This window comes from Parabacteroides sp. AT13 (genome assembly GCF_002272965.1).
Lineage (GTDB): Bacteria > Bacteroidota > Bacteroidia > Bacteroidales > Tannerellaceae > Parabacteroides > Parabacteroides distasonis.
The window spans coordinates 3210415-3268085 of record NZ_NQMH01000001.1; the positions used below are offsets into that span (position 1 = coordinate 3210415).

Genomic DNA, 57671 nt, shown 5'->3' on the forward strand with positions numbered 1-57671 from the left:
ACTTCATGACGGAGAATCTGGAAAATAAATTGACATTAAAGGAATTGGCCTCTCATTTCGGCTATTCGGAATCTTATATGTACAGGCTTTTCTTCAAGGAAACCGGCTATGCGCCGATGAATTATTTCTTACATATGAAAATAGACCGGGCTTGCCAGCTATTATTACATACAAATATGAAAATCAATCAGGTCGCCTTGAAACTGGGCTTTGACGATCCCTACTATTTCAGCCGTATCTTTAAGAAGATAGTAGGTACATCGCCCAAGGATTACCGGCACTCGTTGCCGAAGTGAGATATTTACGATGAACCTAAACGGGAATTTAGGGCTGCCCTAAACGAGGGCTTAGGGATACCCTAAACGGGAGCTTAGGGCTGGCGGTATTTATTCCGGTCGGCTTCCGTTATTTCCCGGATTACACGGCAGGGATTGCCGGCAGCTATGACATTGGCCGGAATATCTTTGGTTACGACGCTTCCTCCGGCGATTACCGTGTTATCGCCAATGGTCACCCCGGGAAGGATACAGGCTTGCGCCCCGATCCATACGTTATCGCCGATAGTCACGGGAAAAGCGTATTCCAGACCTTCATTACGTTGCTTTACGTCAAAAGGGTGGCCGGCGGTATAGATGCCTACGTTCGGGGCGATGAACGCGTTATTGCCGATACGAACTTTCGCTCCATCCAAGATAACGAGATTCACGTTGGCGAAGAAATTATCCCCAATCTCGATATTATAGCCATAATCGCATTGGAAAGGGGATAGGATAACGGTGTTCTTCCCTTTCTTGCCTAGAAAAGAGGTTAGGATCCGATCTTTTTCTTCCTCTTGGTCGGGGGGCAATTGGTTGTATTTGAAAAGGACGCATTTCGCTCTTTTCATCTCATCTTGAAGCTCACTATCATGATTCGCATTGTATAATAGACCTTCCGCCGCTTTCTCTTTTTCTGTTTTCATATGTCTCTTACTAAGATTTATAAAACGATGATTTGCGCGAAGATACTATTTTATTGGGAGGAGTTTATCCTCCGATTCGTATTTCCAAACCCATTTTTTCCCCCATCTCCTTAAAGGGGAACAGCTCTTCTTTGGCTAGCATTTGCTCGCAGGGATAAGGATAGGTGAGACCTAATTGCTCGTATTTATCTTTGCCCAATGTATGGTAGGGAAGCAGGTGTACGCATTTGATACGATTTTCTTTCGCCAGCATGAATATTTCCCGAAGCGTATTCTCATTGAAATTGAAACCGGGGATTACCGGTACACGGATCGTTACTTTATTAGCGCTCTTACTGGATATATACCGTAAATTCGTGAGGACCGTATCCAAGTTCGCTCCGGTTTCTTTCTGAAGTAAATCCTTGTCCGTATGTTTGATATCGAACAAGAACAAATCGATAAGCGGAAGCGCTTGCTTTATCTTATCAAGATTCACTTGCCCGCAAGTCTCTACGGAGGTATGCAGTTTCTCGTTCTTGCATTGGATCAGCAAATCCATCAATCCCTCGAATTGCGTGAAAGCTTCCCCTCCGGAAAACGTAACCCCTCCACCGGAATTCAGGTAATAATCCCGGTCACGTAAAAGGATTTCCATAACCTCGGATGAGGTAATTGATTCACCGACAAACTTAATAGCGTTCTGCGGGCATATACGCTCGCAAGCCTTGCACGCCACACAAGCCTGCCGATTAAATACCGGATAATGATCTTGGATAGAGATATTTCCCCGTGTACAAATCGCCTCGCAACGTCCGCATCCGATACATTTATTCTTGATATGGAGCAGATGCGGTTTCCTTTTCTGGGATTCCGGATTGGAGCACCATGGACAATGTAGGGGACAACCTTGAAGGAAAACGACGGTCCGGATGCCCGGGCCGTCGTGAACGGCGAACCGTTCGATCTCCATGATTGATAACCTATTTTCGCTAACCTTATATTTATTCATCATATAATACCCTGCTTAAAAGTTCCTGTTGAATATTGGGAGATAAATCGACGAATACCGCGGAGAACCCGCTTACCCGGACGATTAGGTCCGGGTAATTTTCCGGGTGCTCTACCGCGTCTTCTAAAACTCCCTTATCTACTACAGTCACCATCAAATGGCAACCCCCTTTCGCAAAATAAGTCTTGAACAGGCTCTTGATGACAGCCCTGTTCTCGTTGAACATGGAAGGAGAAAACTTAATGTTTTGTACCGAGCCTCCATGATACTTGGCGTCGAACTTCGCCAAGGAATTCAGCATGGCCGTGGGGCCGCTTTTATTCGCTCCCCCTTGCGGATTATTGGCAGGATTCATGTACATGCACGATAATCGCCCGTCGGGTGAGGCGGCGGTCCGGTTTCCCCATTCCGTGTTTAATTGATTATTGCTGATAACGATCAAGAAGTATTGCATACCGATGGCGATACCGCGATCGCGTACGCCTTTCGCTACGAACTCGTACAAATCGTTGGCCATCGTATCGGCAGTCTCAAGGTCGTTACCATATTTATCACAGTTTAGGCAATCTTTTCGTAAAGCCTCATAGCCGTTAAAATTAGCTAGCATGGCATCATTTAATTGCCGTAACGTGTATTTTTTTTGATTGAATACCAGATCCCGGATTACCCACAGGGAATCGGAAGTGTTGATATTGCCATACGTCTCGTTTGTCCCGCCTAGATAACGTACGCCTCCGTCCAAAAGCGCTTTTCCCCGTGCGATGCAATCATCGGTCAATAGGCTGGTAAACAAGAAACTTACGTGCTGGTTCATCACCTCATACGAATGGTATTGGGCTTTGACAGACAGATCCAGATAATAATCGAGTAAAGCCTTGTAACCGTCATAGAATTCCTCGAATGTCTGATACTCCTCTAATTTCTTTAGAGATACCGGCCCGGATTTACGTTTACCGTCAATGGGGTCGATACCATCATTCATATAAATCGTAAGTAGTTTTAGTAAATTGATGCAAATGTTGGGCGTACCCGTACTCTGTCCTTGTATCACGAACTCGGTACACCCGAAAGGCACGTATTGTTCCGCCGTTTTCTCATCTACACGCATTCCGTACATGACAGCCGGGACGTTTACATCATCATTGTAAAGGGTCGGGTAAGTAGCTCCCGCACCCAAAGCGTCCAACGCTTCGTCCCAGATTTCCTCGGAGGTATCTTTATCGAAACGCAAGGTGAATTGCGGCTCTACATACCTGCAATTTTTCGCTACTTTCATGGCGATATGCAGGAATACGTCGGCCTCTTTCGGATGTTTGCGTCCTTTACCGCCTACGATGATACGTCCGTTTACGGTGGTACGGCGATTCTCAATCATGGTCCAAAGCGAGTGGATATATCGGTATGCTTCTTCGTCGGTCAATCGCCCGGACTTGAGATCGGCTACTAAATAAGGGCCTAGATAATCATCCAAACGACCGTAGTTTATAACACCGGCCAACAAAGCGAATAACCAGAATAACTGCATTGCTTCATGGAACGTACCGGGTTTCTTCTCCTTGATGTTCTCTAGGGCTTGGCAGATATGCTCTAATTCTTTTTGCCTTTTCATGTTGGCTGAAGCCATTTGCTCTCTAGCGTCTTGCTGGAGATGAGAAGCACAATCTACAAAAATATCCAGACATTGGATGCCTGCTTTGTAAAAGTTATTATCGGGTTGCTCTTTGAGTTTCTCCTGTAAATCAGAGCGAAGGCCACCGATGCCCTTATCCAATAGTTTCGGGTAATCCAGCATTATTCCAGATAGACGTGCGGTAGCGATCATCGGGTACTCGCAGTCGATGAACATACCCAATGTATCCTCGGTGAGGACCTCCTTGTTGAATTGGGTCTTTAAATCGTGATCCAACCAATAATCATATAACGCATCCACCCGTTTTCGTTCAGTTTCATCCAGTTGTTGCTGGAAGGCACGGAGTTTCTTGAATACGCAATAATGCCCGACACCCCCTAAGGAAGTTACGCATCCGAACCCGATCGGTAGGAAATCCGTACGTCCGGCGATCAAGTCTTGATCCGTGATCTTGCGAAATAGCGTGGGGTATAAAACTTTCAGGCATTCCACTTCACGTATCTCTTTGGGTAGGGCGGCACAGGCTTTATGGACTGCCGTATACCGCTCCATGATCTCCAGTTGTACGATCAGAGGTTTCTCGCAAGGTATTTTCTTGCTGATCTCTACGTTTTGCGCCCCTTCTACATTGAAATTTGCCATATGACTATTAATGTTTGCTTCTTTCGGCTTCCCGCCAGTTATTTTGGTAACCGGTTAGTAAGTCCGTAAAACGTTTCGTGATCAAGTGCGGACGGGTGATCGCGCTACCTACTACTACGGAGTGAGCTCCGAGGAAGATACATTTCATGGCATCTTCCGGAGAGTAGATATGCCCCTCCATAATGACGTAGGCCTTGCCCTTGAAGTCACGGCACATACGGGCGAACTCCCGTAAATCCGGTTGCTCGATATGTTTGGTAGCTTCCGTATACCCATATAAGGTAGGGCCAACAATATCGGCTCCCATTTCTACGGCACGTACGGCTTCCTCATAATTGGATACGTCGGCGAAGATGATCGCTTCCGGAATTTCCTTTTTCAAGATCGGTAGCAGTTCGTATGCCGGGCGGCCTTCATGAGTGATTTGGCTCGTACAGTCCAAGGCGATAATCTCGGCTCCGGCTTCCCATACCGCTTTAGCGGCCTTTAGGGTAGGAGTGATAAATACGTCCGTATCATCGTGCCAGATTTTCCAAAGCCCGATTACCGGCAAATCCACCTCTTTTTTAATCGCCTTGATCTGCTCCGGGTCGTTGGCACGGATACCCACGGCTCCTCCCCATTGGGCGGCTTTTGCCATTTTTACGACAAAGTCTACTGAAAAAGTCGGATCATCGTGTTGTACTTGACAGGATACGATCAGTCCTCCCTTGAATGAGTCTAAAAGTTCTTTCTTATTTGTTTTCATATTTTTTTTCGTTACATCGTTTTCTCTAAAAGCGCGGCGCCGATTATTCCGGCGTCATTTCCTAATTCCGCACGGATAACTTGAGGGATACCTATTTCCTCGGCGGCGAAGGTACAAGTATGTAGTTTCTCGTTTAAAGGTTTCAACAGCAGGTCACCTGCATGTGCGATACCACCCCCTAAAATGATTACTTGCGGACGGAAGATGGTTATGAACGTGGAGATTCCGGCGGCCAGTCTACTGATATAGTCATCGACGATCTGTTTAGCGAGGGAATCCCCTTGTTTAGCGGCCTCGAAAAGAATCTCTCCATTGACTTTATTTTCGTCTTCGCCGCAAAGTTTCCATATCAAGGTGTCCTTATTCTTTTGTAAGGTCTCTTTCATGATACGGATTAATGCGGTGGATGAGCAATAAGCTTCCAAACAACCTTTTTGCCCGCATGTGCAGCGTTCGCCATTGTATACCAATTTGGTATGTCCAAGTTCGGCTCCCATATTATCGGATCCGGAATAAATCTTCTTACCCATGATAATTCCGCCTCCGACTCCCGTTCCCAGCGTTAACATGATAGCGTCGGTATATTGGCTGGCTGATCCCGCCAATACTTCGCCATAGGTAGCGCAATTCGCGTCGTTGGCTATATAAGTAGGCAAAGAGATATGCTTCTTTAAATAGTCGTAAATAGGAACATTTTTCCATCCGAAGCAATTGGCATGTACCAAAAGGTTCGTTTTGGGATTTACATAACTAGGCATGCCGATACCCCAGGAAGAGATGTCTTCTATTTGTAATCCAGCCTTTAGGACCGCTTTTTTACTGACCGCAGCCATGTCGGCGGTGATCTCATCGATCGTACGTCCGGCCTGTGTCGGTATACTTTCCTTTGCGATAATCTGGTGATTCTCATCTACTACGCCGGCTACCATATTGGTACCGCCAACGTCCAGACCGAGATAATACTTGGTGCTTTTCATCTTTGCTCTTTATTTTATGAGGTCAATAGAGTGAATTATTTGTTGGCAAAGATAGAGGAGTTACCCGCCCTAGACAATGTGAGGTTTAGCCTAAAATAATGGACTATTTTTGCATAAGTGCTCTTGTTGGTTAATGTGGCAATATAAAAAAAGGACCGGACGATGGGTATCGAACGGTCCTTTCTTTAATCTTTATGTCGTATGCTGTTATTCAGCTTCTTTTTCAGCAGCTTCCTTTTCTGCCGGAGCATCTTCCGGAGTGAAGTCAGTGATACCTGCGTTGATCAAGATGTTATACCAAGAGAGTAGTTTCTTGATGTCGCTTGGATAAACACGCTCACGATCATAGCTAGGCAATACCTCGGCAAAGTACGCACGCAATTGGTCTGTCGTGGCTTTGGAAGGTACCAAAGAGGCGGTTTTTCCCTCTTCCTTGTTCTTTACGCTAGTCAATACCTCATGTAAAGGCACTTCTGTTTCATCCGTATAGATTGCGATATCGCCTAATGAGATTACTTTATCTTTTGCGTATGCGGGTACTCTCTTGTTATCAGTCAGCGATTCAACGATCAACATGTTTTTTCCATGGGAAACCAGTTTATACAGACCGGGTTTTCCCGAAATAGACAAAATAGTCTTCAACATAATGTTTTTTATTTTCTATTAGTGTTAAACTTCGAAGTGACAAAGGTAATAAGAAAAAGTGGAATTCTTCCGTCATGAGGACAGTTAACTTTGTTGGAGAAGTATCTTAGGTTCGTTGACGAAGTATCTTAAGTTCATTGGATGATGAAGGTAAGATGCTGTAAAAGCCACTCGTCCCGCTATCGGTGATTATTGGGATTGAAGCCAACATAACAGTTTGCCTACTTGCGGTATAAGGGCCTGTCTATTGTCATTATAGATAACATAATCGGAGCGATCTTTCTTTTCCTCGTCCGATATTTGGCTGTTGATTCTGCGTTCGATTTCTTCTCTCGAGGCTGAGTCCCTTCCCAAGGCTCTTTCGATGCGGAGTTCTCTTGGGGCATAGACCATCAAGCTTATGTCTACCACTTTGTAGAAACCGGATTCGAATAATATGGCGGATTCGATGGCGCATAAAGGGGAAGTCTGTCTCTCTACCCAAGCCGAGAAATGACGGTTTACCTCAGGATGAATGATCTGGTTGACCTGTTGTAATTGTTCCGGATTATTAAAGATGTGGGAGGCTAGAAGTTTCTTGTTCAATCCCTCATTCGTATAAATCTCCGGACCGAAAAGGGCTGTTAATTTCTCACGGATAACCGGGGAGTTATTTGTCAGCCATTTACTTTCCTCGTCCGCTATGTATACGGGTACACCGGATAACGCTAATAAAGAGGCTACGACGGATTTGCCGCTCCCGATCCCTCCTGTAATACCTATTTTAATCATGCTTATTGTTGTGTTCCAAAATAAATTCTACCTTATCTGGCAATAAGGTTGCCGTATGTACCCAGTCTGGTTTCTTGGTGAGTTTGACGGGTAGGGTACCAGATACGTTTTGCTCCAGATCCTCAAAAGGTATATGAATCGAGAACATATCTTCCGAAAGTCCTTTGAATCGGGACAAGGGCACACTGCAAGTCACTTTTACGACCGCCGGAAACATACGTACCGTATAATGTGGTGGTATATGACTGCAAGAGACAGGTATTTCCAACGTCTTCTCCGTGTACTCCTCTATCGGAATCGTGATAGATACGTTTTCCGGATCGAAGTTAACACCGTCTACTTTGATTAGTTGTACGGTTCTCGTAATGTTTTTATTCGCTTTTTTAACTTCAGTGAAAGCCGTCTTGACCGAGGTCAACGTATCTAAGATCGCTGCGGTGGCATAAGCGTTGATCTTTTGGGGATTGATTTGGATATCCCCGGATAATTGAAAGCCGGCTTCCATATGAATATCACCATTAAAAACGACCTGTATTTCCTTATGGACCCGCTGACTGAAATCCATATCTATTTGTTGTGGATCAAAACTTTGTAATGCCGTAGTGGCTATCAATTGTTTTTGAATATCGTTCTCGATCTGCCTTTTACTTACTTGAACCGAACCGTTTTTCTTCTTCGTATTCTTCATGTTCACCTCGATCGGGGCAAACGATCTTCCAAAAGTATAGTTGAGTAAAACGCTACCCTTGTCTTTTACCTTTGCGGTAATCGTTTCCACCTCAGGGGCATTAAACGCTATATCGGCGGGTACGTTCTTATACTTAACCGGAAAAACAAGCTTTATCTCATATTCCTGCTGCAAGCTTTGGAGTAGCCAGAAACCGAAAGCCAGAAGGGCGAAAAAGAAAAAGACCAAGGCCTCTTTCCATTTGTCTCCGTGGAAAAAAGCCTTAGTCTTTGCTTGGATAGACTTGAAGGAATTTTGTATGTTCTCAAGTCGCGACATATTCTGTAGTTAGATTATTTCTGCTGCTGAGCGTCTTCCGCTGAAGCGAAAATAGAAGTTTTATCTACACGGATACGTACTCCATCCGCTACCTCGATTAGCATATAAGTATCACCGATCTCTTTGATCTTTCCATAGATACCTCCGGCGGTAATCACTTTATCGCCTGTTTTCAACGCCTCACGTGATTTCTGGATTTCTTTTTGTTTCTTTTGTTGCGGACGGATCATGAAGAAATAGAAGATAGCTACGATAACTACCATCATCAAAATACCGGACCACTGACTTCCTCCAGCTGGAGCTTGAAGTAAAATACTGAGTAAGTTCATACTATAATAATCGTTTTACAAGTTAATATCAATAATGATATGCACAAATGTAATGATAATAATTAATCTTTGAGCAATAACTTCTCTTTTTTTAATTCGTTGACTATTGAATCCAGAATTCCGTTAATGAATGTTCCGCTTTTAGGTGTACTATAATACTTTGCGGCATCGATATATTCATTTAAGGTAACGTTGATGGGAATGGTCGGGAACGATAAAATCTCGGCTAAGGCGACTTGCATGATGATCAAGTCCATATTGGCGATACGTTCGGTTTCCCAATTCTTCATATGTTTGTCGATGCGTTCACGATATTCCTTACCTTTCAACAAACTTTGACGGAATAACTTGATTGCGAAAGCCTTGTCTTCCAAATCCTTGAACATTGGCAATAAGGCTTGTTTACTACCTTTCTTCTCCTCGAATTTCTTGATAGTCTTCAAGGCGAAAGTCTCTACGATCTCAATATCGTCGTTCCAGTAGATGCTTTTGTCTTCCAGATATTCCTCTATCATCTCGTTCCCACAGATTACTTTCTTGAAGATCTGGCGCCAGAACTCACGATCCGTCTCGTACGAGTCTTCTTCGTTTTTCAAGTATTCGGCGTAAATTTCAGAGCTTAAGATCGTATCCAATACGTTTTTAACAAACTCCTCGTCGTTACTCCATGAGAGACCTTGCTCGTCCACATACTTTTTCAACGTATCGTTTTCCGCTAATTGAGCGACAAAACGATTGTCTACGAAGCGTGTATTCGGGTTTAACTCCTCATGGGTAGGCATGTATTTGCACTTCCGGGTGTCAAGGATCCTTCTTTGCAGGTTGGTAACTTCGATAATTAGGAGTAAGAAATAATAATATAAGTCATATGACTTCTGAAGGCTGAAAAGCAATTCGTTTTCCGCAACTTTGAGGTCACCGTTTCCGTTTTGATAGTAAGAGTATACTATCTGTAAAACTTTAATGCGGATTAAAATTCTGTTGATCATCGTTTGAAGGAACTTCTTATTATAAATTAGGCTGCAAAGGTAGTCGTTTTTTCCATAAAAGAATCCGGATTTACTTAATTTTATATGTGTTAGATGATATTTTACAAATTTAGCCTCAATGGGCGTATTTTCGATCGTTAAAATAGTTGCTAATTAAAAAAAAATGCACATATTTGAAGCAAGTTATATAAAGTGGGTGGTTTTTTAACGAATGTTAGCTGTCATGGAAGAATCAAGGAATAAAAAACATGTTGAAGGTGGCGACAGGGAGATTCTATACTCTAAAGCCATTAAAGCGGGAAAACGGATTTATTATCTGGATGTGAAGAGGAATTTGAAAGATGACCTATTCGTTGCCGTTACGGAAAGTAAGAAAATTCAATCAAAGGATGGTTTGCAAATCTCATTTGAGAAGCATAAGATTTTCCTTTATAAGGAGGACTTTGAGAAGTTTATGGAGGGAATGCAAGATGTAATCAGTTATATCAAGAACTCAAATCTGAAGAAATCCGCGGAAGACGTGGTGGAACCTGAAGAGGAGGAAACGATTCATGGCGATTCCCCAGAGGAGGATATGGCTTCCGGTGCTATAAAGTTGGATATTGAGTTTTAATGTAACACGAAGAGAAAAAGATAACGGGCTGTTTTACTCATGGAGAGAAACAGCCCGTTATGTGTTAGGAGCTTTCCGCAAAGGAAAATCCTATTCTTTGCTGCGAATTATTCAGCCGGGTGGATAGCCTCTGTAGGACATGCGTCAGCGCAAGTTCCACAATCTGTACACATTTCAGGGTTGATGCTGTATTTATCACCTTCTGAAATTGCTCCTACCGGACACTCATCAATACAAGTTCCGCATGCAATACAATCATCGCTAATTACGTAAGCCATTTTTTTAAACGTTTAAATTGATAACTATTAGTAGGTGCAAAAATATAGCTTTCTTTCTATTTAAAAAATATCTACTGGCTTATTTTCTTCAAAAATCTTCTTTTTTGCAATATCTTTGTCGGGTTTTCGTTATTAAACAAAATAGGTTGAGATTTGAGACGATTATTACTTATATTATATGTGGTAAGCTTGGCTACCATGGGAGCCATGGCTCAAAAGGAAAGGGTGAGGAATCAGCCGTACGCTGATTTGAAATGGCTTCATCTGGGGTTTCATGTGGGTATTCACTCGCAGGATTTGTTATTGACCCATACCGGTGTCATGACCAATGGAGAGACTTGGTTCGCGGAGATTCCTTCTTACTCACCCGGCTTTAGTGTCGGGGTGATCGGAGATATGTATATGAATCCTTATTTCAATTTACGCTTCACGCCTTCTATCCATTTCGGGGATAAGAAATTTAAGTTTCGGGAACAGGCTACGGGAGAGGAATTCATCACGAACGTTCGTTCCAGTTATCTGAATTTCCCCTTAGACGTTAAATATACGGCTTTACGCTTGAATAATTACCGTCCTTATTTGATCGGCGGTATCTATGGCTCCGTGGATATAGGCCGTAAGAAAGGTAATCCGATTCTATTGAAAAGCACGGACTTCGGATTTGAGTTTGGCTTGGGATGTGATATCTATCTACCCTACTTTAAGTTATGCCCAGAGTTGAAATTCTGTTTCGGATTGGTTAACCTATTGGAGAAAGATCGTCCGGACTTGGTAGATCAAGCAAATATCAAATATACGGATGCCTTATCGAAAGCTACATCCCGTATGGTGATCCTGACATTTAATTTCGAATAAATAACTCGATATAGATATAAGCGGCCGGAATAGCCATCATTACGCTATCGAAGCGATCCAGCATGCCTCCATGTCCGGGTAATACATGCCCGGAATCTTTCACGCCTAACGTACGTTTCATCAAAGATTCTATCAAGTCGCCCCAAGTCCCGAATACTACGATCGTGCCGGCTAATCCAAGCCATGTGTACCAGTTCGTGGCCGGCATGAACCAAGCGAATATTTGGGAGGTTATTAATACGAATGCCAACCCTCCGTAAAAACCTTCCCAGGACTTCTTGGGAGAGATACGTTCGAACAATCTTCTTTTTCCAAGCATAGATCCCACTAGATAAGCTCCCGTATCATTTACCCATACGAAAACGAAAATAGCCAAGGCAAAATAGGGGATATGTACGATCTCGCCCGGCGTATTAGGTACCGATGTAATAAAGTTTAGCAGAGAGAAAGAGCCTGCGCAATAGATTTGACCGAATAAGGTCAATGCCCAGTTATTGATTGGATTACTGGCTTTATCGTAAAGCTCGGTGATCATGGTATACATTAAGAATAAAAGATAGGGGAGAAATATATTGCCTCCAACCAAGCCATTGGCGTAACCGAATGTGGCGGCGAAGAGGTAGGCTCCCCCCAAGGAACTGACAAATCGTTTGATGGCGGCATTCTCATAATGTTTGACCAATCCGTAGAACTCCCATAGAGAAAGTCCGGTAATGAGTCCAAATACCGTAAGAAAATAATAGGAGTGGAAATAGATCGCACCGACCAATACCGCGACGAAAATAATGCCAGTCAATGCACGTGTAATCAGATTTTTCAAAACAATAGTGTTTTTGCTTGTTTGTAATTTCAAGTGCAAATATAACTAATAAATTGATAATACAGCAATAAGGAAGGCTGGATAGTAACTTTTGATCAAAGATACGCCCCAGCCTTACTTGTTATGAATGTCTTGACTTTGGTCAAGCTATTTTCCCTGTCTTGTTTTCTTCGGTAGGAGTATCGGTTACGTTTTCCATTGTTGCGTCCGCTTCCGCCTCCTTATCCGCATTCTCCTTGTTCTTTCCGTTAGCCTTTTCCTGCAACTCCAGAATCTCTTGGGAACGGGAGATCCAGGCGCGTTTCCCGAAGATATGCTCTACATCTTCTGAGTAGATTACCTCACGATCCAATAATACCTGCGCAAGTTTACTATGACCTTCCTTATTCTCGGATAATATCCGTTTTGCCCTGTCGTATTGCTCATTGATGATCTTCTGCACTTCTGTATCTATCAATTTTGCGGTCTCCTCGCTATAAGGCTTGGTGAATCCCCAATCCTGTCCGGTGGAGTCGTAATAGTTCAAGTTTGGAAGTTTATCGCTCATACCGAAGTAAACGACCATCGCATATGCTTGTTTCGTGACACGTTCCAAATCGTTGGATGCGCCTGTGGATATTTTTCCCAAGACTAATTCCTCTGCAGCACGTCCTCCTAAGGTAGCGCACATCTCATCCTGCAATTGCTCGCGGGTGGTGATCTGTCTCTCTTCCGGCAAATACCATGCCGCACCTAATGCCTTACCACGGGGAACGATTGTCACCTTAACTAGCGGATTGGCATGTTCCAACAACCAACTTAACGTAGCGTGACCGGCCTCATGGTTCGCGATACATTTCCGTTCTTCCTCCGTCGTGATCTTCGAACGTTTTTCAAGACCACCGACAATGCGGTCTACCGCATTCATGAAGTCTTCTTTCTGTACGAATTTCTTTCCGTTACGGGCGGCGATCAAAGCGGCCTCATTACAAACATTAGCGATATCAGCACCCGAGAAGCCCGGAGTCTGCCTTGCTAGGAACTCAGCGTCTACGCTTTCATCTATCTTGATCGGACGCAAATGCACCCCGAATATTTCTTTACGTTCATTCAAATCCGGTAATTCAACATGGATTTGTCGGTCAAAACGTCCGGCACGCAACAACGCTTTATCCAAAATGTCCGCACGGTTTGTAGCGGCTAAGATAATAACACCACTGTTAGAGCCGAAACCATCCATTTCGGTCAACAGCTGGTTCAACGTGTTCTCACGCTCATCGTTGCTATTCATATTCGCGTTCTTCCCACGGGCACGGCCTACCGCATCGATCTCATCGATAAAGACGATACAAGGAGATTTTTCCTTCGCTTGGCGGAATAAGTCACGCACACGGGAGGCGCCTACACCGACAAACATCTCCACGAAATCAGAACCAGACAAGGAGAAAAACGGCACATTAGCTTCTCCGGCAACAGCCTTCGCCAATAATGTCTTACCGGTTCCCGGAGGGCCTACCAATAATGCACCTTTGGGTATCTTACCTCCTAATTCGGTATATTTTTCCGGATTCTTTAAGAAAGAGACGATTTCCTCTACCTCTTGTTTCGCTTCCGCCAATCCGGCGACATCCTTGAATGTCACTTTACGGTCGTTATCTTTATCAAAAAGCTGGGCTTTTGCCTTACCAACGCTGAACACGCCACCCGGACCTGCGCCGGTACCACCAGACATGCGTCTCATCAAGAACATCCATACACCGATCAATAAGATAATCGGGCCGAATGAAACCAAGAAATTCCAGATAGCGTCATCGCCTTCCTCGAACCGGACTTGTGTATCGATGTGACTATCGGCTACCGCTTTGTCATAGAAATCGGAAAACTTGTCGGCCGACGGGATCTTTACGTATACTTTCGGAGAAACCCCGATTTTAGAAACGTCCATATTCCCAAAGACCTGTTCAGTCTTTCCATTTTTCACTGTAGCCTCCACCAAGTTCTTCTTGTTGTAGACTGTCATTTTATCGAATACGTTTTCCTGCGCTAGTTTCTGGAACTCTGTCCAGCCTAGCTCTTTCGTTCCCGAAGAATCATTTGTCATGTATAGGGCAACAAGCATAATGAAGATCAACCCGTACATCCAATACAAATTAAAACGAAACATCTTGGGTTTCCCTCCCTTCGGTGTTTTATTAAATATATCGTTTTTATTTTCCATAAGAGATTATCATCAAATATTTAGGCCGGCTTAATCAATGTTAGGTACTTGTATAACCTTCGAGTCTGCCCAAAGGTTCTCTAAGTTATAAAATGCACGTTGTTCCGGCAGGAATATATGTACAAGAACCGTGCCATAATCCATGCCGATCCATTGAGCGCCCTGTGTACCGTCAATGGATAATGGTTTCTCGTTCGCGTTCTTGCGTGCGAAATCCCATACGGAATCAGATAACGCTGAAACTTGGGTAGGAGTGTTTCCCTCACAAATAACCATATATTGACAAATGGCACCAGAAGTCTGGCTTAAATCTACTGTTACAATATTTTTGCCCCTTTTTTCTTGAAGGCCTTCAACAATCGTTTTTACTAATTCTTTTGTTTGATCCATTTATTTCTATTGATATAATTTTCCAAGTCGCAAATATACTTCTTAATTCGTTACATACGTCTTTTTCTTTCATTAATATATGTGTAATACCTTGTTTGAGACTATCTCCTCGATCGTTATAAGCTTTTAAAAAAACACGTACGTCTTTTTGAGAAAACATGTACGTGTTTTATCCGAAAGACGTACGTGTTTTTTCTGGACATTTTTTTCGAAGGTTTATTTGCAAATTTTGAAAAAGTATATACCTTTGCATCCGCTAACAAGAGAGTTGGTGATTTGTTAAATATTGTTCTATGGTGTAATGGTAGCACAACAGATTCTGGTCCTGTTTGTCCTGGTTCGAATCCAGGTAGAACAACGTTTAAAGTTTACTTGACAATTTTGTAGAGATTGTTCTATGGTGTAATGGTAGCACAACAGATTCTGGTCCTGTTTGTCCTGGTTCGAATCCAGGTAGAACAACATAAAAAAAGCCTCGTTATTCGATAAGAGTAGCGAGGCTTTTTGTTGTAGATATCATGTTTTTATTTGTAACGAAGCCATTTGGACATCTCCTTTATACTGGGTTTCTTACCATACATGAGAATGCCTACACGGTATATTTTGGCGGAAAACCAAGTAAAACCGATGGATGATATATACAAAAATCCAATGGAAAGTAGTATTTCCCACAAAGGCACCTCGAATGGCACCCGGACCATCATCACGATCGGAGAGGTGAAGGGGATCATGGAGCACCAGAAAGCTAATGGTCCGTCAGGGTTTTCCATGCTGTAGATTCCCGCATAGAGGGCGAAAACTAAAAGGAGCGTGACTGGTAGCATGAATTGTTGCGTGTCTTCTTGGCCGTCTACAGCTGATCCGATAGCGGCGAATAAAGAAGAATATAATAAGTAGCCGCCTATGAAATAAGCGATAAACAAGATGCCTATCTCGGTGAAGTTAATCGTATGAAGCATCTCTATCCATTCATTTCCATGCTGCTGGGCTGCGATAGCCGTCATGTTAGGGGTTGTGTTAAGTGCCATGCTTGATTGCAAGATCTCGCTTTCCATACCTCCTCCCAAAAAGAAAGTTCCCCCGGTGATGAGAATAAAGGTCATAACCGCCCAAAGGAATACTTGCGTAAGCCCGACAAAACCGATTCCTATAATTTTACCCATCATTAAGTCGAAAGGTTTGACGGACGAGATCATAATCTCGATGATCCGGTTCGTCTTTTCTTCCATAACCCCTTGCATGACCATTCCTCCATAGATTAGGATGAACATATAGATAAGCATGGTGAAAATTACTCCGGTTATGGATGCCACTACGGACGAGGATTGCTTTTCGCTTCCGTCATCCCCCCATTTGATCGTTTGTATGTTGAAATCTACTTTACTTTCTTTTATGATCTCTTGTAGATTGGGAATATTGAATGTTGCCAGTTTGTCACTCTCTATCTGCTTCTTTAATGTCATATTGACGAGTCGGCTCAAATCCGCCGGGATTTGTTTCTTGGAATAGAGGGTTGCGTTTTTCGGATTTTTCTGCAAGTCGTCGGAGATGTTGAGAAATGCGAATATCTCCTTTTCCGACATTTGCCTGTACTTATCCATATCTTTGTCGCCGTTGATAAAACGATAGCTTTCCGTATCCTCGAACAACGGGGCGTATTTGCCGGTGGCGTCGAGTATGGCGACTGTATGAATCTCATCTCCCTTGATGGAAGAGAGCCATAGGGGGACGAACGCAAGTGCAGCGAATAGAAACGGTGTGAGGAACGTGAGCAGGATAAATGACTTTTTACTTACTCTCCGGAGATATTCCCGTTTGATGATTAATCCAATTTTGCTCATGCTTTTGATGTGTTTGTACCGGAAACGGTGTTGATAAAAATGTCATTCATAGAAGGGATCTCTTCCGTGAAGGAAAGTATCTCATATTGGGACGCCAGCCGGGTAAGCCAATCGGAGTTACTGGTATTTTCTTCCTTGCGTATCCTTAACTCCTCAATACCTCCAGTCTCCTTGCGTACATTTAATATATAGGTATTACTCTTAAACCGTTCCCGTACCTCCTTGACATTGCCGGACAGGACGACCTCAGAGCGATTGATTAAAGCAATCTCGTCACAAATCTCCTCAACGGAGGACATGTTGTGAGTTGAGAATATAATGGTATGCCCGGCCGCCTTCAATTCCAATATCTCTTGTTTAAGGCGATCGGCGTTGACCGGATCGAATCCGCTAAATGGCTCGTCAAAGATCAATAGCTCGGGTTCGTGTATCACGGTAATGATGAATTGTACTTTCTGCTGCATACCTTTCGACAGCTCTTCCAGTTTGCGATTCCACCAAGGCATGATGTCAAATTTCTCGAACCAACGGGTCAAACGACTGCGTGCCTCTGGGTAGGAGAGACCTTTCAATTGTGCCAGATAGATCGCCTGCTCCCCGACTTTCATCTTTTTATACAACCCTCTCTCTTCCGGCAAGTAACCGATCTGGTAGATGTCTTCCGGGCTGGATTCATGGCCGTTGAAGCGAACGATTCCGCTATCCGGTGCCGTAATCCGGTTGATGATCCGGATCAAGGTCGTCTTGCCCGCCCCGTTAGGCCCCAGTAATCCAAAGATTGTTCCTTGAGGAACTTGGATACTTACCTTGTTCAGCGCCAGATGCCCGGCGTACTGTTTTACCACGTTTTCTGTCTCAAGGAAATTCATAGATGTTTTTTATTACATTTTTAATACGATACGCTCACCCAGCTCTTTGCAGAGCACGTTCTTGATCTCGTTGAGGTGGGCGTTCTGTTTCATTAAATCAAAGATCTGTTCCATGTCACCCTTGTTTTGAGCCTCTTTGATTTTCGCTTGGATATCCTTTATCTTATAGAGGATATAGGCATCTTTCATGGAATAGATTTCCCGGGGTACCAAGTAATCCAATTTATCTTCTTCTTGCTCTAGTTCCCTGAACTTCGTATGATATTTACTAAGCTGGTACTTATCGCTAATAAGGTTGGCGGCAAGCCGGCTGATGTTCGGGTCCGGATGGGCAAGGAAATAACGACTGGCCATAAAGCCCTCGTTTTGACAATGTTCAGCAGCTTCGTCCAGCATTTGTTTGAAGGCTGGCGTATAAAACGTAAGGTCATCACGTTCCAGATCGAAACGGATATAATCGGCGACCCTCATGATGACATGCTCGTTGGTCTCCTCATCTACGTAGTCATAGAGGACACGTTCGCCATATCGTACGATATAGCGCAGAAGAGCCAACTCATAAGCCTCAAAAGGAGAGCGTTTCGGTTGGACCTGTATGTTGGGAGCCGTCGGAACCTCGTATGGAGGAGTAGGGGGCGGACCCGCTTCCTCTTCCGGAATATAGTCCTCGGGCAGTGGAGGCGGAATATTTTCCGGAGGAAGGGTATTTGCCTCTTCCGGTGTATACGGTTGGTAGCCGGGGAAATCCGGATACTCAGGGATCGTATTGGCTGGAGGTTGAACGGGCGGTGTATTCTTTGCGGATTTAGCCGCTTGGTTCTCTTCCTTGTTGAGACGGATCTTATTGACCTCGTTGAGTAAGACTTGCTCGTCTATCTCCATGGTCGTACTACATTCTCGGATATACACGGAGCGAGCGATATTATCAGGTATGATCGCTACCGTACGGATAATATCCGAGATCAGGGCGGAACGTTTGATCGGATCACCCCCCGCTTCCGCCAATAACAACTTCGTCTTGAAACGGATGAAATCTGTCTCGTTCTGGCTGATAAACTCTGCGAACTCGCTCGCGCTATGACTACGGGCAAAAGAGTCCGGGTCTTCTCCCGCCGGAAGAAGCACGACCTTGACGTTCATCCCTTCTTCCAATAACATATCGATACCCCGGAGAGCCGCTTTGATTCCGGCGGCATCTCCATCGTATAATACCGTGATATTATTCGTGAAACGATGTATGAGCCGGATTTGCCCTTGCGTGAGCGCCGTACCCGAGGAGGCAACCACGTTTTCTACGCCCACTTGGTGCATACCGATCACGTCCATATATCCTTCCACCAAGAAACAGCGATCCTGTTTCATGATTGCTTGCTTGGCGAAATAGATGCCGTAAAGCTCGTTGCTTTTATGATAAATCTCGCTTTCGGGAGAGTTTACGTACTTCGCGGTCTTCTCGTCCTTTTTCAATACACGTCCGCCGAATGCCACGACCTTTCCGCTTAATGTATGGACGGGAAAGATAACACGTCCCCGAAAACGATCGTTCACGTTTCCATTATCATAAGCGATAACTAAACCGGTTTTCTCGAGGAATTCCTTTTTATAACCTGCTTTTATAGCGGTTTTGTATAAAGCATCCCGCTGGTCCAAGCTATACCCAAGTTGGAATTTACGGATGATATCTTCCCTCAATCCTCGCTCGGCGAAGTAGCGCATACCTACGCTTTTCCCTTCAACATGCTCATGTAATAAAGTAGAAAAGTATTGTCCCGCCCAACTATTGACGATAAGCATACTTTCCCGGTCGCTACGGATTTGTTTCTCTTTCTCGGTAAGTTCCCGTTCCTGTATCTCTATATTGTATTTTTTCGCCAGAAAGCGTAAAGCGTCGAAATAGCTGAGTTGCTCATGCTTCATGATGAAGTGAACGGCGGTTCCACCTTCTCCGCAAGCGAAACACTTACAGATATTCTTTGAGGGGGATACGTAAAAAGACGGTGATTTGTCCGAATGAAATGGGCATAATCCTACATAGTTGATCCCTCGTTTCCGAAGAGTCACGAATTCAGAGACAACATCCACGATGTTCGCCGCGTCCAATATCCGGTCTATGGTAGGTTGATCGATCATTTTAAATTACTCCTTTTTTAGCGAACACAAATGTAGTGAAAAATAACCAAACACAAACAAGGCTTGATGTTTGCTTGTGTTTGGTTATTTTTTGCTATATTTGCGGCGTGAAACGAATGCTATTCGCCAAGTAGCCTATTTGCCAAAATAGCTCAAAGGCTATAAAAATGCCTTCTCGGTATTAAATATAGGGTCTTTTGAGCGTAAAACAAGTTGGCTTCGATGGCAACAAAAGGTCTTGAAAAGAGAGTATACGCTTTCCAACTTACAAGAGTCTATTGTATAACTGATTGGATATTAAGAAAATACACATCCTTTCAGGACTAGAAGAATTATCCCTTATCCAATGGAATATCCTTTAACAGACGATTGGTTCGTATTGCGAGACTTGACCCGTCCCAATGCTAAACGCCCGGCCTATAGGTTGCTAGAGGAAAAGGGTATTGAGATTTTCACTCCTATGCGTTGGCGGTTGGTCGAGAGGAAGGGTAAGCGGATTCGTGAGGAGGTTCCTCTTCTGCACGATTTACTTTTTGCCCATACTACCCGTACCTGTATGGATCCAATCGTAGAAGAGATCAGTACCCTCCAATATCGTTATTTGCGTGGTGGCTACCGTAAGCCGATGACGGTAGGCCATGCGGAGATGAACCGTTTTATCTGTGCTGTCCATTCCGATGATTCCCCACGTTATTTCTTGGTGGAAGAATTAACTCCTGCGATGTACGGTCGCATGATCCGCATCGAGGGTGGTCCACTGGATGGCTACGAGGGTCGTTTACTCTCTATACGAGGGGCCCGTGTGAAACGTTTGATCGTAGAGATACCAGGTCTGTTGGTTGCTGCTGTAGAGGTCGATCCTAAATATATTCGGTTACTATAACATATATCTACCTATCTGTCTCTTGAGGATATATACTACATGTGCATCCGGATATATACTGTATATTCCCTTGAATATATACTGCGTGACCGAAGTCAGTGCTAACGCTTTTTATGTGGTTCGTTTTGATGGCTATCCAAGCAGTATGAAGGCTGTGTGCAAATCAAGAAAGTTGTACGCTTGAGAATTTGAAGAGTGTTACAGTTGCTCTAAATTTGAAGGATACCAATTCTCAATAAGATATATGCATTCAATATCCGAGAATAATAAGCGGATAGCGAAGAACACGCTGTTCCTCTATGTACGTATGCTCTTGATCATGGGGGTGACGCTATACACCAGCCGAGTTGTATTACAGATGCTGGGGGTAGAGGACTACGGGATTTATAACGTGGTGGGAGGAATAGTTGTACTCTTTACGTTTGTCAATAACGCCATGGTCACCTCCACGCAACGGTTCTTGAATTATGAGTTGGGACGTGGGGATCTGGTGACAACCCAACACGTGTTCTCTGCCAGTGTCACGATCCATCTAGGAATAGCGTTGCTGACGTTCGTACTTGCGGAGACTGCTGGGTTGTGGTTTTTGGAACGCTACATCCAATATCCTGCGGATAGGGGATGGGCGGTGACACTTACATATCAATTTACGATATTGGGCACTTGTGTTAATATCATGCGTGCTCCTTATAACGCAGCCATTATCGCACATGAGCGGATGTCATTCTATGCTTATATCAGTGTGATTGAGGCCGTGTTTCGTTTGTTGATTGTGTATTTGTTGACTTGGACCGCATGGGATCGTTTGATCTTTTATGGGTTCTTGATGTTTGTCGTACTGGCTTTGGTGTTGGCTTGTTATTATTTGTATTGCAGGCGATCGTTTGCAGTATGTCATTATCATTTCTTTTGGGATAAAGGGTTGTTCTGCGAGTTGCTAGGTTTCTCTGGCTGGAGTCTGTTTGGAGGAATAGCCAATATGGGAGCCTCGCAAGGATTGAACATCTTGTTGAATCTTTTTTTCGGCGTGACGGTGAACGCTGCTATGGGTATCGCCAATCAAGTACAAACGGCGGTCTATAGTTTCGTTGGGAATTTCCAGACGGCTTTTAATCCGCAAATTGTTAAGTCTTACGCCTCAGGCGATCGCAATTATTTCATCGACTTGATCATGCGTACCTCGAAATATTCTTATTTTTTGCTGTTCGTTATCTCTTTTCCTCTGTATCTCTGCTGTGAGGAGGTCTTGTCACTGTGGTTGGGGGAGGTACCTGCGCATACGGTATCGTTTTGTCGCTTGATGATATTGTTCTCCTTGCTGGACGCTTTGCAAGGCCCACTTTGGGTATCGGTACAGGCCACGGGGAAGATCCGTGATTACCAGATACTGATGAGCGTGATGATCCTGACCAATCTGCCACTCGGTTACTTGTTCTTGAGGATGGGGTATGTGCCAGAGGTGGTACTGGTGATCCGTTGTTTGCTGAACCTCTTGATCTTGTTCTTCCGGCTTTGGTATTTGCGGCGTTTGTATGGTTTTCCTGTGTGGAGGTATTTGCAGGAGGTGGTTGGTCGGGTAATTATGGTAACAGCCGTTGTTTATCCTATTGTCTATTTACCTTTGGGGACAATCGGTTTTGCTTGGAAAATTATTCTGTTAGGGATAATTTCTTTATTGATGGATGGTTTGGCCATGTATTATTTGGGTTTGGATCACAAAGAACGAAAACTATTGATGACCCAACTAAATAAGATCTATGAGAAATATAAATGAGATAAAAGATTGTTATGGCTGTGGTGTATGTGCTACGGTCTGCGGTAAAAAGATCATTGGGATTGGATTGAATAAAGAGGGCTTTTATGAACCGAGAGTCATCGATCCAGACCGATGTGTAGGCTGTGGTTTATGCTTGGATGTATGTTCATTTTTACAAGAAGAGCCTTCTTTACGACGTACTGAGATTCACAGTTATGCGGCTTGGAGTAAAGATACGGTTATACGGAGAAAGTGCTCCTCGGGTGGTGTAGGCTTTGAGTTGGGGCGAACCTTGATTGAGGAAGACTATAAGGTATGCGGTGTGCGTTATGATGCGGAGCGGGCAAGGGCCGAGCATTACATAGCTACGACCGTGAAGGAATTAATACCTAGTATAGGCAGTAAATATATACAAAGTTATACGGTTGATGGCTTTAAGGCGATTAACCGAAAAGAGAAATATCTGGTGACAGGTACGCCTTGCCAGATAGATTCTTTCCGTAGGTATATCCGGAAGTTTAATGTAGAAGATAATTTTGTTTTAATGGACTTCTTCTGCCATGGTGTCCCCTCTATGCATTTATGGCAGAAGTATCTTCAGGAGGTGGAGAAATTGACAGGGAATGTTACTTATGTCTCATGGCGTAATAAACTCACGGCTTGGCATGATTCGTACGATCTGTTAATAAGGGGGGAAAAAAGTTTCTATAATTCAAGGCTGTCTCAAGGAGACAGGTTCTACCGCTTCTTTTTAAGCGATGCTTGTTTGGGTAAGGCTTGCTATGAGAGGTGCAAATATAAGTATGACCGTTCGGCTGCGGATATCCGTATTGGTGACTTATGGGGTAATACCTATAAATCGAATGAGGATGGTGTGAGTGCGGCGGTTGCCTTCACGGAAAAGGGAAATAAGATATTGTGTTCTTGTGGTTGTGAGTTGATAGAGCATCCTTTTAATGTTGTTGCGGAAGGACAGATGAAGGAATGTCCTCGTAGACCGAGGTTGCGGTCATGGATTCTTGTGCGTTTCTGTTCCGGCCACTCGTTGCGATCTACGTTGATCATGTATAAGTTATGCTGTTTGCTGAAACGAATCATAAACAAATTAATCAGAATATTGAAATGGGAAAAGTAGTGGGAATACTCTCTATGCAAAGGGTCTTAAACTATGGTTCTTTTTTACAGGCGTATGCTTTAAAACAGTTGTTGCTACAAAATGGAGCGGATGAGGTTTATTTTATAGATATAGAGAAAGGCCGTTCGCTGCCGGGTTATGAGTCGGGATCTTCAATTTGGTCGAAAGCATGTACAGCCTTCTCTTTTTTATTCAAAGGACGTTTAGTCTCGTTGTTGAAGGATCGCCAATTTATGAGACGGGTTAGAGGTCGCATTGCCGCCCAATTTCCTGTATTAGGTTTGGACTGTTTGACTCCTTTCCGTTTTGATGTGGTTTTTATTGGTAGTGATGAGGTTTTTAATTGTTGCCAGAAAAGCTTTTGGGGATATACTCCTCAACTTTATGGTCGAGTTTCTCAAGCGGGTCGGGTAGTCTCTTATGCGGGTTCATTTGGACATACGACTTATGAGCAATTGTGGAATGCTGGTGTTACTGAAGAGATTGGGGGTACAATGAAAAAGTTATCGGCCATATCTGTCCGTGACAGGAATTCGTATGAGATCGTGGAGCGTTTGACAGGTATTAAGCCAGAGATACATTTGGATCCAGTGTTGATATATGGGTATGAGAAAGAGATTGTAGAGAGAAATATCAATATCCAGCAGCTTTATATGGTAATTTATAGTTATCAAGGGCGTATTTCTGATAAAGATGAAATAAAGAAGATCGTGGAGTTTGCTAAATCGAAGGGATTGAAATTGATCTCTGTCTTTTGTCGTTATGATTGGTGTGATGAGGCTGTCATACCGGAAACTCCGTTTGATGTTTTGGCTTGGTTCAAGAAAGCGGAATACATTGTTACGGATACATTTCATGGGACGATATTTTCGATCATAACGCATCGTCCGTTTTGTTCGTTGGTAAGAGATAGTAATGAACAGAAATTGGGCTCATTGTTAGAGCAGTTGGCCTTGGGTGAGAGGAAAATATTGAAAGGAGATTTTCAGAAAATCGGATCTGTTTTGAATATACCTGTCGATTATGATAAGGTGGATAATGTACTCCAAGAGGAACGAAGGAGAGTAATGGAGTATATGTACAAACAGTTAGTGGATATAGGGACTAAAATTTGTAAGAACTAGTGATTTGGAATCATAATTTAATGAGTTCTATCTCTAATATTATTAATAGATTTGTTCGTTCTTTTATCATAGTTTATGGATGTTTATATTTGTGGTTGTTCTTGAAAATAGATTGCTTTTAAATGAAAAAAATAAAACTTTTTATTGCCTTATTCTTGTTTTTGATACTTTTCCAGTTTTTTGTTTGGATACAAAACCCAAATGAAATAATAGTTTCGTTTATGAAGTATTATTCTTGTTTTATATATGTAGTGTGTGTTATAATATCATTTTGTTTTAAGACGAGGGTTGTTTTTCCATATATTCTTTATCTTTTTACATTTGGTGTTTTTATGATGTCTCGCATATTTTTAGATGCTTTTGAAGTAGAAAATGCTTTTTTTGATGTTGCAACGTGGGCTAATGATTGGTCTTTTTTTTCTTTGCCTATCAAATATGAGATGTTAAACGCTATTGTGTTTTATCTGTTATTTTCTTTTTTGGGCTTTTTGACTTCTAATTTGTTTATCGGTAAGTCCGGGTTTGATATGGATATAAAAGAAAATTCTCTAATGCTACAAATACGGAAAATAGGATTTTTTTTATTTATCGTTTTTTGTTTGCCTTATTTGGCTTATTTGTATCAGGCTGTATTGTATGTTGCTGATAATGGATATTTATCAGTGTATTTGAATGAATCTGAAACAACTGTTAGTAACCCCTTTTTACGAATTTGTGATGATCTTTGTGTTGCGGGTATATATTTGTATTTGAGTACATTCCCAATAGGTAAAAAATACGTTTTTGTCGTTGGATTTTATTTTGTTACATTGTTAATAATGCTGGGGACAGGTGGTAGAGGAGCTACGTTTTCTCAAATATTAATGTTTTTATCATATATAGTAATTCGTGGTATTAAAATAAATGTAAAGCGGGTATTAGTAATTGGCATAATAGGGGGTGGCTTAATATATATTGCTCAATTTGTTAGCAATTATCGCAATGACGGTTTTAATAGTGTAAAAGAAAAAAATGAAATTCAGTTTACACAATTATTGTATTCTTTTTTTTGGCAACAAGGTACTTCTATTCAAACTATAGGGCGAACAATACAACATGAAAATGAAGTTTCTAATGGATGGCTTTATTTTATAGGTCCTATTACGAACAGTTTTAGGGAGAATGTGGTGATGAAAAAAATTGGATTAGGAATACCTAATGGGCAAACTTTAGAAACGGTTAAGACTGGATATTCTTGGGCTGATAACCTTTCATACAGAGTTTCTCCTAAGTTCTATTTGACAGGGCATGGTATGGGAAGTAGTACAATAGCAGAGTGTTATGTTTTAGGATATATGTTTGGGATTATGATTGTGGGTTATATATATATATATATGATGATGTTGTTTATAAGTAAGTGTAAAAATCGATATTCATATATGTATCTACTATTTTATATGCTTCCTGCATTTTTTATATCTCCAAGATCTAGCCCTTTAACAGTAGTGACAAACTTATATCGACCACTTATTGTTTTATTTTGTATTCAATTGGCTTATTTTTTCAAGATGAAGTTTTGTTGTAATCGTTTTAAAGTTGTATTACGTGATGAAAAATGATCTTTTATTGAAAGATGCAATAACGAAAAATATCTTAATAATAACCCATGCTTTTCTTCCAGATTTAGATGGAGGAATCATTGTTGCTTATGATTATGCAAATCTTTTGGTAGACTTGGGTCATAAAGTGACTGTATTATCGAAGGAATATAAGAATCTAATCCAAAGTACTAAATTTACATATATTCAAGTACCCAATAAATATGGTGAGTATTTTTGGATGTATAATTATGGTACGTTCTTGAAAAATATGGATTTGGATGGTTTTGATCTTATCTTGTTGAATCAGTGTCCTTCGGCTGCTATAGCAGGAAAATATTTCTCAAAAGAACAATTGAGTAGAACTGTACCTATCATACAAGGTGTGGAGGTTGAATGGGTTTATAGAAATGTAGACCTGAAGAGTAATCTTTTCTATAACGTGTTTTTGAGGATGAAACATTATCATAGGAAGTGTTTGATGAGTTGTAGAAAGATTGTCTCGGTCAGTGATTTTCATAGACAAAAAGTAATCTCTGCCGGAGATTTTCAATCCATATCAAATAAATTTCAGGTAATCTATACAGGAATAGATAAAGAACTATTTAGGGAAATTCCTTCCGATTTTAGGAAGCAAATAGACGCTTTTGATAAAGATATATTGCTTACGGTTAGTAGGATAGAAAAGATGAAAGGTCTTGCGGAGATGTTATCTGTTTATAAGCGTTTGATAGAAAAAAATGACCGATATATATGGGTAATTATTGGTGATGGCCCTTATTTGCAATCGTTGAAGGAAGAGGTTAAAAGAGAAGGGTTAGCTACATCTGTTATTTTTTTAGGAAGAAGGAATAGGGATGAGTTGAGTTATTATTATTCTGCGGCTGATTGTTTTTGGTTACTGTCTAATTATGATGAATGTCTTCCTTTGGTTTATTTAGAGGCTCAAGCTTGTGGTATTCCTGCGATCGGACGTAAGAAAGGGGGGACGCAAGAAACGATCCGGAATCGTAGAACTGGTTTTCTTGTTAAGTCTGATGAGGAGTGCCTTGAGATTCTTTTAAATAGAGAATATAGGTATATTGAGAAAGATGCGCTTCGTGATTTTTCTGCTTCTTTTGATAAAATACAAGCGACTCAAAGTTTAATATCTTAAAGATTCATATTCTATACATCATGAGAAATATAGCTGTGGTTTTGGCCGGTGGTTTCGGTCAACGTTTAGGAGATGCGACACCTAAACAGTTCTTGAAGTTAGCGGGGAAAAAAGTGATTGAACATACGATAGATGTTTTCCAAAATCATCCGTTAATAGATGAGATCGTTGTGGTTTCTAATCCTAATTATGTGCAGGAGGTAGAGAATATCTTGGTGAAGAATGAATATTCCAAGATGAAGAAAATCCTCAAGGGAGGAAAGGAACGTTACCATTCAAGTTTAGCGGCGATTAATGCTTATGAGGAAGAGGTGAATATGATTTTCCACGATGCGGTTCGCCCATTGGTCAATGATCGTATTATATCTGATTGTATCAATGCCTTGAAAACGTATAATGCGGTGGATGTCGCGATCAAGACGACTGATACGATCATTCAAGTTGATGCGGCGGACCATATTACCGGAATACCTGCTAGGGAGTATTTGCGTAACGGACAGACTCCGCAAGCTTTTAAGCGTTCTACGATAAAACGAGCTTATGAATTGGCTTTAAAGGATGTTAGTTTTCAAACGACAGATGATTGTGGGGTTGTCTACAAGTATCTTCCGGAAGAATTCGTGTATGTAGTCAAGGGTGAACAGTTTAATATGAAATTGACTTACAAAGAAGATCTGTTTTTATTGGATAAATTGTTTCAGCTAAAATCAATCGCTCAACAGAATGAAACGGTAACTCCTAAGACTATAGCCGCTTTGCCTTCATCGGTTATCGTTGTTTTTGGCGGAAGCTATGGGATTGGGCTTGATATTATCCATATTTGTCGCCAGTACGGGGCGCATATCTATTCTTTCAGCCGTTCAGAGAATGGAGTGGATGTCTCCGATCCTGCTCTAGTGGCTGATGCTTTGAGAACTGTCATGGATAAGGAAGGACGTATAGATGCGGTTGTCAATACGGCTGGAGTCTTGAATCGGGAGCCATTGGCTACAATGACATATGAGGAGATTTGTAAAAGTATTCATGTGAATTATCTTGGAGCTGTTATTGTAGCAAGGGAATCTTATCCGTATTTAAAAATGAGCAAAGGGGCGTTGCTGCTGTTTACTTCCAGTTCTTATACGAGGGGGCGTCAATTATATAGCTTGTATTCATCTTCTAAAGCCGCTATCGTGAATTTTGTACAAGCGTTGAGTGAAGAGTGGCTGGATAGTGGTATTCGTATCAATTGTATTAATCCGGAACGGACTAAGACCCCTATGCGGGAGAGAAATTTTGGCATAGAACCGGAGGATACCTTGTTGAAATCAAGTGTTGTTGCGTCTGTGTCGGTGAATACTATATTTTCTTCCCTGACCGGAGAAGTGGTGGATGTTAAAAAAAGACTGTAAAGATGAAATCTGATAGTGAATTGATGAATGAGTTAGCTCATAAAACGAATTATTTACATGAGATGACATCTTCGGAGTCTTCTGCCATGAAGCGAGCTTTGTTGGATATATACAGGGATGTAGCGAAATTATGTGAAAAAGAAGGCTTGACATTAATGCTCAGTGGTGGAAGTTGTTTGGGAGCAGTCCGACATAAAGGTTTTATACCTTGGGATGATGATTTAGACGTAATGATGAGACGTGATGATTATGAAAGATTGATTCGATTGTGTAAGGAGGGGAGGTTAGGTGATAAATATGAGTTTGACTATCCTAATAAGGATGCTGACGCGAAAACAGTATTCTTGAAGATATATAGAAAGAACTCCTTTAATATAGAACTTTTCAATGAAAACTCTCCCTTCCCTAAAGGTTTATATATTGATGTATTTGCTTTAGATTCAGTACCTCAGTCTAAGTTCATGCAAGCCATGAAAGGTTTTGTTGCCAATGTAATCCAGTTTATATCCATTATGGTTTTGTATGCGCAGTATCCTAGTAAGTCTTTGTCTGAATTTGTATCTCTAGATTCATCGTTAAAGAGAAGATATCAGATTAAGAAAATCATGGGATCTTTCTTCGGAATTATTCCACATGCAAAATGGGTTTATTGGTTTGATCGTTTTGTGGCTTCTTCAAAGAATGGTAACCCTCTAGGTATTCCTACTGGTAGAAAATATTATAATGGAGAAATATTTGATGCTTCTGTATATTTTCCTCCAAAAGAGGCTTTGTTTGAAGGAGAAATCGTTTATATACCTGCTGACTATGATCGGTATTTGACAAATCTTTATCATGATTATATGCAATTGCCTCCGGTAGAAAAAAGAGAGAGGCATTTTATTTTGAAGTTTCAATTGCCTAATGATTAAATTGTGAGCAAATTATTTGTGTCATGGATTCTCGTAAACGTATTCTTGTAATTAGTTCTAAACGTCCATTTCCAGTTCAAGACGGAGCTTCTATTCGTACATCTCAAATGATTCGGATGTTGTCACAAATATTTGAAGTTGATTTGGTATATACTTGTAATCCTTATAAAACATTTGCGGATCTAACTGAGTTGCGTTGTTTTTGTCGACAAGTAAGTGAATTCTTAGAGCCCAAGTGGAAATGTATATTACGCGCATTGTTGGGCTTTTTTAAATCTAGACCATTACAATGTAGTTATTTTTATTCTCCGAGGATGATGAGTTATATACAGGAACATTTATCTTTGTATGATTATGTTTTTTGTAATAATATTAGAACAGTTCCGTACGTTGATGGAAGTAAGTGTAATAAGATAATTGATTATGTTGATGCTATTTCAATGAACTATATTGGAGCTTCTTTAAAAGCGAATTGGATATGGAGACTGGTTTATAAATTCGAGGCAAATCGATTAATTAGTTACGAGAATAAAGTTTTAAAATCTTTTGATAAATTTATTATTATATCCGATGTCGATCGTCAGTTTATTTTGAGGCATGCAGATCTAGAAATTTCAAATAAACATATTGAGGTAATCGGTAATAGTGTTGATTTTGACGATCAACTTATTATTCCTAATGATTCTCGAAATATTGTTTTTGTAGGATCTATGTTTTATGAACCAAATATAGTTGCTGTAACGACTTTTGTTCGATATGTACTACCTCTTATTTTGCTTTTGGATCCATCCGTTCGTTTTTATATTGTAGGCTCTCGACCATCTGCCTCTGTTTGTCGACTTGCATCTGAGCATGTTATTATTACGGGGTTTGTCGATGATCCTAAGTTTTATTTGAAGAAAGCTTCTGTTGTGGTGGTTCCTATGTATTCTGGAGCTGGAGTACAAAATAAAATTATTGAAGCGATGTCAATCGGTTGCTGTGTTGTGACAACTGAAATTGGAGCAGAAGGACTGGAGGGGATTGTTGATGGAGAACATATCTTTATCCGAACTCATTTTCAAGAAATGGCTGATACTATTATAAAATTAATGGATGATCGTTCTCTAAGAGAAAAAATAGGTAAGCAAGCGAAAAAATATATTGCAGATAATCTAACATTTGATCATATTTATGATAAATTCAAAAAAGTTTTTTACAATTTTGATTGAATGATTAATAATGATAATAAACTTGTATGAAGTTATGAGTATAAAAAAAATTCCTTTTTCTCCTCCTGATATAACTGAAAGTGAGGTTAATTTAGTATCAGAGGCTCTTCGTTCCGGTTGGATCACTACGGGGCCTAAGACAAAAGAATTTGAGAGATTAATTGCCTTGTGTTGTCAGACGGAGCAAGCTGTATGCTTGAATTCGGCTACGGCTTGTATGGAGTTGATATTGCGTGTTTTGGGCGTTGGACAAGGAGACGAGGTGATTACTCCCGCTTATACGTATACCGCTACCGCAAGTGTAACTTGTCATGTGGGGGCAAAGGTTGTCATGGTAGATACCGCTCCTGATTCGTTTGAGATGGATTATGATAAGTTGGCAGATGCGATCACGGAGAGGACAAAGGTGGTTCTGCCTGTTGATCTTGCCGGTGTGGTTTGTGATTATGATAAGATATTCGCTGCCGTAGAGAGCAAGAAACATTTGTTTTCGCCAGCGAACGATATCCAGAAGGCGTACGGTCGGGTTATCGTACTTGCGGATGCCGCTCATGCTTTTGGTGCCAAATGGCATGGAAAGATGTGTGGTGAGATCGCTGATTTTACTTCGTTTTCCTTCCATGCCGTGAAAAACCTTACGACAGCAGAGGGAGGTGCGTTGACTTGGAGAAATCATGATGGAGTTGATAACGAGTCTCTTTATAAACAGTTTCAATTGCTTTCCCTTCATGGGCAGAACAAGGATGCGCTTGCTAAAACGAGGTTGGGGGCATGGGAGTATGATATTGTCGCTCCGTATTATAAGTGTAATATGACGGATGTGATGGCGGGTATTGGTCTTGCGCAGTTGAAGCGTTATCCGGAAATGCTGTATCGTCGTCGTCAGATTATTGAGAGGTATAATGAAGGACTGAAGGGGTGCGATGTGCAGGTCTTGGATCATTTTGGTGATGACTATTCTTCGAGTGGACATTTGTATCTTGTACGTTTGCTTGGTGAGGATGTGGAATATCGAAATGCAGTGATAGAACGGATGGCTGAACGTGGGATCGCTTGTAACGTACATTATAAGCCTTTACCTATGATGACGGCCTATAAAAATTTAGGCTTTGATATCGCAAATTATCCGAATGCTTATAACCAATACCATAATGAGATTACTTTACCTTTACACACCAGTCTTACGGATGAGGATGTGGAGTATGTGATTTCCAATTTTGTTGACATTATTTCCCAATAAAATAATCCAAACGATTTGAAACGTATATTTGATATTGTTGCGAGCGGGATAGGGCTTATCTTGCTTAGTCCTCTATTTATCATTTTGACAATTTGGATTAAGTGTGATTCTATCGGTCCAGTCTTTTATAAGCAAGTTCGTGTGGGGCGTAATAATATGGATTTTCAGCTATTTAAATTCCGTAGCATGTGTGTGGGTTCAGATAAGAAAGGACTTATTACTGTAGGTGGACATGATCCTCGGATTACTCGGTCCGGCTATTATATCCGTAAATACAAATTGGATGAATTTCCTCAATTGATTAATGTGTTTAAAGGGGATATGAGTTTGGTTGGTCCTCGTCCAGAAGTTCGTAAGTATGTTGATATGTATACGGAAGAACAAATGCATGTGTTGGATGTTAGGCCGGGCATTACTGATTTGGCTTCTATTCGGTATCGAAATGAGAATGAACTTCTTGAACGGGTTAATGATCCAGATAAGTATTATGTTGAAGTAATAATGCCAGATAAATTGCGTATTAATCTGGAATATGTTGCCAGACATTCCTTTACTTTCGATATAAGATTGATATTTCAAACATTTAGAGCTATTGTATCGAAATAGCCCAAAAGAGCTTTTATTCTATAGATTATTCGTGTAACTACATAAACAAGAATTGATATGAGGGATCCTTTTTCTCGACTATCTACCTGGTACTTTTCCAAGAAATCCTTACCCTATTGGGGTATTATCTTGCTGGATTGCTGCTTGATCTTATTTTCCGGCTTATTGGTGTATACCTTGAATAATGGTGTGTTGTCGACCTTGGATATCTTAGGACATCTATTGGTCACGCTGTTGGTATGCCTGATTCCTTATCTGGTAGGCTTTCGCCTGTTCCATACCTATTCGGGGATTATACGTTATTCCTCTTTCGTGGACTTGCAAAAGGTGGGATTCGCCGTTTTGTTTGGCTTGATTTGCGTAGTCGTGTTTCAGGCGTTGACGGACTTTTCTCCTTATTTGGTGTATATCCGTAAACGGGATCTGATCCTCTCCGCATTGTTGGCTATGAGCTTGATGTGGATGATGCGTGTGTTCGTGAAATATTTTTATGTAAGTACTTTTCGTGTGGCTAAGGCTGAGCGTGCCTTTATCTATGGCGTGAAGCAAGGTGGGGTGAGTTTGGCGAAAAGTATCCAGAATCAAGATCCGGCCCGGTTTGTGCTGGCTGGATTTATCTCGGACATGGCTGAGATTGGGAATCGGTATTTAATGGGAGTCAAGGTTTATCCGAATAACGAGGATTTGATTGGTGTGATGAGAAGGCTGCAAGCCGATGTTTTGTTGGTATCTCCCTTAAAGGTTGAGGCGATCCGGAATAATCAGGAGATGGTGGACAGGCTGATCAAGGCGAATATAAAGATCTATATGACTCCTGCCGCCCAAGAGTGGGACGGGAGGAGCGACTTGAGCCATACCCAGTTGAGGGAGGTGAATATAGAGGATTTACTGCCCCGTGATAAGATCGAGATAGACTTGGAGGCGGTGAGGAAGCAGCTTACCGGTAAGCGGATTCTGATAACAGGAGCCGCCGGGAGTATCGGTAGCGAGATCGTGCGGCAGGTTGCCCAGTTCGCCCCGGAACGTATGGTCTTGATAGATCAGGCGGAGACCCCCTTGCACGATGTCCGCTTGATGATGGCTCGTCAGTGGTCGAATATAGAATCCTATACGGTTGTGAGCGATATTTGTGTGCGTGAACGCATGGAGGAGCTGTTCGAGGAGCATCGTCCGGATTACGTGTTTCATGCCGCGGCCTACAAGCATGTACCTATGATGGAGGATAATCCGGAGGAGAGTGTCCGCAACAACGTGGACGGTACCCGGGTGATCGCAGACTTGTCGGTGAAATACGGCACGAGGAAGTTCGTGATGGTATCGACCGACAAGGCGGTGAATCCCACGAACGTGATGGGCTGCTCGAAACGTATTTGCGAGATCTACGTGCAGAGCTTGGATCAGGCTATTAAGGATGGGAAGGTGAGGGGTCGTACGCAATTCGTGACGACTCGTTTCGGCAATGTGCTGGGATCGAACGGTTCCGTGATCCCGTTATTCAAGGAGCAGATCAAGCGGGGTGGTCCGGTGACGGTGACGCACAAGGATATCATTCGTTTCTTCATGCTGATACCGGAGGCTTGTAAGCTAGTCCTAGAGGCCGGTACGATGGGTAATGGGGGCGAGATCTTCGTGTTCGATATGGGTAAACCTGTACGGATCGTGGATCTGGCTGAGCGGATGATCCGTCTGAGCGGGGTGAAGGGAATCGAGATCCGGTTCACGGGATTGCGAGACGGGGAGAAGTTGTATGAGGAGGTACTCAACGAGGAGGAGACCTCCAAGCCTACTTTTCATCCGAAGATCAAGATCGCCCAAGTCCGTGCGTATGATTATGCGGACGCCAATCTGCGGATTGATGCCTTGGTACATGCTTGTGCCGTGGAGGGGGATATGCAGATCGTGAAGCGGATGAAGGAGATTGTTCCTGAGTTCAAGAGCCAGCATTCTAAATACGAGGTTCTGGATAAATGAATTGTAGAAAAATAAATAAGATGTAAAAAGAAGGTCTCTCATTGCGGGGGGCCTTTTTTTATGAGATAAGCGTTGTCTTTGGGATAGTATTTCGTATTTTTGCTCATACAATTTAATTAGTGTTGTTTGTGATAAGATGAAGGAATGAGTATGGTACGAATAAGAAAGATATTGCTGGTTGTTGTGTCTGCGTTGGTCGGGATCTTTTTCATACTTCCCTTGATCGGGGTTGGTATACTGAAATGGGCGGTCTTACCCCCGGAAAAGCTGACACCTCTGGTCGTAGAGAAAACAAACGAATTTATTGAGGCTCATTTGGAATGTGAGCGGGTGGAGTTGACTTATTTTGAGACGTATCCTTATCTGGGAGTGAAGTTGACGAATGGGCGTTTGATCTCACATCTGGCTGAGGATTCTATAGGCTATCAGGGGGATTTGATGATTCCTTCGGATTCCTTGTTGTCTTTCAAAAAAGCGATCGTCGTATTTAACCCTACGGATTATCTGTTTAGCGGGAAAGTGACGATTCCTCGGGTTATCATGGATAGTATCCGTTTTTATGGTTATGTGAATGAGGAGGGAAAGGCGAATTGGGAGATTTATCAAAGTGAGATGGATTCGGTAGATGAATCATCGTCATCTCCATTGCCTAAAATAGATTTGCAGCAAGTGCATATTACGAATGGGCATTTTGTCTATGATGACCGGCAGCAGGATTTATATACGGCGATCGATGGTTTCTTTTTACATATAGACGGCCTTTTGACCCAACGAGGAAATAAGTTGGATGTGGAGACCGGTTCTTCCTCGATCGTATTCCGTAGCCCGTCTTATTCTTTGGCGAATAAGTTAGCGTTACGCTTCAAGGGACGTTTGTTGTTGGCTGACGGACTTCACCGGATTGGGTTGAGGAACGCGGAGTTGCTGGTGAATAACCTGCCTTTTACGGCGGATGGCTTTATGGTGCCGGCTACCGAGGATAATCCGTCACGGATCGATATGACTTTCGGGTTGAAGGTTTCCGATATGAATGATCTCTTACATTTTATTCCGGATGAATATTTTAAGGATCGGGATAAAACACTTGCTGAGGGACGTATTATTTTGGAAGGGGATATCCGTGGAGAATTAGGGGATAGTATCGTTCCGACCGTGAACTTATGCTGCAAGATAGAGGATGGTTCTTATCATGTAAAAGGTATTGAACAGGGGATCGATACCTTGCGCATGGACGTGGATTTACATTTGAATGGCGCTTACCCGGATTCTTCGTATGTCTCTTTGGAGGAGCTGACATTGATCGGGTTGAATACCTCGCTGACCATGAGTAGCGAGGTTAGGGATATCTGGAGGAATCCCGCGATTCGGGCGGAGATGAAAGGGCAGGTCGATTTTACCCGTTTGGCTAAAGAGTTCTTGAATCCCGACACACTGCTGCTGGAGGGTACCGTGATGGCTGATTTATCTACGGTGTTTAAGGTGGATGATATCGTGAATAGCCGCTTCGCCAAGGTCAAATCATCCGGCAATTTGACGGTTGATCGCTTCAAGGCGTTTAGTAAGCCGTTAGGCGTGGATATGTATATCGCTGGGGCGAATCTGTTTGTAGGATCTACGGAAAATGAAAGTAAATATCTGAATGCGAAAGGATTGTTGAGCGCTAATCTATCGGTGGATACCTTGAATATAAAGTATAAGGATGAGATCAGTACGAATATCGGTGGATTGAAGATGGTAGCCAATACGACGCCGGTTATTGATACAACGGCTGTTATCCCTATGACTGCAGGGTTGGAATTTGATCATTTGCGCACCAAGTTGCCGGATTCTACCTGGATGGTGGCCGGTAAGACCGTGTTGAAAGGGGGCATCAAGGCTTCTTCTACAGATAAACGGATCCCTATGGCGGGAGCTACGATCTCGGTGGACACCTTAAAATATATTCTTATCCCTTTACGGACGGGTATGGTTCTGACGGAAAGCCAGTTCTCTTTGGAAGCATTACCTTATCGGCAAGCGATCCGTCAACAACGTGAACGCCGTATTGCCGCCGGTGATACCTTGCGCAGGCGCACGCAGACCACCCGAAGGGCGAATAGACAGCGGTCGCAAGTGGATTCGGTCGCTTCCTCAAACAGTGTCTTACGCCAATGGGAGGCTCGGGGACAAGTGAGGTTTAAGCAATTGAGGGGCTTTAGCCGCTTATTCCCCATTCCGATGTATATTGATGAGACAAGCGTGAATTTCAATACTAACAATATGACGTTGAGTGGTGCCCGCCTGCATTTAGGAAAGAGCGATCTTACTTTGAGCGGAGAGCTTAGCGGCATCCGGCGGGCCATGCTACGGGGAGGAAAGCTGAAAGCGAATTTCGAGTTGGAATCCGATCTGATCGATTGTAACCAGTTGATGCTAGCTATAGGTAAAGGTTTGCAGTTTTCTGATCAATTGGCATCCAACTCGGTTAGGGCCTTCTCGGAAGACAGTATCTCCGTACTGGAGACGGATCATCTATTAGCGAATACCGTGGATAGTGTCGCTACGGATTCGATCTCTCAACTATTTGTCGTTCCGAAATTCTTGGATCTGACGCTTCATACAAATGCTAAAAAAATAGATTTTAAGGATCTGAAGTTGGAGGATGTGAAAGGTGAGGTTGTAATCCGGGATCAAAGTATCAATCTGAGCGATTTATGTATGAGCTCGAATATCGGTTCCGGAGATCTGACGATGGTTTATACGACCAAAACAGATCAAGAGGCGACTATGGGATTTGAGTTGTCCTTAAATGATATTTTAGTGGAACGGTTAATCAGTTTATTCCCGGATATCGACACATTGGTCCCTATGCTTCGTTCGTTCGAAGGCATGGTAGATTGCCAGATGACGGCTACTTGCAAGGCGGATTCTACGATGTCCGTGTTGCTGCCGTCTGTAAATGCCTCTTGCTACCTGAGCGGAAAGAATATGGTGTTGCTGGATGGTGAGACATTTACCGAGATATCGAAGACGCTGATGTTCAAGAATAAAAAACGGAATATGATCGATAGTATAGCGGTAGATTTAGCGATCCATGATAACAAGATCGAGGTATTCCCATTCTTGGTGGAGATGGACCGGTATAAAGTAGCCGTAGGAGGAACGCATAATTTGGATATGACGTTCGATTACCATCTCTCGGTTTTAAAATCGCCGGTACCGTTTAAGTTGGGTATCGATATAAAAGGGAATCTGGATGATTTCAAGTTCAAGATAGTGAAATGTAAATATAAAGATTTCTTGAAACCTGCCAAGCAAGCGGAACTGGATAGTACCCGCAGGAATGTGCGTGAGGAGATACGCGAGACGATCCGGAAACAAATAAGAGAGGCCGCTCCCGAATTAGGAAACAGCCTCTCTGAGATTCATCCACATACACACGGTCACGTTGAGGAATCAACGTGATCCATACATTTGCTCGTAATATTTCATGTAATCTCCACCGGTGATATCCTCTACCCATTTTTGGTTCTCAAGATACCAACGGATGGTTTTTACGATACCGACCTCGAAGCAGGTCTCTGGTGTCCAGCCTAATTCGTTGGTGATCTTCGTCGGGTCGATGGCGTATCGTTGATCATGGCCCAGACGGTCTTTCACGAATGTAATCAAGCTGTCGTTGATCCAGTCGATAGAGATTTGTCCATCGGCACCGATCTCTTTTTTCTTTAATACTTGGCGATATTCCGGTTGTTCGGTCATTAGTTGATGGATCGTCCGGATCGTGAGTTTCACGATCTCGATGTTCTGCTTCTCGTTATGACCGCCTACGTTGTAAACCTCTCCCACACGCCCGTGGTGGATTACGGCGTCGATCGCCTTGCAATGATCCTCTACATATAACCAGTCGCGTACGTTTGTGCCGTCACCATATACAGGTAGGGATTTACCTTCCAATATGTTCTTTATGATTAAGGGAATCAATTTTTCCGGGAAATGGTAAGGTCCGTAGTTGTTGGAACAACGGGTAATAGATACCGGCATCTTATATGTCTCGTGATAAGCCTTTACGAATAAGTCCGCGCTTGTCTTGGAGGCGCTGTACGGGCTTCGGGGATCTAAAGGCGTGGTCTCGTGGAAATACCCTTCGGCACCTAGGCTTCCATAGACCTCATCGGTAGAGACTTGATGGAAACGTACACCTTCACGCCATACCGGATAACCAGTCTCGGCCTTACCGGTAACCCATGCTTTTCGTGCGGCGTCCAATAGGTTTTGTGTACCAAGGATGTTGGTTTGCAGGAATAGCTGGGGATTTTCGATGCTTCGGTCTACATGACTTTCAGCGGCGAAGTTCACGACATAATCGAAGTTGTATTTCTCGAATAGCTGGTCGGCCAAGGCACGGTCGCAAATATCGCCTTTCACGAACTCGCAACGTACTCCATCGATATCCTCAGCGATGGTGCCCAAATTACCTGCGTAAGTCAGCAAGTCTAGGACAACGATCTTGATATCGTCATATTTCGCCAGCATATGTTTGATAAAATTGGCACCGATAAAACCGGCGGCACCGGTAACTAGGTAAGTTTTCATATCTGTACAGTGTTTAGTATTTGAAATTAAGCTCAGCGTCTTTCAGCGATGGAGCCTTGGTGTCTTTCTCGGATAGGTTGATCGATTCCGGATCTGTGATGCTCCAATCTACATGGACTGTGGGATCGTCATAGCGGATTCCCCGTTCATGCGTCGGAGTATATGGATTATCTACTTTATAGGTAAAGATAGCCTCGTCACTTAATACATGGAATCCATGGGCGAATCCCTGTGGAATAAATAACTGGCGTTTATTCTCGTCCGATAACTCTACAGCTATATATTTGCCGAATGTGGGCGAGCCTTCACGTACATCTACGGCTACATCCAATACCCGTCCTTTGATCACCCTGACTAATTTAGATTGAGAATAGGGCGCTAGCTGATAGTGTAATCCTCGTAATACGCCTTTAGAGGAGCAAGATTCGTTGTCTTGCACGAACTGGATTTTTCCGATATGCTCCTCGAATTCCGCTTGCTTAAAAGCTTCCATAAAGTATCCGCGCGCATCTTTCAATACCTTTGGCTCAATGATCCATACGCCCGGTATTACAGTTTCTGTATAAGTCATTTTTTCGTTATTTATCTATTTGATAGGCAAAGGTAAGCTCATTTTCTCTACTTCTATAATATTCGGAGGGAAAAATAAAAAAGAAAGGAAAAGTTTGGTAATTCCAATATTATTATCTTTCTTTGCACTCGCAAAACGAAAGCAGTTGTTTTGTGTTAGAAGTTATGGTTCCTTGGATGAGTGGCTTAGTCAGCGGTCTGCAAAACCGTGTACGGCGGTTCGAATCCGCCAGGAACCTCTTGGTAATTGAAAATTCAGTATTAAGAATTGAAAATTACTTTTATTTTTGATTAATTCGGTTCCTTGGATGAGTGGCTTAGTCAGTGGTCTGCAAAACCATGTACGGCGGTTCGAATCCGCCAGGAACCTCGGAGGAAAGCCTCGAAGTTGTTTGTAATGAACGCTTCGAGGCTTTTTTTGTTTTGTCCGTTTGTAACTCTCGCCGGGTTGTCGGGCGGTTCGCTGTTTTCATGGCTTCCCTAGGCCGGATCCTTAGGGGGATTTGTGGTTTTCCTCTTGAGGTATTCATCTTCTAATGGCTGTTGCATGATCGTCCACCATCCGTTGCATGATCATGTAACAGTTGGTGGACGATCGTGCAACGGATGGTGGATAATGAATGTCTCAGGAGGAAAGGCGTAATAGGACAAAGGAAGATCCTTTAAAAGTATCGTGATAAGGAAGAATATTTGCCCAGTGTGTTTATGCTTCCCGAATTTATTACTACCTTTGCGCCACTCAATTAAATAATCATAATTGCATGCACGAGAAACTTATTATTCTTGATTTCGGCTCGCAGACAACCCAGCTTATCGGCCGTAGGGTCAGAGAGTTGAATATGTATTGTGAGATCGTTCCTTATAACAAATTCCCGCATGACGCTACCGACGTGAAAGGTGTGATCCTTTCCGGAAGTCCTTATTCCGTATACGACGAGAATGCCTTTAAGGCTGATTTGACCGAGATACGGGGGAAGTATCCCGTCTTAGGTATTTGTTATGGAGCGCAGTTTCTAGCTTATACATCCGGAGGTAATGTGGAACCGGCTAATTCACGTGAGTATGGACGTGCTAATTTGTCGCACATTGATGGTGAGGATGAATTACTGAAAGGGATCCATGTGGGTTCACAGATATGGATGTCTCATGGGGATACGATTACCGTATTGCCGGATAATTTCAAGGTGATCGCCAGCACGGACGACGTGAGGGCTGCCGCTTACCATGTGGAAGGTGAGAAAACGTGGGGCGTTCAGTTTCATCCGGAAGTATTCCATTCGACAGACGGTACGAAGTTGCTGGATAACTTCTTGAATATTTGCGGATGCGCCAAGGATTGGACACCGGCTTCCTTTATCGAATCTACCGTAGCTGAGTTGAAGGAGCAATTGGGAGATGACAAGGTGATCTTGGCTCTTTCCGGCGGTGTGGATTCATCTGTTACGGCCGTATTGCTGAATAAGGCGATCGGTAAGAACTTGACTTGCATTTTCGTGGATCATGGTTTGCTGCGCAAGAATGAGTTCGAGAACGTAATGAGGGATTATGAGCATTTAGGATTGAACGTGATCGGCGTAAACGCAAAAGATAAGTTCTATAAAGAACTAGCGGGCGTTACGGAACCGGAGAAGAAACGTAAGATCATCGGCAAAGGATTTATCGATGTCTTCGATGAGGAGGCGCATAAGCTGAAAGATATCAAGTGGCTGGGGCAAGGTACGATTTATCCGGATGTGATTGAGTCGCTTTCTATCACAGGTACGGTTATCAAGAGCCATCATAATGTGGGCGGACTTCCGGATACGATGAACTTGAAACTCGTCGAGCCGCTTCGTCTTCTTTTCAAGGATGAGGTTCGCCGTGTTGGTATGGAGTTGGGTATGCAACCGCATTTGATCAAGCGCCATCCGTTCCCGGGACCGGGATTGGGTATCCGTATCTTGGGTGATATCACGCCGGAAAAGGTACGTATCCTGCAAGATGCTGACGATATCTATATGTCATTGATGCGTGAGTGGGGACTTTACGATAAGATTTGGCAAGCTGGGGTAATCTTACTTCCGATTCAATCCGTAGGTGTAATGGGCGATGAGCGTACCTATGAGAATACGGTAGCTTTACGTGCGGTAACTTCCACGGACGCTATGACCGCCGATTGGGCGCAGCTTCCGTACGAGTTCCTCGCCAAAGTTTCCAACGAGATTATCAATAAGGTGAAAGGCGTGAATAGAGTCGTGTACGACATCAGCTCGAAGCCGCCTGCAACCATCGAGTGGGAGTGACATTTGTCTTAGGTATAACAAAGTGTAAAATCAATAAAATTTAAAAGTCACATGAAGCAAGATATGATTGTTATCTTGGATTTAGGTAGTCATGAGAATACGGTGTTGGCTCGTGCTATTCGTGCGTTAGGCGTTTATAGTGAGATTTATCCGCATGACATCACGGTTGAGGAATTAAAAGCCTTGCCAAACGTGAAAGGTATCATTATCAATGGTGGCCCAAACAATGTTATCGACGGTGTAGCTATCGACGTGAATCCGGGTATTTACGAGATGGGCACTCCTGTAATGGCCGCAGGTCACGATAAGGCGTTGTGCGAGGTTAAATTACCGGAGTTTACGGATGATGTCGAGGCGATCAAGGGCGCTGTCAAGTCTTTCGTGTTCGATACTTGCAAGGCTGAGGCAAACTGGAATATGACGAATTTTGTCAATGACCAGATTGAATTGGTAAAGCGTCAGGTAGGGGATAAGAAAGTTCTGCTGGCCTTGTCTGGAGGTGTCGATAGCTCTGTAGTAGCCGCTTTACTTTTGAAAGCGATCGGCGATAAATTGGTTTGCGTGCATGTGAACCATGGTTTGATGCGTAAGGGCGAGTCCGAGGATGTCGTTGAGGTCTTCAAGAACCAGTTGAATGCCAATTTGGTGTATGTAGACGCTACCGATCGTTTCTTGAATAAGCTAGCTGACGTGGAAGATCCGGAGCAAAAGCGTAAGATTATCGGTGGTGAGTTTATCCGTGTATTTGAGGAAGAAGCTCGCAAATTAGATGGAATCGATTTCTTGGCTCAAGGAACGATCTATCCGGATATCGTGGAGAGTGGAACGAAGACGGCTAAGATGGTGAAATCCCATCACAACGTAGGTGGTCTGCCGGATGATTTACAGTTTGAGTTGGTTGAGCCTTTGCGTCAATTATTCAAGGATGAGGTTCGTGCTTGTGGCGTAGAGTTAGGTTTGCCTTATGATATGGTTTATCGCCAGCCGTTCCCCGGACCGGGTTTGGGCGTACGTTGCTTGGGTGCCATCACCCGTGATAGATTGGAAGCGGTACGTGAGTCGGATGCGATCTTACGGGAGGAGTTCAAGAACGCCGGATTGGATAAAAAGGTATGGCAATACTTTACGGTAGTACCCGACTTTAAGTCGGTTGGCGTACGTGATAACGCCCGTTCTTTCGAATGGCCCGTGATTATCCGTGCCGTCAATACGGTAGATGCCATGACCGCTACGATCGAACCGGTTGATTGGCCTATCTTGATGAAGATTACGGATCGTATTTTGAAAGAGGTGAAGAACGTGAACCGTGTATGCTACGATATGTCTCCGAAACCGAATGCGACAATTGAGTGGGAGTAATTAGGCTTACTTATTAAACAGATATAAAAAGGAGGCTGTCTCAAAATAAACTTGAGATGGCCTCTGTTGTTTTATTCCAAGTTGAAGTCTTTTGGATTTTTCTCTAAAGATGAATTTATAAGCTTACTTTTGAAGATTTCACTGTTTTTTTGTTACCATAACCTTCCTAAGAGGCTACTTTTGCAAGATTATGTGCTATTGCCAGCAGGCCGAACTCAATTTCAACCTTCTTAAGTCCACGAAGATTGAACCTCTTGAAGTGCTTGTTGTTCTTGAGGTTTCCAAATACTGCTTCCACATCCTGTGGTCGCTGACTGCGATATTTCAGACCTTCATCAGAAAGCAGCTTTTCACGTTCTTTTTCCTTGATTTTTCTCAGACGGTGATTTACCTGTACAATCCTTTCCGAACTGCTTTTATGACACCGGCATCTTAACGGGCAACCCTTGCAGTTGCGTGCCCTGTATCTTGATATGGTCTGCACAAAACCGTTGTCTGTTACCCGCCTTACATCAGATAGTCTTTCCATTCTCTGCCCCATAGGACAGTACATGCCGTCATTTTCCTCATTATAATAAAAGTTGGCAGAGAGAAACGGGTCGTTTCTGAAATTCCTTTTCTGTTCCTTATGAAAATAATTGTACTTTATGAAGGTTTCAATGTCATGCCCGAAAGCATACAGATAGTTCTCTTCACTTCCGTATCCTGCATCACAGACAGACACGTTAGGGTATCTGCCGTAAAGGGAATGGAAATCATCCATATGCAGAGGATAGGTGGAGGTATCGCCTGCACACTGATGGATGGTATAGTTCAGGATGAACTGTTTATTGGTACTTATCTGAGGATTATATCCGGGTTTAAGCTGTCCGTTCTTCATATGGTCCTCCTTCATGCGCATGAAAGTGGCATCATTGTCTGTCTTTGAGTAACTGTTGCGTCCGTCAAGTATCTTTCCCTGTGATTCATATTTCCTGAGTTGTTCAGGCCATGACTTCCTTACACGCCTTACCTTCGCTTTCACTTTCTTGTCAGCATCAACTCCATTCAGGGCATCGTCTATCTGCTCCAGTGCCTTTTCCACTTTCTCCGGGGTGATATCCTGATATGTAACCGGAGCTGAATCACGCAGTTCCTGTTTGGTAACGGATTCGGCATACTGCCATATCTCCTCAAGCTGTTCAGCTATTCCGGATATACGGGTATGTATGGACCTGCCCCAGACAAATGTATAACGGTTGGCGTTAGCCTCCATTTTCGTTCCGTCGGTAAATGCCACATCAAGACTTACAAAACCTTCTGACACGAGGAACTTTACAATAGTAGCGAAAACTGTCTTCAGTACATCCTTCAGACGGCTGCTGCGGAAACGGTTGATGGTATTATGGTCAGGAGTCACGTTGCCGGTAAGCCACATGAAGCGGATATCGTTACGACAGAACTCTTCGATGCGACGGCTGGAATAGATGTTACGCAAATAAGCATAGACAAGAATCTGAAGCATCATGCGTGGATGGTACGCAGAACAGCCTTTAGAGGAATACTTAAGGTAAAGTTCTTTAAGGTTTATCTGTTCAATGATACGGTGAACAACCCGGACCGGATCGTTCTGGGGTATAAAATCGCCTAAACATGGAGGTAAAAGCAGATTATCGTTGGATGTGTAACTTTTAAACATTATCTTTGGGATATCTTGATTTGATTCCCTAAGATACAAAAAATTAGGGAGACGGGCAAGTTCTGGCTGAGCGAAGTTAGAGCTTGCCTGATTTTTTTTGCAGACACAAAAAAGGCCATCTCAAACTTCTATTTGAGACAGCCTCTTTTTATTTATATACGATAGATTCGAAGAACTATTTTAGTTCACGGATCTTGATATTACGGAACCAGATCGGATAACCATGATCTTGCAGACCGATATAACCTTCTTTAGAGATACCTTCGGTAAAGCCCGGGAAGTTCTTGAATTTACTGTTAGCTACCAAATCATCCCACTCTTTGCTCCATAAAGTATACTCAACAACTTTCTTGCCATTTTGGGTATGCGTTACTTTTCCATCTTTTACACGGATTACGATCGTATTCCACTCGCCGGCAGGATTAACTGTTTTCGGATCTGCGGGAAGCATGTCATATAGAGAACCTGCTAAGTGGTTCGCTAATTTGTTGTCGGTTGCGTCCACGTTATCTAGTACCTGTACTTCGGGAGCCGCATAATAAATAGGTTTACCGGGTACCTCGCGTACATAATAGAAGATACCGGAGTTTCCCATCTTGCTCGCTTTCCAGTCTACCGAGAGCTCGAAGTTTTTGAATTTCTTGTTCTGGTAAAGGATATCGCCATTAGCGCCTTGTCCCGGTTTCTTACCTTCGCCGGTAAATACTTTCATGGCATTGTCTTCTATAACCCAGTTTGCGGGCATAGCGGTACCGTTACATTGGCGCCATCCAGAGAAGTCTTTTCCGTTGAATAATAATTCCCAGCCAGCTTTTTTTTCCTTCTTAGTCAATGTATTCGGAGTTTGAGCGAAACAGGGGATAGCCATAGCTATGGCCGAAAGAATCAAGAATGATTTGAACAACTTTTTCATGTTACTTAAATTGTTATTAGATTAGATTTGTTAATATCATTACAAATGTAGCAATTTGCTTAATAACCCTTATGAGGATTAACGTATTTTTAATGGAAATAGGATTATTCTATTGATTTAACACATGAATCGTATGGCAAGCCACTAGCGCGGCCGTTTCCGTACGCAGCCGGCTCTCTCCTAAAGAGATCGGCTCGAAGCCATTCTCTTGAGCCAGTTTGATTTCTTCCGGGCTAAAATCACCTTCCGGTCCGATGAGGATTAAGGCATTCTCTCCCGGCTGATACGTATGTTTTAATAGTGGCTTCTCGCCTTCCTCGCAATGGGCGATAAACTTACGCCCATCAAAGGGAGTGGCGACAAACTTCTTGAAATCTGTCATTCCTTCTAACGCCGGCAAAGTCGCTTTCTGGGATTGCTTCATGGCACTGACCAATATCTTCTCCAATCGAATCGGCTTGATCTCTTTACGCTCCGAGAAACGACAATTCAAACAGGTGATCGCATTGATCCCTATTTCCGTCGCTTTCTCCACGAACCACTCCATCCGGTCCATGTTTTTGGTAGGAGCTATGGCTATATGGAGATTGAAGTTCCAGAGATCGGGTTGTTTCCAACTCTCTAAGAGGGTCACCTCACAATGTTTGGGATGCGCCCGGCTAATAGCCGCTTTATAAAAAGAGCCTTGCCCATCCGTCAATACTATCTCATCGCCTTCACCTAGACGAAGTACCCGTATACAATGTCCTGCTTCTTCTTCCGGTAATTCCGGCTTGATAGCTATATCTGGTGTATAAAAAATCTGCATGACCATCTAATTTTCAATTCTCAATTTTCAATTACCCAAGGATCATACCAATTATAGTAGCCGATAGCACAGAGACCAAGGCTCCGCCGATCATAGCCGGTACGCCGATACGTGAAATTAATCCTCGTTTTTCTGGGGCTAATACGCCCAATCCGCCTAATAAGATACCGATAGACGATATATTAGCGAATCCGCAAAGGATATAAGTAGACATCAAGATCGATTTCTCATACATGAATAATCCGGCATCTTTCCATTGCTGTAATTGGAAATAGGCGACAAATTCGTTCAATATGGTCTTTTGTCCCAATAAAGAACCAACTAACATGATGTCTTGGCTGGGAACCCCGATCAACCACATGAAAGGAGAGGTGATTACGCCCAGTATAAATTGGAAGGTCAAGCCCTGCGCCTTACCGTCCGTAATCTTTACAATCCAGTCATTCAGTCCGGTATAACGCCCTATCACACCTTCCGTAATATAATTCGCTAACGCTACAAGGGATATGAATACCAATAACATCGCGGCAATATTCGTCATCAACTTTACGCCGGTAACCGTACCCGATGAGATGGCATCTAGAATATTCGAGTTCTCTTTTTCCTTGCCGGAGATAGCTACATGGTCCGTGGCTTCTTCCGTCTGCGGACAAAGCATTTTCGCTAAAACGATTGAACCCGGTACTGCCATTACGGAAGCCGAGAGCAAGTGAGTGGCGAATAAAACCTTCGCCGCCGGGTCTGTTCCTCCCAACATACCTATGTAAGTACCCATTACGGAACCGGCGATCGTACCCATTCCGGATACCATGACCAAAAATATCTCCGAACGATTCATCGTCGGCAGGTAATTCTTGATCAACACAGGAGATTCTGTCATTCCCATAAAAATATTACCGGCGGCCACTAATCCCTCCGAGCCGGATATATTCATGAATTTACGCAATACCCACGCAAAGGCACCGACTACTTTCTGGATAATCCCCCAATGGTAAAACATGGAAACCAAGGCGGAGAAGAAAATAACAATCGGTAGCGAATGAAGCAAGAAACTGAATCCTGCCGCTTTAGAGGCATACGGGCCTAATAAGAAAGTAAGACCGGCATCCGTGAAGTCCATCAACTTAACAAATATCTTGCCACATCCTTCCAATAGGCTTCCGACGAACGGCACATATAAAACCGCCAAGGCGAATACGATCTGCATGAACAAACCTCCACCTACTAATTTCCAATCGATCCGTTTACGGTCATAACTCATCGCATAGGCGATACCTAAAATCGTAATGATCCCAAGCAGACCTCTTAAAAGTGAGACCAGTCCGAATCCTCCTTGTTCTCCAATCATTTGTTTGTGTCCTCCTCTTCTTCTCGACGGCGCAACTCGTCTTTATACATTTTCGCGTATTCGTAATTTTCGTCCGCTATAGCGTCTTCCAATCGCTCGTTTATTTCTTGGATATCCAATAGGCTTAACCATTTCTTTAACTGGGCTTCGTCCTTAATCTCATCCGGTTCTAATTCTAATAAATTGTCATCCTCCTCCGGTTCGTCAGCGGGGATGGACAGGGTGTCTTCCAGTACGACACCGCATTCCTTTACAATCTCCTCGGAAGTAAAGATGTCGCAATTTACCCGAAGCGCTATGGCAATCGCGTCGGAAGTGCGAGAGTCCAGCTTTATCGAGCGCTCACCGTCGCTAAACTCTAATTCTGAGTAAAACACACCATCTTCGAATTTGTATATGTAAACTTCCTTAAGAATGACGTTGAAGGCTTGCGCAAAAGTGGCGAATAAGTCGTGTGTTAATGGACGAGGAGGTACGATATGCTCCAAAGCGATCGCTATAGACTGTGCTTCAGCGGTTCCTACGATGATTGGAATTCGCCGTGGACCATTTTCCTCTGCCAAAATTAACGCATAGGCCCCGGATTGAATTTGGCTGTTCGCTAATCCTTGAACCCTTAATTTTATTCTTGTACTCACAGATCTGAAATTTAAAATTGTATACAAAAGCAAAAGTAATATTATTTTCGGGATTATTGCGAATAAATGTGATTAATCACTTTCAGTGTGTTTGGGGTTAAGGGGAAGGATAATGGAAAAACGGCTTCCTTTTCCTATTTCGGACTCTACGGCGATATACCCATCGAAACGTTCGGCTATCACTTTGCAAATGGATAGTCCCAAGCCGGTACCTTTGGCGAATTCATCCAGTTTCGTGAAACGATTGAAAACGGCGTCTTGCTTTTCTTTCGGGATACCAATGCCGGTATCTTCTACGAAAATATGTACATGCCGCCCTTCCTCTCGGTATTCATAACCAATCAATATATATCCCTTTTGCGTGAATTTGATAGCGTTGCTAAGAAAGTTGGTAATCACTTGTGTCAACCGAAGCTTATCCGTGGGAATGGATATGCTTTTTTCCGGTATTTGCATACGAAGTTCTACGTTCTCCGGCATTAAAACTTGGAAAGTCTGGTAAATCGTGCTTATTAATTCATTTAGAGAATATTGCTGGAAAGAGAATGACATACGGCCCGATTCGATACGGGAAAGATCTAAGATATCATTGATAAGGTTCAATAACAGATCGCTGTTCGTATTGATTAACTCGGTAAAGTTTTCCCGTTCTGCCTTACTGAGCTCGATGTCTGTGTTCATAAGATTCGAGAATCCGACAATAGCGTTCAATGGAGTCCGGTTTATCGAATGTTCGTTTCAGTGTTTCATTAAAAATCGGGTAGGTATCTTTCTTTTGCTCAAAAGAATGGATAAGCACGATTTTCTTTTCTTCTTTTTCTTGGCAACCTAGGGTTAACAAAGAGACAAGAAATATGGATATGGCAAAAATTAAATATTTATGTGTGTGTTTCATGATTCTTAATAGATAGATCTTTTGCAAAGGTAGAAGTTTTTTTGACTATCAAAGCAAAAAAAAATGGTCATCCGTCACGGACAACCAATCTTCATTGCTAACCTTAAATCTAATACCATGAAAAACACGGTGCAAATATATAGTATTTTATGTTGTACAGCATGATTTCGTGGCGTAAATCCTTGATACGTTAGCTTTATTTTAATAATAGTCCGTCCTGCTAAAGGACCGTTAACAGTTATTGCTTGCTTTTCACGTACTCATCGGCCTTCTCTTTTACCCGATCGGCACGTTTTTGAGTCTCGGGATGGCTTGAGAACATCTGCATAAACTTGGACGATTTAGCTTCCGACTCACTCAGTTGTAACAATTTATTTAATGAGTTAGACATTCCGTACGGATCTCGCCCGTAATCTATACAAAACTGGAAACCGAATTCGTCCGCCTCATACTCTTGTTTCTGGGAATATTGAGCGCCAGCCAATGCCTGTGCCATGTCTCCCAGTTGAGAGTCGGTCAGTTTGGATACGGTTCCACTTACGGCTCCGGCGGCGTTTTTAGCGGCGGAGGTCAAGTAAGCGTTTTTCATGGCGTCTTTAGAGTCGGAATGAACGACGTGCCCGATCTCATGACCGATAACGGCGAATACCTCGTCATCGTCCATGATTTTCATCAATCCGCCACATACGCGTACACTTCCGTCTCCACAGGCGAAAGCGTTTACATCTACTACATTATATACTTTAAAGTTTAAGTCTAGGCCGGAAACTTTTTTTACATTGGCGGTCAAGCGTTCCAAGCGTTGTCCCATTTCCGTATCCGGGCCCGCTACCTCGTTATGAGTGTCCATCCATTGGATGTACTCTTTTGCCATTTTGGCTACATCCTCGTCGGATAGAGTAGCGGCATGCGCTACATCAGTCGCGGCATTAATCACTTTTTTCGTATTAATGGTCTTGCCGCCAATCTTGAATTGGGCGGAAACTGTTAGGCTCACTCCTGCTAAGAAAGCCAAGGACAATAAGATTTTTTTCATGTTTTAAATTAGTTAGTTGTTTGTGATAAATAATTTTCGATCTGTTGAAAAGTAGCATCTTTCAACAATACTTTCTTCTCTTTGTTCAATAGGTATAATGTGGGTATCGCTTTTAAGTCGTAGATCTCGTCGTTTTTAAGCGAAACACTTTTGTCGTATGAGTTGATCCAATCTTTAGGCATGACGGAAACGTGTTCTTTCCATGCGTCCAGATCCTCGTCCGGATAAACGGCTAAGATCTTTAGTTTGTTGCTTTTTGAAAATTCATTGATCAAGAAGGACGATTCCATTTGTCTGGTTATTTCTTGACAAGCATGACAGTCCGGATTATAGAAAAATAATAATAGATAATCCGCTTTTATATTGTATAATTTCCCGGTTTGTCCGTTCGCTAATGTGTACGTGAAATCGGTCGCAGGCGTCCCGATTCTGTTTTTTAATGCGAGCTCTAGCAAATGGGCGGGACGTATCTTTTCCACATCGCTTAATGACGAGGATTCGGTAAGATATTCCAATACCGCTATATACATTTCCTCATTCCTTAAGGGGGAGTTCGGGTCGTATAGATATTTCTCCATCATCTCGGAAAAGTACTGAAACATGGCACTGTCTTGTTCTGTTTGTTTCATCATCGCTTTTACGGAAGAAGACATAGCCGCAGGCGAGACATAGTTCATCAAATCTATATAGTTGGATAATGCCTGCTCGGTCACTTGAGGTTCATGGATATAGGTCGTATCCTTGAAGTCGAATTTATCCCAATAATGTTTCACTAAATATTCGGCCCTTTCCACCGGGTCTGTGATTAGGGTGGGGACTGAGACCATTTCAAAGGTGGGTGGCGCTACATTGGATTCTTCCGTTTTTTGATTGCGTTGACCACTGCATGCATTGACGGTCAACGTCAACAATAAAACATATAGATATTTCATATTCATTCATATATTTATGTTTCAATCCACAAATATATAGTATTATTTTTATCTTTGTTAAATTAAAACGGCAAAAGATAGAATATCATGGATTTTCGATTAAAAGTATTTCATAGCGTAGCTTGTAACCTAAGTTTCACGAAAGCGTCCCGGGAGTTGTTCATTAGTCAACCCGCTATTAGTAAGCATATCCATGAGTTGGAGGTTCAATATAAGACGCCTCTCTTTGAACGAACAGGTAGCCAGATCCGTTTAACTCGTGCGGGCGAGTTGTTGTTTTCGCATACCCATTCCTTATTGGCTTCGTATCGTCAATTGGATTTCGAGATGAATCTGTTGACAAATAATTTTCTGGGGGATTTACATTTAGGTGCCAGTACGACAATATCCCAATATGTTCTTCCGCCCGTGCTTGCTTTATTCATTAAGATGTTTCCGGATATACATGTATCTGTATTGAATGGGAATAGCCGGGATATAGAGTTGGCTTTGCGAGATGGAAAAATAACGTTAGGATTGGTGGAAGGGACTACCCGTCAAAATACGATGCATTATATACCTTTTATGAAGGATGAGTTAGTGGTTGTCACTCATGTAGGGTCTAAGTTGGCTGCTTATGACGAACTGACGTTGGAACAACTTTGTGCTTTGCCCGTAGTACTTCGTGAAAACGGCTCCGGTACGCTTGAGGTCTTGGAGGGGGCTTTAGCAAAACACCAGATCAAACTGTCGCAATTGAACGTATTATTGCAGCTAGGTAGTACGGAGAGTATCAAATTATTCTTGGAAAATTCCGATGCTTTGGGAATTCTTTCTATTCGGGCGGTGACACGTGAGCTGATGGCTGGACGTTTGAAAGTGATAGATATTGAGGGCTTTAAGGCCGAACGAACTTTCTCCTTTGTGGAGCCGCAGGGACAGAACAGCGGTATGGAAGAAAGTTTCATGCGTTTTGCCAGTCAACATTGGCAATAACTTTAGGTTATTCGCTATAAAAACTTGTGAAGTAAGGGATCGGATGAAAATATGTACTTTCGCGAACGAAATCAAATGATGATATGTTGTACTAAATAAATCAATAATTATGTTTAGCGAAAAACGAGGTAACGTATTACATGGTGTCTTGCTGATAGCCCTTTTCTCTTGTTCCGCATTCTATATCGCGGAGTTCCAGTTTGTTAAACAAATGTCATTCAGTCCGCTGATTGTCGGTATTATTTTAGGTATGTTATACGCCAACAGCCTGAGAAACCATTTGCCGGAGACGTGGGTTCCGGGTATCCTGTTTTGTACTAAGCAAGTACTTCGTGCGGGTATCGTACTATATGGGTTTAAGCTGACCTTCCAGAGCGTGATTGCGATCGGCCTTCCGGCAATCCTGATCGATATGGTGATCGTGGTGCTTACCATCTTGATCGGTGTTTGGGTGGGACGATTGATGAAAATGGATAAAGACCTTGCTTTACTGACTGCCACGGGTAGCGCTATTTGCGGGGCTGCCGCGGTATTGGGCGCTGAACCGGTCGTGAAGTGCGAGGCTCATAAGACGGCGGTTGCCGTATCGACAGTCGTGATTTTCGGTACGCTTTCTATGTTTATTTATCCGGTGATGTATCGTGCGGGTATTCTTGATTTAGACCCGGAGCAAATGGGACTTTATACGGGTGCGACCTTGCATGAGGTAGCTCATGTGGTAGGAGCCGGTAACGCTATGGGAAAGGAAATTTCGGATGCGGCTATTATCGTGAAAATGATTCGTGTGATGATGTTAGCTCCTGTGCTAGTGGTCATGAGTTTCATGTTGGCTCGAACCGCCGTGAATTCCGTGGTTAACGGGGGGAGGAATGGCGGAGGCGTTGCCCCTTCTCGTGGTAAGATCACTATTCCTTGGTTTGCGTTTGGTTTCTTGGCCGTGATTGGTTTCAATTCGCTCGACTTGCTTCCTCATGCGGTTGTAGATGGGATCAATCAGGTAGATACATTCATGCTGACAATGGCCATGACTGCTCTTGGTACGGAGACAAGTATCGAGAAATTTAAGAAAGCTGGCGCTAAGCCCTTTGTTTTGGCCACTATTTTATATGTTTGGTTACTAGCTGGTGGTTATTTGTTGGCGAAATATGTGCCTCAACTTGCATAAGATCGTATTTTCCTCTATTTTTGTGATCTTAAATAGGTCGTTGTGGATAAGATGAGTCTCTTATCCATACCGTGAAATATAAAAAGATGGCATCAAAGATTACAAAAGGTATCCTTATTTCTTGTTGGATAGTATACCTCGCTATATTAGGGGCGGTGGTAATGGTGTTTATGGCGATAGCGAATGGTTCAATTGGTTATATGCCTCCGGTGGAACAATTGGAGAACCCGATTGATAAATATGCTTCCCAAGTTATCTCCTCGGACGGAAAGGCGTTGGGAGCCTATGCGCATAGCAAAGACAATCGTATTTACGTGAATTATGAGGATCTTTCGCCGGATTTGGTGAAAGCCTTGATCGCTACCGAGGATATCCGGTTCGCCGAACATAGCGGTATCGATGCGCAGGGTTTGTTTCGTGCTATCGTGAAGCGGGGTATCTTGATGCAAAAAAGCGGTGGTGGCGGTAGTACCATTACCCAGCAATTAGCGAAGCAATTATTCTCGCCGAGTGCCGATAATATGATGGAACGTCTTTTCCAGAAACCGATCGAATGGGTGATCGCGGTTCAATTGGAACGTTATTACACAAAGGAAGAGATTATAAATATGTATCTGAATAAGTTTGACTTCTTGTACAATGCCGTGGGAATCCAATCCGCGTCTCGTGTGTATTTTGGAAAGACCCCTAAAACCTTGAAGATCGAGGAAGCCGCCACGTTGGTAGGCATGTGCAAGAACCCTTCTTATTTCAATCCGGTTCGCCATAACAAGCGTACCATCGGCCGTCGTAATACGGTTTTGGAGCAGATGGAAAAGGCCGGGTACATAACCAAGGCGGAATGTGATTCGTTGAAGGCTTTACCCTTGGTCGTACATTTTACCCGTATGGACCATAAAGACGGTTTGGCTCCTTACTTCCGTGAATACCTTCGTCTGACAATGACCGCGAAGAAACCGGAGCGTAAGGATTACGCCTCTTGGCAATCTCAGAAATTCAGTGAGGACTCATTATCTTGGGCGACGAATCCATTATATGGATGGTGTAACAAAAATAAAAAAGCCGACGGGGAATACTATAATCTTTATACGGATGGCTTGAAAATCTATACGAGTATCGATTCCCGTATGCAGAAATATGCGGAAGACGCTGTCCGTGAACATATGAGTAAAGATCTTCAACCGGCTTTCTTCCGGGAAAAGAAGGGACGTAGCTATGCTCCGTTCTCAAGAGACGTAAGTGTCGGTCAAGTAGACACGATGTTGATGCGTGCGATGCACCAGACAGATCGTTACCGGGCGATGAAAAAGAGTGGAATGGCTGAGGCCGATATGCGCAAGGAGTTTGAGAAGCCTGTCGATATGCGTGTGTTTAGTTGGGATGGTCCGATCGATACGATCATGTCTCCCTTGGATTCGATTCGTTATCATAAGAGTTTCTTGCGTACGGCGTTTATGTCGATGGACCCTCGCACCGGGCAGGTCAAGGCATATGTAGGTGGTATTGACTATAATGACTTCCAATATGATATGGTGAATGGCGGTCGCCGTCAGATCGGTTCTACCATGAAACCGTTCCTTTATTCGTTGGCGATGATCGAGGGGATCAGCCCTTGCGACCAGATGCTACATGTGCAGCAGCAGTTGATGGACGAGAACGGTCGTTTGTGGGTTCCCCGTAACGCCAGCGCGAAGCGAATCGGCGAGATGGTTACGATCAAGTGGGGATTACAGAACTCGGATAACTGGGTAACCGCTTATCTGATGAGCCAGCTCTCACCTTATACGTTTGTTCGTTTGCTTCATTCTTTCGGCTTGAAGAATCATATCGATCCTGTTATCTCGGTCTGTCTGGGTACTCCGGATGTATCGGTGGGTGAGATGGTCGGGGCCTATACGGTATTTGCCAACAAGGGCATCCGGGTAGAACCTTTATTCGTGACCCGTATAGAAGATTCATATGGAAATACAATCGCGAACTTTACCCCACAGATGAGTGAGGTGCTGACGGAAGATGCTTCCTATAAGATGCTACATATGTTGAAAAGCGTAATCGACGGTGGTACCGGAGGACGTGTACGTTTCCGCTACGGTATCAAGGCGGAGATGGGTGGTAAGACCGGAACGACCCAGAATAACTCCGACGGTTGGTTCATGGGATTTACGCCTAGCTTGGTTTCCGGCTGCTGGGTAGGCGGCGAGGACCGTTCCATCCATTTCGACCGCTTGGCGGAAGGGCAGGGAGCGAGTATGGCGTTACCGATTTACGCCCTTTATATGCAAAAGGTTTATAAAGATAAAACGTTAGGCTACTCGGAAGACGAGACTTTCGAGATCCCCGAGAAATACGCAAACCCATGTAGCGAAGGTGGGGAGGAAGATAGCCCCACGACCCCACCGGATACGGGAGGCATCGATAAGATGTTTGAGTGATAATAATCAGACTATTACAGTTTTTTTTAATTCCCCGTAAGGAAAACTTTTGTTTCCCTATAGCAAAACAAAAGTTTCTTCAGCAGGAAACTTTTGTTTCTTCCAATAGAAACTGCAGTTATCTTTATGGAAAACAGAAAGCGCTACTGATCCTTTTTCCCAAATCCTTTGTTATACTAAGAATTAATGGTTAGATTTGTGACTGTTAATCTTAATAAAGGAGGAGCTATATGGACCGTAGTAAAATGATTTCTCAGTTGGAAGACCCGTCTGAAGTCTTTGATTTTCTTGTGATTGGAGGAGGAGCTACCGGCATAGGTATCGCTCTGGATGCTTCGACAAGAGGATATAGAGTCGCCTTATTCGAACAATCGGACTTTACGAAAGGAACTTCCAGCCGTAGTACGAAGTTGGTCCATGGCGGTGTCCGTTATTTGGCGCAAGGAGATGTCTCCTTGGTTCTGGAAGCTTTGCGCGAACGAGGCCTGCTACGCCAGAACGCTCCCCATTTGGTAAAAGATCAAACCTTCTTAATCCCTTGTTATCGTTGGTGGGAAGGCCCGTTTTATACGATAGGCCTGATCCTATATGATGTGATGGCCGGAAAATTAGGTCTGGGACGTTCGGTTTGTATCGGTCCGAAACGGGCGCTCCGTACCATTCCGATGCTTCGTCCGAAAGGGATGACCGCCGGGGTGCTTTATCACGACGGCCAGTTCGATGATTCCCGCCTTGCGATTAATATGGTCCGCAGCTCTATCGACGCTGGCGCTTGTATCTTGAACTATGCGAAAGTCATAGGGCTTCTGAAGGATGGCGACCGCAAAGTATCCGGCGTTACGGTTCGAGATGAGGAGACCGGTACGGTTTATCAAGTAAGATCCCGTTGCGTGATCAATGCTACCGGTGTCTTCGCCGATGAGATCTTGCAAATGGACGAGCCGGGTAAACGCCCGACCGTTCGCCCCAGCCAAGGAGTCCATTTGGTATTGGATTCCTCTTTCTTGCAAAGTGATTGCGCCATTATGATTCCTAAGACATCGGATGGACGTGTGTTGTTCGCCGTACCTTGGCATGATAAAGTCGTGGTAGGGACAACGGATACCTTGATGGAATCGCCGGAAAAGGAGCCGGTAGCCTTAGAGAAAGAAATCCAATTTATACTCGATACGGCCGCTAATTATTTGACCCGGCCACCCAAGCGAAGCGATGTCTTATCCGTGTTTGCGGGGCTTCGTCCGCTCGCCGCTCCCCGTAGCGAAGGTAAAAAGACAAAAGAGATATCACGTAGCCATAAATTGATCCGGGAGAAATCCGGCTTGATCACCATTATCGGAGGCAAATGGACAACCTACCGGAAAATGGCCCAAGATACCCTAGACCTAGCGATACGTTACATGCATATTCCTACAAAAGATTGTA

General features: G+C 43.1%; 49 protein-coding genes and 4 tRNA genes (2 of these 53 only partly in view). 26 read left to right on the forward strand and 27 right to left on the reverse strand.

The annotated features are described in order from the left end of the window. Window positions 1-296 carry the 3' end of an AraC family transcriptional regulator gene (locus CI959_RS13500; protein WP_005854860.1) on the forward strand. Its footprint begins 598 nt before the window's first position, so only the last 296 of its 894 coding nucleotides appear in the window; the start codon falls outside the window, past its left edge; it ends in the stop codon at window positions 294-296. Window positions 297-370: 74 nt separating this feature from the next. Here the strand turns inward: CI959_RS13500 and CI959_RS13505 are convergent, their stop codons facing one another. The 10 genes from CI959_RS13505 to nusB form a co-directional block, all read right to left on the reverse strand. Further along, on the reverse strand, window positions 371-961 hold the full coding sequence (locus tag CI959_RS13505; RefSeq protein ID WP_005854862.1) for a sugar O-acetyltransferase: 591 nt from the start codon (window positions 959-961) through the stop codon (window positions 371-373). A 64-nt stretch (window positions 962-1025) separates the two neighbouring features. Continuing rightward, window positions 1026-1955, reverse strand: coding sequence for a glycyl-radical enzyme activating protein (locus tag CI959_RS13510; RefSeq protein WP_057317192.1), 930 nt, complete (start codon window positions 1953-1955; stop codon window positions 1026-1028). Next, entirely contained in the window at window positions 1945-4224 is a 2280-nt protein-coding gene (locus CI959_RS13515) for a pyruvate formate lyase family protein (protein WP_057317193.1), read from the reverse strand. Before CI959_RS13515 ends, CI959_RS13510 begins: the two co-directional genes overlap by 11 nt. Window positions 4225-4231: 7 nt before the next feature. Beyond that, window positions 4232-4972, reverse strand: a complete 741-nt coding sequence (locus tag CI959_RS13520) for an N-acetylmannosamine-6-phosphate 2-epimerase (RefSeq protein WP_057317194.1) — start codon at window positions 4970-4972, stop codon at window positions 4232-4234. 11 nt (window positions 4973-4983) lie between these two features. After that, entirely contained in the window at window positions 4984-5949 is a 966-nt protein-coding gene (locus CI959_RS13525) for an ROK family protein (RefSeq protein WP_057317195.1), read from the reverse strand. 207 nt (window positions 5950-6156) lie between these two features. Further along, the gene (locus tag CI959_RS13530; RefSeq protein WP_005864934.1) at window positions 6157-6594 is read right to left on the reverse strand and encodes a DUF5606 domain-containing protein; all 438 of its coding nucleotides are present in this window, start codon (window positions 6592-6594) and stop codon (window positions 6157-6159) included. A gap of 189 nt (window positions 6595-6783) precedes the next feature. Continuing rightward, on the reverse strand, window positions 6784-7365 hold the full coding sequence (coaE, locus tag CI959_RS13535) for a dephospho-CoA kinase (RefSeq protein ID WP_036612883.1): 582 nt from the start codon (window positions 7363-7365) through the stop codon (window positions 6784-6786). Further along, a complete protein-coding gene (locus tag CI959_RS13540; protein ID WP_057317196.1) occupies window positions 7358-8371 on the reverse strand; it encodes a YbbR-like domain-containing protein in 1014 nt (337 codons plus the stop codon). The genes coaE and CI959_RS13540 overlap by 8 nt, the downstream gene beginning before the upstream one ends. A 14-nt stretch (window positions 8372-8385) precedes the next feature. Then, window positions 8386-8700 carry a preprotein translocase subunit YajC gene (yajC, locus tag CI959_RS13545; RefSeq protein ID WP_005864940.1) on the reverse strand — a complete coding sequence of 105 codons (315 nt, stop codon included), beginning with the start codon at window positions 8698-8700 and terminating at the stop codon, window positions 8386-8388. Window positions 8701-8762: 62 nt separating this feature from the next. Beyond that, on the reverse strand, window positions 8763-9689 hold the full coding sequence (gene nusB / locus CI959_RS13550; protein ID WP_057317197.1) for a transcription antitermination factor NusB: 927 nt from the start codon (window positions 9687-9689) through the stop codon (window positions 8763-8765). 223 nt (window positions 9690-9912) lie between these two features. Here nusB and CI959_RS13555 point away from each other — a divergent pair, with 223 nt between their 5' ends. Next, on the forward strand, window positions 9913-10302 hold the full coding sequence (locus tag CI959_RS13555; protein WP_005864945.1) for a DUF3276 family protein: 390 nt from the start codon (window positions 9913-9915) through the stop codon (window positions 10300-10302). A gap of 107 nt (window positions 10303-10409) precedes the next feature. Here the strand turns inward: CI959_RS13555 and CI959_RS13560 are convergent, their stop codons facing one another. Then, complete coding sequence (locus CI959_RS13560) at window positions 10410-10580, reverse strand: DUF362 domain-containing protein (protein ID WP_005854886.1); 171 nt, start codon at window positions 10578-10580, stop codon at window positions 10410-10412. 153 nt (window positions 10581-10733) lie between these two features. Here CI959_RS13560 and CI959_RS13565 point away from each other — a divergent pair, with 153 nt between their 5' ends. Further along, complete coding sequence (locus CI959_RS13565) at window positions 10734-11435, forward strand: porin family protein (protein WP_008778155.1); 702 nt, start codon at window positions 10734-10736, stop codon at window positions 11433-11435. Here CI959_RS13565 and CI959_RS13570 read toward each other — a convergent pair. From CI959_RS13570 to rsfS, 3 genes are all read right to left on the reverse strand, one after another. Beyond that, on the reverse strand, window positions 11422-12255 hold the full coding sequence (locus CI959_RS13570) for a phosphatidate cytidylyltransferase (protein ID WP_005854890.1): 834 nt from the start codon (window positions 12253-12255) through the stop codon (window positions 11422-11424). The two genes, CI959_RS13565 and CI959_RS13570, sit on opposite strands and share 14 nt — an antisense overlap. A 142-nt stretch (window positions 12256-12397) precedes the next feature. Next, window positions 12398-14452, reverse strand: coding sequence for an ATP-dependent zinc metalloprotease FtsH (gene ftsH, locus CI959_RS13575; protein WP_095231465.1), 2055 nt, complete (start codon window positions 14450-14452; stop codon window positions 12398-12400). Window positions 14453-14482: 30 nt separating this feature from the next. Next, window positions 14483-14842: a ribosome silencing factor gene (gene rsfS / locus CI959_RS13580; RefSeq protein WP_005854895.1), complete on the reverse strand. Its 360-nt coding sequence runs from the start codon at window positions 14840-14842 to the stop codon at window positions 14483-14485. 287 nt (window positions 14843-15129) lie between these two features. Here rsfS and CI959_RS13585 point away from each other — a divergent pair. Both CI959_RS13585 and CI959_RS13590 read left to right on the forward strand, forming a co-directional pair. Continuing rightward, window positions 15130-15200: transfer RNA gene (locus tag CI959_RS13585), tRNA-Gln, on the forward strand. A 33-nt stretch (window positions 15201-15233) separates the two neighbouring features. Beyond that, a tRNA-Gln gene (locus CI959_RS13590) sits at window positions 15234-15304 on the forward strand. Between the two features lie 62 nt (window positions 15305-15366). On the opposite strand, the gene CI959_RS13595 is transcribed toward CI959_RS13590, so the two are convergent. The 3 genes from CI959_RS13595 to dnaG are packed head-to-tail and all read right to left on the reverse strand — an operon-like array spanning window position 15367 to window position 19682. Further along, window positions 15367-16683, reverse strand: a complete 1317-nt coding sequence (locus tag CI959_RS13595) for an ABC transporter permease (RefSeq protein ID WP_057317200.1) — start codon at window positions 16681-16683, stop codon at window positions 15367-15369. Then, the gene (locus tag CI959_RS13600) at window positions 16680-17552 is read right to left on the reverse strand and encodes an ABC transporter ATP-binding protein (RefSeq protein ID WP_057317201.1); all 873 of its coding nucleotides are present in this window, start codon (window positions 17550-17552) and stop codon (window positions 16680-16682) included. The genes CI959_RS13595 and CI959_RS13600 overlap by 4 nt, the downstream gene beginning before the upstream one ends. 12 nt (window positions 17553-17564) lie before the next feature. After that, complete coding sequence (gene dnaG / locus CI959_RS13605; protein ID WP_057317202.1) at window positions 17565-19682, reverse strand: DNA primase; 2118 nt, start codon at window positions 19680-19682, stop codon at window positions 17565-17567. 346 nt (window positions 19683-20028) lie between these two features. Between dnaG and CI959_RS13610 the strand changes: the two genes are divergently transcribed. The 13 genes from CI959_RS13610 (at window position 20029) to CI959_RS13670 (ending at window position 38087) form a co-directional block, all read left to right on the forward strand. Then, complete coding sequence (locus tag CI959_RS13610; RefSeq protein WP_036612860.1) at window positions 20029-20565, forward strand: UpxY family transcription antiterminator; 537 nt, start codon at window positions 20029-20031, stop codon at window positions 20563-20565. Between the two features lie 244 nt (window positions 20566-20809). Further along, the gene (locus CI959_RS13615) at window positions 20810-22339 is read left to right on the forward strand and encodes a lipopolysaccharide biosynthesis protein (RefSeq protein WP_057317203.1); all 1530 of its coding nucleotides are present in this window, start codon (window positions 20810-20812) and stop codon (window positions 22337-22339) included. Then, window positions 22323-23456, forward strand: coding sequence for a Coenzyme F420 hydrogenase/dehydrogenase, beta subunit C-terminal domain (locus CI959_RS13620; protein WP_057317204.1), 1134 nt, complete (start codon window positions 22323-22325; stop codon window positions 23454-23456). The genes CI959_RS13615 and CI959_RS13620 overlap by 17 nt, the downstream gene beginning before the upstream one ends. Next, window positions 23444-24580 carry a polysaccharide pyruvyl transferase family protein gene (locus tag CI959_RS13625; protein ID WP_057317205.1) on the forward strand — a complete coding sequence of 379 codons (1137 nt, stop codon included), beginning with the start codon at window positions 23444-23446 and terminating at the stop codon, window positions 24578-24580. The genes CI959_RS13620 and CI959_RS13625 overlap by 13 nt, the downstream gene beginning before the upstream one ends. 122 nt (window positions 24581-24702) lie before the next feature. Then, window positions 24703-26178 carry an O-antigen polysaccharide polymerase Wzy family protein gene (locus tag CI959_RS13630; RefSeq protein WP_057317206.1) on the forward strand — a complete coding sequence of 492 codons (1476 nt, stop codon included), beginning with the start codon at window positions 24703-24705 and terminating at the stop codon, window positions 26176-26178. Further along, entirely contained in the window at window positions 26168-27313 is a 1146-nt protein-coding gene (locus CI959_RS13635; protein ID WP_057317207.1) for a glycosyltransferase family 4 protein, read from the forward strand. Before CI959_RS13630 ends, CI959_RS13635 begins: the two co-directional genes overlap by 11 nt. A 20-nt stretch (window positions 27314-27333) precedes the next feature. Then, entirely contained in the window at window positions 27334-28704 is a 1371-nt protein-coding gene (locus CI959_RS13640; protein WP_057317208.1) for a bifunctional cytidylyltransferase/SDR family oxidoreductase, read from the forward strand. Between the two features lie 2 nt (window positions 28705-28706). Next, entirely contained in the window at window positions 28707-29615 is a 909-nt protein-coding gene (locus CI959_RS13645) for a phosphorylcholine transferase LicD (protein WP_011966606.1), read from the forward strand. Window positions 29616-29638: 23 nt separating this feature from the next. Continuing rightward, window positions 29639-30826 carry a glycosyltransferase gene (locus CI959_RS13650; protein ID WP_253282332.1) on the forward strand — a complete coding sequence of 396 codons (1188 nt, stop codon included), beginning with the start codon at window positions 29639-29641 and terminating at the stop codon, window positions 30824-30826. 40 nt (window positions 30827-30866) lie between these two features. Next, window positions 30867-32066: a DegT/DnrJ/EryC1/StrS aminotransferase family protein gene (locus CI959_RS13655; protein WP_057317216.1), complete on the forward strand. Its 1200-nt coding sequence runs from the start codon at window positions 30867-30869 to the stop codon at window positions 32064-32066. A gap of 15 nt (window positions 32067-32081) precedes the next feature. Continuing rightward, the gene (locus tag CI959_RS13660; protein ID WP_057317210.1) at window positions 32082-32672 is read left to right on the forward strand and encodes a sugar transferase; all 591 of its coding nucleotides are present in this window, start codon (window positions 32082-32084) and stop codon (window positions 32670-32672) included. A gap of 57 nt (window positions 32673-32729) precedes the next feature. Further along, the gene (locus CI959_RS13665) at window positions 32730-34643 is read left to right on the forward strand and encodes a nucleoside-diphosphate sugar epimerase/dehydratase (protein WP_057317211.1); all 1914 of its coding nucleotides are present in this window, start codon (window positions 32730-32732) and stop codon (window positions 34641-34643) included. A 144-nt stretch (window positions 34644-34787) separates the two neighbouring features. Then, window positions 34788-38087 carry an AsmA-like C-terminal region-containing protein gene (locus tag CI959_RS13670; RefSeq protein ID WP_081033153.1) on the forward strand — a complete coding sequence of 1100 codons (3300 nt, stop codon included), beginning with the start codon at window positions 34788-34790 and terminating at the stop codon, window positions 38085-38087. On the opposite strand, the gene rfbB is transcribed toward CI959_RS13670, so the two are convergent. Next, a complete protein-coding gene (gene rfbB, locus CI959_RS13675) occupies window positions 38079-39218 on the reverse strand; it encodes a dTDP-glucose 4,6-dehydratase (RefSeq protein ID WP_057317212.1) in 1140 nt (379 codons plus the stop codon). The genes CI959_RS13670 and rfbB overlap by 9 nt on opposite strands. 13 nt (window positions 39219-39231) lie before the next feature. After that, window positions 39232-39789: a dTDP-4-dehydrorhamnose 3,5-epimerase gene (gene rfbC / locus CI959_RS13680; RefSeq protein WP_057317213.1), complete on the reverse strand. Its 558-nt coding sequence runs from the start codon at window positions 39787-39789 to the stop codon at window positions 39232-39234. Between the two features lie 166 nt (window positions 39790-39955). Here rfbC and CI959_RS13685 point away from each other — a divergent pair. The 4 genes from CI959_RS13685 to guaA (CI959_RS13705) all read left to right on the forward strand — a co-directional run bounded on the left by CI959_RS13685 (window position 39956) and on the right by guaA (CI959_RS13705) (window position 43429). After that, window positions 39956-40027: transfer RNA gene (locus CI959_RS13685), tRNA-Cys, on the forward strand. Between the two features lie 59 nt (window positions 40028-40086). Further along, window positions 40087-40158 (forward strand) — tRNA-Cys (locus tag CI959_RS13690). A 391-nt stretch (window positions 40159-40549) separates the two neighbouring features. Then, on the forward strand, window positions 40550-42070 hold the full coding sequence (gene guaA, locus CI959_RS13700) for a glutamine-hydrolyzing GMP synthase (RefSeq protein WP_009275897.1): 1521 nt from the start codon (window positions 40550-40552) through the stop codon (window positions 42068-42070). Between the two features lie 51 nt (window positions 42071-42121). Continuing rightward, window positions 42122-43429: a glutamine-hydrolyzing GMP synthase gene (gene guaA / locus CI959_RS13705; protein WP_022191716.1), complete on the forward strand. Its 1308-nt coding sequence runs from the start codon at window positions 42122-42124 to the stop codon at window positions 43427-43429. A 166-nt stretch (window positions 43430-43595) separates the two neighbouring features. On the opposite strand, the gene CI959_RS13710 is transcribed toward guaA (CI959_RS13705), so the two are convergent. The 8 genes from CI959_RS13710 to CI959_RS13745 form a co-directional block, all read right to left on the reverse strand. Then, window positions 43596-45107: an IS1182 family transposase gene (locus CI959_RS13710; RefSeq protein WP_057317674.1), complete on the reverse strand. Its 1512-nt coding sequence runs from the start codon at window positions 45105-45107 to the stop codon at window positions 43596-43598. A gap of 175 nt (window positions 45108-45282) precedes the next feature. After that, window positions 45283-46020 (reverse strand): DUF1080 domain-containing protein, encoded by a 738-nt coding sequence (locus CI959_RS13715; RefSeq protein WP_005854980.1) that lies wholly within the window; start codon window positions 46018-46020, stop codon window positions 45283-45285. Between the two features lie 109 nt (window positions 46021-46129). After that, entirely contained in the window at window positions 46130-46828 is a 699-nt protein-coding gene (locus tag CI959_RS13720) for a 16S rRNA (uracil(1498)-N(3))-methyltransferase (protein WP_005854983.1), read from the reverse strand. 31 nt (window positions 46829-46859) lie between these two features. Then, window positions 46860-48176, reverse strand: a complete 1317-nt coding sequence (locus tag CI959_RS13725) for a NupC/NupG family nucleoside CNT transporter (RefSeq protein ID WP_005854986.1) — start codon at window positions 48174-48176, stop codon at window positions 46860-46862. Next, window positions 48173-48814 (reverse strand): bifunctional nuclease family protein, encoded by a 642-nt coding sequence (locus tag CI959_RS13730; RefSeq protein WP_005854990.1) that lies wholly within the window; start codon window positions 48812-48814, stop codon window positions 48173-48175. The genes CI959_RS13725 and CI959_RS13730 overlap by 4 nt, the downstream gene beginning before the upstream one ends. A gap of 72 nt (window positions 48815-48886) precedes the next feature. Continuing rightward, window positions 48887-49525, reverse strand: a complete 639-nt coding sequence (locus CI959_RS13735) for a HAMP domain-containing sensor histidine kinase (RefSeq protein ID WP_009018282.1) — start codon at window positions 49523-49525, stop codon at window positions 48887-48889. A gap of 422 nt (window positions 49526-49947) precedes the next feature. Then, a complete protein-coding gene (locus tag CI959_RS13740) occupies window positions 49948-50745 on the reverse strand; it encodes a M48 family metallopeptidase (RefSeq protein ID WP_005854995.1) in 798 nt (265 codons plus the stop codon). Between the two features lie 8 nt (window positions 50746-50753). Next, window positions 50754-51683 (reverse strand): DUF5106 domain-containing protein, encoded by a 930-nt coding sequence (locus tag CI959_RS13745; protein ID WP_008780245.1) that lies wholly within the window; start codon window positions 51681-51683, stop codon window positions 50754-50756. An 81-nt stretch (window positions 51684-51764) separates the two neighbouring features. On the opposite strand from CI959_RS13745, the gene CI959_RS13750 reads away from it, so the two are divergent. The 4 genes from CI959_RS13750 to CI959_RS13765 all read left to right on the forward strand — a co-directional run. Beyond that, on the forward strand, window positions 51765-52652 hold the full coding sequence (locus CI959_RS13750; protein ID WP_005855000.1) for a LysR family transcriptional regulator: 888 nt from the start codon (window positions 51765-51767) through the stop codon (window positions 52650-52652). Between the two features lie 109 nt (window positions 52653-52761). Further along, window positions 52762-53817, forward strand: coding sequence for a YeiH family protein (locus tag CI959_RS13755; protein WP_005855002.1), 1056 nt, complete (start codon window positions 52762-52764; stop codon window positions 53815-53817). 86 nt (window positions 53818-53903) lie between these two features. Further along, the gene (locus tag CI959_RS13760) at window positions 53904-56249 is read left to right on the forward strand and encodes a transglycosylase domain-containing protein (RefSeq protein WP_005855004.1); all 2346 of its coding nucleotides are present in this window, start codon (window positions 53904-53906) and stop codon (window positions 56247-56249) included. Between the two features lie 230 nt (window positions 56250-56479). After that, window positions 56480-57671, forward strand: partial view of a glycerol-3-phosphate dehydrogenase/oxidase gene (locus tag CI959_RS13765; protein ID WP_005855006.1) — the 5' portion only. 374 nt of this gene lie beyond the right edge of the window; only the first 1192 of its 1566 coding nucleotides appear in the window; it begins with the start codon at window positions 56480-56482; its stop codon lies off the right edge, out of view.

Excerpts from the sequence above, each read along its gene's own strand:
- coaE (WP_036612883.1), bottom strand. The coding sequence starts at position 7,365 with ATGATTAAAATAGGTATTACAGGAGGGATCGGGAGCGGCAAATCCGTC.
- CI959_RS13560 (WP_005854886.1), bottom strand. The coding sequence starts at position 10,580 with ATGGCTTACGTAATTAGCGATGATTGTATTGCATGCGGAACTTGTATT.
- nusB (WP_057317197.1), bottom strand. The coding sequence starts at position 9,689 with ATGATCAACAGAATTTTAATCCGCATTAAAGTTTTACAGATAGTATAC.
- CI959_RS13625 (WP_057317205.1), top strand. The coding sequence starts at position 23,444 with ATGGGAAAAGTAGTGGGAATACTCTCTATGCAAAGGGTCTTAAACTAT.
- CI959_RS13610 (WP_036612860.1), top strand. The coding sequence starts at position 20,029 with ATGGAATATCCTTTAACAGACGATTGGTTCGTATTGCGAGACTTGACC.
- rfbC (WP_057317213.1), bottom strand. The coding sequence starts at position 39,789 with ATGACTTATACAGAAACTGTAATACCGGGCGTATGGATCATTGAGCCA.
- guaA (WP_009275897.1), top strand. The coding sequence starts at position 40,550 with ATGCACGAGAAACTTATTATTCTTGATTTCGGCTCGCAGACAACCCAG.
- CI959_RS13530 (WP_005864934.1), bottom strand. The coding sequence starts at position 6,594 with ATGTTGAAGACTATTTTGTCTATTTCGGGAAAACCCGGTCTGTATAAA.
- CI959_RS13720 (WP_005854983.1), bottom strand. The coding sequence starts at position 46,828 with ATGCAGATTTTTTATACACCAGATATAGCTATCAAGCCGGAATTACCG.
- CI959_RS13715 (WP_005854980.1), bottom strand. The coding sequence starts at position 46,020 with ATGAAAAAGTTGTTCAAATCATTCTTGATTCTTTCGGCCATAGCTATG.
- CI959_RS13750 (WP_005855000.1), top strand. The coding sequence starts at position 51,765 with ATGGATTTTCGATTAAAAGTATTTCATAGCGTAGCTTGTAACCTAAGT.
- CI959_RS13620 (WP_057317204.1), top strand. The coding sequence starts at position 22,323 with ATGAGAAATATAAATGAGATAAAAGATTGTTATGGCTGTGGTGTATGT.
- CI959_RS13760 (WP_005855004.1), top strand. The coding sequence starts at position 53,904 with ATGGCATCAAAGATTACAAAAGGTATCCTTATTTCTTGTTGGATAGTA.
- CI959_RS13645 (WP_011966606.1), top strand. The coding sequence starts at position 28,707 with ATGAAATCTGATAGTGAATTGATGAATGAGTTAGCTCATAAAACGAAT.
- CI959_RS13600 (WP_057317201.1), bottom strand. The coding sequence starts at position 17,552 with ATGAATTTCCTTGAGACAGAAAACGTGGTAAAACAGTACGCCGGGCAT.
- CI959_RS13595 (WP_057317200.1), bottom strand. The coding sequence starts at position 16,683 with ATGAGCAAAATTGGATTAATCATCAAACGGGAATATCTCCGGAGAGTA.
- dnaG (WP_057317202.1), bottom strand. The coding sequence starts at position 19,682 with ATGATCGATCAACCTACCATAGACCGGATATTGGACGCGGCGAACATC.
- guaA (WP_022191716.1), top strand. The coding sequence starts at position 42,122 with ATGAAGCAAGATATGATTGTTATCTTGGATTTAGGTAGTCATGAGAAT.
- CI959_RS13725 (WP_005854986.1), bottom strand. The coding sequence starts at position 48,176 with ATGATTGGAGAACAAGGAGGATTCGGACTGGTCTCACTTTTAAGAGGT.
- CI959_RS13710 (WP_057317674.1), bottom strand. The coding sequence starts at position 45,107 with ATGTTTAAAAGTTACACATCCAACGATAATCTGCTTTTACCTCCATGT.
- CI959_RS13670 (WP_081033153.1), top strand. The coding sequence starts at position 34,788 with ATGAGTATGGTACGAATAAGAAAGATATTGCTGGTTGTTGTGTCTGCG.
- CI959_RS13665 (WP_057317211.1), top strand. The coding sequence starts at position 32,730 with ATGAGGGATCCTTTTTCTCGACTATCTACCTGGTACTTTTCCAAGAAA.
- CI959_RS13515 (WP_057317193.1), bottom strand. The coding sequence starts at position 4,224 with ATGGCAAATTTCAATGTAGAAGGGGCGCAAAACGTAGAGATCAGCAAG.
- CI959_RS13650 (WP_253282332.1), top strand. The coding sequence starts at position 29,639 with ATGGATTCTCGTAAACGTATTCTTGTAATTAGTTCTAAACGTCCATTT.
- rfbB (WP_057317212.1), bottom strand. The coding sequence starts at position 39,218 with ATGAAAACTTACCTAGTTACCGGTGCCGCCGGTTTTATCGGTGCCAAT.
- CI959_RS13740 (WP_005854995.1), bottom strand. The coding sequence starts at position 50,745 with ATGAAAAAAATCTTATTGTCCTTGGCTTTCTTAGCAGGAGTGAGCCTA.
- yajC (WP_005864940.1), bottom strand. The coding sequence starts at position 8,700 with ATGAACTTACTCAGTATTTTACTTCAAGCTCCAGCTGGAGGAAGTCAG.
- CI959_RS13540 (WP_057317196.1), bottom strand. The coding sequence starts at position 8,371 with ATGTCGCGACTTGAGAACATACAAAATTCCTTCAAGTCTATCCAAGCA.
- CI959_RS13745 (WP_008780245.1), bottom strand. The coding sequence starts at position 51,683 with ATGAATATGAAATATCTATATGTTTTATTGTTGACGTTGACCGTCAAT.
- CI959_RS13510 (WP_057317192.1), bottom strand. The coding sequence starts at position 1,955 with ATGATGAATAAATATAAGGTTAGCGAAAATAGGTTATCAATCATGGAG.
- CI959_RS13755 (WP_005855002.1), top strand. The coding sequence starts at position 52,762 with ATGTTTAGCGAAAAACGAGGTAACGTATTACATGGTGTCTTGCTGATA.
- CI959_RS13635 (WP_057317207.1), top strand. The coding sequence starts at position 26,168 with ATGAAAAATGATCTTTTATTGAAAGATGCAATAACGAAAAATATCTTA.
- CI959_RS13525 (WP_057317195.1), bottom strand. The coding sequence starts at position 5,949 with ATGAAAAGCACCAAGTATTATCTCGGTCTGGACGTTGGCGGTACCAAT.
- CI959_RS13615 (WP_057317203.1), top strand. The coding sequence starts at position 20,810 with ATGCATTCAATATCCGAGAATAATAAGCGGATAGCGAAGAACACGCTG.
- CI959_RS13505 (WP_005854862.1), bottom strand. The coding sequence starts at position 961 with ATGAAAACAGAAAAAGAGAAAGCGGCGGAAGGTCTATTATACAATGCG.
- CI959_RS13555 (WP_005864945.1), top strand. The coding sequence starts at position 9,913 with ATGGAAGAATCAAGGAATAAAAAACATGTTGAAGGTGGCGACAGGGAG.
- CI959_RS13640 (WP_057317208.1), top strand. The coding sequence starts at position 27,334 with ATGAGAAATATAGCTGTGGTTTTGGCCGGTGGTTTCGGTCAACGTTTA.
- CI959_RS13630 (WP_057317206.1), top strand. The coding sequence starts at position 24,703 with ATGAAAAAAATAAAACTTTTTATTGCCTTATTCTTGTTTTTGATACTT.
- rsfS (WP_005854895.1), bottom strand. The coding sequence starts at position 14,842 with ATGGATCAAACAAAAGAATTAGTAAAAACGATTGTTGAAGGCCTTCAA.
- ftsH (WP_095231465.1), bottom strand. The coding sequence starts at position 14,452 with ATGGAAAATAAAAACGATATATTTAATAAAACACCGAAGGGAGGGAAA.
- CI959_RS13520 (WP_057317194.1), bottom strand. The coding sequence starts at position 4,972 with ATGAAAACAAATAAGAAAGAACTTTTAGACTCATTCAAGGGAGGACTG.